The following is a 56,425-nucleotide window of genomic DNA, read 5'->3' as shown; positions in this document are numbered from 1 at the left end:
ATTCAAAACAGACAATTGGTGTCCCAAACGCAGCCGTCGGCGAGACTTTCTCTACTATGCCGCTGCAGCCACCGGAGTAGTAGCAAGGGCCGCTGCGGTCTGACCGCTGATCAATTCCATGAACCCTTCGGTAGATGTCATCAGCCAATCGACCAGTATCCTCGATCTGACGGACGTAGCGGTAGGGTGCAGGATCACGGATGACTGGGCAGGCAAGCCCGCCTTCATATGGCGGCGTTCGCCGGAGGTGATTTCCGGGGCGCGCGCGACAGATCTCGAAGAGCTAGTTGATCCGATTGATGCCATTGAGGATAACTCCAACAAAGATCGGGCGATGCCGGCGCGCGATCAAAAGAGGTCGGCAGGCGAGGGAGGTGGGTGGGTGGTCGTGATAGTTGTGTGCACCCAATTGGGGTGTGTGCCGGTCGGCCAGGATAGCTCTAGCGTTTGAGGGTTCGGCGGATGGTTTGGCCCGTGCCACGGATCGCATTGCGATCAGTCGGACCGAACTCGAAAAGATGCCGCACCGCGAAATCTCGATATTCCGCCCTATAGCCTCGCGCCCGATTTGTTGCTGAAAAGCGGAACAAAGCGACCTGCTGGATCGGTCGCGAAATCCACCGATTTCCCTGTAATGGAATGACGTGGCAGGCGTCTTCAATATGAATTCAGGATTGAAGGAGAAAAAGATGGCTCAAAATACCATCGAAAACGATAAATCTCAAACCCAAACCGCAAAGCCCGGTGGGTGCTGTGGCGGCAGTTCTGTCAGTCTAGCCACCGAAGTCCGGCCCGAGGCCCGATCGACCGCTGCACGCTCCGGGAGATGCTGCTGCAGCAATAATTGAGATCGACCGCGTTACGGTCTCGCGTAGCGAGAAGGTTAGGCCGGTAACTTTTCAACATTCATCCAAAAGAAGGACAACATAGTCATGATTTCGCTAAGCGCCTTTGAAGGACTCTGTGCCCTGTTTCTCGCCCACTCGTCTTACGCATGGGTAAATCGCGATATAGCCATCCGGATTCCCCTCGAACAAGATCACACATCGGGAGCCATCTTCGGCACCCATTGTGACAAAACGATACAGGAAACCTCGTGACACCTCTTTGGCTGTGGGTGCAGTCATCTCCCCAGCGAGACAGCCCCAAAGAGTTTGGAAGAAGAAATTATGTCTGATCGCACACCTGTTCGCATCTATCCCTTAGGCATAGCCCTTGGGACTCTGTTGGCGATCAGCTTCGTGCTTTGCGTTATCTTCGGCCTGCTGTTCCCGACCGCCACCATGTATCAAGCCTGGCTACCACTTCTGCCCGGCGTGACCTGGATCAGCTGGTCGAGCGCCTTTCTGGGGCTGGTCGAGAGCTTTGCCTATGGCTGGTACATCGCCGTGATCTTCGTGCCAACGTTCAACTTCTTTTCGGGAAGGAAAAGGACATGAATTGCCGATGTTGTCCGGCCCGCTCCGGCATGGGTCATAGCCGAAGAATGTGGCAGCGAGGCAGATGGAAGAGCTGAAAAACATGCCTGTCTGAAAACAGGTCAGCGAAGACACCTGATTTCTGCCGGCCACGGGCACATTTTTGACATCTCGGATCGGGGATAGACAGCATCTCGCCGGAACGGGATAGGAAAGGACGCAAAATGAACGACAGCAAAGGCCAGCAAGTAAGGGAGGCTGACGACCTGGAAACTTTCAACACGATTCCGGAAGGCTACACCGGCACAGTCTACACCTGCCCGATGCACCCCGAGATACGTGGCACCGAAGAAGGGAAATGCCCGAAATGTGGCATGTTCCTGGTCCCCGAGGGCGAGGCCGCGGACCACGCCCATCACGGCCATGATCACTCCGGCCACAGTCACGCCCACGGCGCCGCAACAGCGGGGGTCAAGGGGGGTGAATACGACACCGTGCCCGAAGGCTACGCCGGCACGGTGTATACCTGCCCGATGCACGCCGAAGTCAGGCATCCCGGCCCCGGCTCCTGTCCGATCTGCGGTATGGGGCTGGAGCCCGAGACCGTCAGCGCAGAGGACGAAGGCCGTAACCCCGAACTGGTCGATTTCACCCGGCGGTTCTGGGTCGGTGCCGTTCTAACCATCCCGGTCTTGGTCCTCGCGATGGGGCCGTTCGTCGGTTTCACCTATTTCATGGAATTGCTGGGCGAACGGACATCTCTCTGGCTGGAACTTGTCTTGTCGACTCCGGTGATTTTGTGGTCGGGCTGGCCGTTCTTCGTGCGCGGTTACCACTCCTTCCGAACGATGAACCTGAACATGTTCAGTCTGATCGGGATGGGCGTGGGCGCGGCCTACATATTCAGTATCCTTGCGGTCATTGCGCCCCAGATATTCCCAGCGGGTTTCCGCGATGAGAACGGCAACGTCGGTGTCTACTTCGAGGCCGCCGCCGTGATCGTCACGCTGGTTCTTCTTGGGCAGGTCATGGAACTGCGCGCCCGCGAAGGTACCGGAAAGGCGATTCGCGCCCTCTTGGACATGGCTGCGAAGACAGCGGTGGTGATCCGCCCCGATGGAACCGAGGAAGAGATCGAGCTCGAGCAGGTGCAACTGGGCGATCACCTGCGTGTCCGGCCCGGCGATAAGGTGCCGGTCGATGGGGTCGTCGTCGAAGGGCGCTCCTCGGTGGACGAGTCGATGATCAGCGGCGAGCCTGTTCCCGTCGAGAAAGTCGCCGGCGAACCCGTCACCGGCGCCACGATCAACGGCACCGGCAGCCTCGTGATCGAAGCCACGCGCGTCGGCGCTGACACGATGCTCAGCCAGATCGTGCAGATGGTCGCCGATGCGCAGCGCAGCCGCGCGCCGATCCAGAAATATGCCGATCAGGTGGCAGGCATGTTCGTGCCGGCTGTCATAGCGGTCGCCATCGTGTCTTTCGTCGTCTGGTCGATCTGGGGACCGGACCCGGCCATGGCCTATGGCCTTGTTTCGGCGGTGGCGGTGCTCATCATCGCGTGCCCCTGCGCGCTTGGCCTTGCCACGCCGATGTCGATCATGACCGCGACGGGTACGGGGGCGCAGTTGGGTGTGCTGATTAAGAACGCCGAAGCACTGGAACGGTTCGAGAAGATCGACACACTGATCGTGGACAAGACGGGAACCCTGACCGAAGGCAAGCCCAGGCTGGTGGCGGTATTGCCCGAAGACGGCCATGACGAGGCCGAGGTGCTGCGTCTCGCCGCTTCGCTCGAACGTGGGTCGGAACACCCACTGGCCGAGGCTATCGTGCGTGGTGCAGAGGAACGCGGCGTGGATTTCGCAAAGGCCGAGGATTTCGAGGCGGTGACCGGTAAGGGCGTCAAGGGCCGCGTCGATGGCAAGGCCGTTGCCTTGGGTAATGCGGCGCTGATCCGAGACATGGGGCTGGATAGCGGTGCCCTGGTGGGTGCCGCCAATGCGCGGCGCGACGAGGGTGAGACCGTCATGTTCATCGTGTTCGACAGCACGATCGCCGGGCTCGTCTGCGTGGCCGACCCGGTGAAGGAGACCACGCCCACCGCCCTCAAGGCGCTGCACGAACTGGGGTTCCGCATCATCATGGCCACCGGCGATAACGAGCGCACCGCGCTGGCCGTCGCGAACCGCCTTGGCATTGACGAAATCCGCGCCGATGTCCTTCCCGAGGACAAGGCCCGGATCATCAAGGAATTGCAGGAGCAGGGTCGGAAAGTCGCGATGGCGGGCGACGGGGTCAATGATGCCCCGGCGCTGGCACAGGCCGATGTCGGCATTGCCATGGGCACCGGCGCAGACGTCGCTATCGAGAGCGCGGGCTTCACTCTGGTCAAAGGCAACCTGGACGGTATCGTGCGCGCCCGAAAGCTGAGCCAGGCCACGATGCGCAACATCCGCCAGAACTTGTTCTTCGCGCTTATCTACAATGCCTCGGGCGTGCCGATCGCCGCGGGCGTACTCTATCCATTCTTCGGCATCCTGATCGGCCCCATCTTCGCCGCTTTCGCGATGAGTGCGTCATCGCTGTCGGTTGTGCTGAACTCCTTGAGGCTGAGACGACTGAAGTTCTGAGCCAATGACGGCAGACAATTTCTCCCTTCGACAGCAACAGGATCAAAGTAAATGACTGAGCACAATCATAACCACGACAATCAGAAAAAGGGCTTTTGGAATTCTCGCACAGGCGTCTTTCTTCTGATTGCTCTGGGGATTGGAGCGTTCCTCCTCGCATTCGAACATCGTGTCCATATTTTCGGCGGCAATGGGTTTCTCGCGCTGCTTCTTCTTGGATGCGTCGTAATGCATCTCTTCATGCATGGTGGGCACGGGGGTCATGGCGGAGGTGACAAGTCATGATGCATGATTCAGGATATGGGCTGTGGATACTTGCCCTGCTGAATGCGGCCATTTTCATCATGTTTGCATTCAGCTTCTTCAAGCCGCAAACGGCGCGCGACTGGCGCAGCTTTGGAGCTTTCAGCGCGTTTCTCGTTGCGCTGTTTACTGAAATGTATGGCTTTCCTCTCACGATTTATCTGCTGTCCGGTTGGTTGCAGACCTCATATCCGGGCATTGACTGGTTTTCGCACGATGCCGGCCACCTTCCGGAAATGCTCTTCGGCTGGCAAGCGAACCCCCATTTTGGTCCTTTCCACATCCTGAGTTTCGTTCTGATCGGGCTTGGGTTCTGGATGATCTCGGCTGCCTGGCGAGTGCTCTACCAAGCCCAACGGAACGGTACGCTGGCTACCAGTGGTCCCTATTCGCGAGTCCGACATCCGCAATACGTGGGCTTCATCCTCGTTTTGACCGGCTTTCTGGTCCAGTGGCCGACATTGCTGACACTGGCAATGTATCCGGTGTTGATCTGGATGTACGTGCGGCTTGCTCGCGCAGAGGAGCGGGAAACCCGGGCCGCGTTGGGAGACAGGTTCGACGCGTATGCCGCGCGTGTTCCCGCCTTCTTGCCAAACCTCACGCAGACACATGACGCAACTCAATGACAAGACGGGAGCGGACCCATGAGCGACAATCCAACCGATAGGGAATCACACAGTGATGGCGTATCGTCATGGTTTCCGACCGCGTACTCGATCCTTTTTGTCTTAATCATCATTGTCGCAGCCCTGACCTGGATCATCCCCGCAGGACAATATGATCGTGCGATGAACGAAGAGGTCGGGCGTGAAGTCGCCGTGCCGGGAACCTACCAGACCGTCGATCCCAATCCGCAGGGCTTTGTCGAAGTCATGCTAGCTCCCGTGGCAGGACTCTATGACCCGGACAGTTATGCGGCGAACGCAATTGATGTAGCGCTGTTTGTGCTCCTGCTGGGTGGGTTTCTTGGCGTAGTCAACGCCACCAAAGCCATCGATACTGGCATTCAGACGGCGATGGGTCGCATGAAAGGGCGCGAGATCTGGAAGCCAGACTCGCTTACATCAATTTCGTCGTCGAAGGAAGTCGTAAGGATGTTTGGGGTTTTGCAGGTTTGAACGCCGAAGAAAATGCCGAGTCAAGCAGTCGCGACATTTGAGCTTGTTGATTGCTGTGCACTACCTTTCCACGCCCCCCGGAATACCGTTCAGGCCGGTAGTGATACAGTCTGTTACAAGAATCTGCTTGAGCTTCCAGTGCTGAAATCCCCTAAGAGGAACTACGACAAAGCCTATTGACCATGCAGAGCGACGCGATTTCCTATATTATGCAACTGCCGGGGCAGGGGCCGTAGTCACGGGCGCGGCCATCTGGCCGCTTGTTAACCAGATGAACCCTGCCGCTGATGTCAGAGCTTTGCTCAGTATCCGCGTGGATATTTCCAAGCTGACACCCGGCACGCAACTCACTTTGAAGTGGCGGGGAAAACCGGTGTTCATCCGCTATCGAACTGAAGAGGAAATTTCTGCGGCGCGTTCCGAAAGTGTCGCCGACCTACCTGATGCGATCGCAAGAAACCCCAACTTCGACGGGGACGTGCCGGCGACCGATGAGCACCGGGCAGTTCCCGGCCGCGAAGAGTATTTGGTCATGATTGGCGTTTGCACTCACTTGGGATGCGTTCCGCTTGGAAACGGCTCCGGCGATTTTGGAGGTTGGTTTTGCCCTTGCCACGGCTCGCATTATGACACCGCCGGGCGCATCAGAAAAGGACCCGCACCAGAGAACCTTCACATTCCGGACCTTTCGCTGTCGGATGACTTGATTCTCGTTTTGGGATAAACGGCGCGCAGCGTTTCATTGCATAGGTTCGAGCGGATCGAAACTTACACTGTCTCGGTTGTCTTCTGGTCGCGATCTCGCTGTTGCATGCGAAAAGCCCAACAGATCAATGCCAGTCCGGCAAAGATCATTGGCAGCGACAACGCCTGCCCCATCGTTAGTCCCCAGGTTCCGAATTGCAGGGCGTGTCCGATTGGGTTATCCTCACTTACGAATTGCAAATCCGGCTGCCTGAAGAACTCGACGAAGGCCCTGGACATGCCATAGCCCGCAAGAAACACTCCTGTCAGGGCACCGGGCCTTTTCAGCCAGCCCTTTCGCCATGCCAGAACCAGCATAAGGATGCCCAGCACCATTCCTTCGAGCAACGCTTCGTAAAGCTGCGACGGGTGCCTCGCGCAGAGCCCCTCGATGCCGGGGCAGGTCTGCGCGGCTTCGCCCGGAAAGACGACCCCCAGGGCATTGTGGTGGGGCGGCCCCAAAGCTCGTTATTCGTGAAGTTCGCGAGACGCCCGAGAAAGAGCCCCGGCGGCGTCGCCAGCGCCAAGAGATCCGCCGTGCTCAGTAATGGCAAACGCCAGCGCAGACAATAAACGAGAGCCGCAACCGTCACCCCGAGAAACCCGCCGTGGAAGGACATGCCACCCTGCCACACCATCAGGATCTCTGACGGGTTTTGCAGGTAGTATTGCGGCTGGTAGAATAGGACATAGCCGAGGCGCCCCCCGATGATGACGCCGAGGATGATCCATGTCAGAAGGTCGTCGACCTGTGCGGGCTTCATCGGCGCCCCCGCGCTCGGCCAGATTGCGGGCCGCCTGGCGGCCCGAACGCAAATACGCCAGCCAATGAGTATGCCGACGATATACGCGAGCGCATACCAGCGCAGCGCGAGGTGGAATCCGAAGATATCGAACGAAAAGACTTCGTGGCCGATGTCGGGAAAGGGCAATGCGGCGGTCAGCATCGGATTCTCTCCTACATTTTCGAGTGAGATTGGGAGTGTGCCTCCTGCGGCGGGCGTCGGCGGAGAAAGAGCCCCACGAAGGCAAAGACAGCTGCCATCATCCCGACGGACACCAGCACGATCAGCGGATCGCTCTGCCATTTCAGAGCGGCAAACGCCGCTAGCACGACGATGTCGAGCGCGATCGCGCTGAGCAGAATAGCCCCCACGGCACCAATTTCCTGTCGCAGGTGCCGAAACACGCCCCAATGGATGATGATGTCCATCACCAGATAGAAGAACGCACCGAGCGAGGCGATCCGGCTGAGATCGAAGAACACCGCTAGGAAACTGGCGATAACCACGGTGTAGACCAAAGTATGGTCTCGGATCGCACCCGGCATGCCGAAGTGGCTGTGGGGGATCAGTTTCATGTCGGTCAGCATGGCAAGCATTCGAGAGACCGCGAAAATGCTCGCGATCAGTCCTGAGGACGTGGCGACGATGGCCAGTAGGACAGTCAGGTAGAAGCCCGTGCGGCCCAAGGTCGGCCCTGCGGCTTCAGCAAGGGCATAGTCTTTTGCAGCGATGATCTCTTCAAGGTTAAGACTGGAACCGACGGCGAAGGCGACGAGAAGATAAACGATAACGCAGATGCCGATGGACGCAACGATGGCCCGACCGATATTACGGTTCGGATTGGTCACTTCGGCACCGCTATTGGTGATCGTGGTGAACCCTTTGAAAGCGAGGATCGAAAGCGCAACGGAGGCCACGAAGCCGGTGACTTGCGTCGATTGCCCGTCCGTCGCCGCCTCGAACGAAATACCGCCTGCCCAGAGCGCCGCCGCCCCGAAAAGCGTGATACCTCCCACCTTTAGGATAGCCATGACGATCGAGAACAACCCAACCGACCGGTTGCCGGCAGCGTTGATGAGATAGGCAAACACAATCAGACCCACACCGAGGGTAGAAACCAACCAGTTGGTCTGCTCGACGCCTAATCCCTCCAAAGAATATGTGGCGAAAGTCCGCGCAACGAGGCTTTCGTTGATGACCATCGATAGGGCCATGAGCAACGCGGCCCCCGCGGCGACGGTCGTCGGGCCATAGGCCTTCTGCAGAATCATCGCGATGCCTCCGGCCGAAGGGTAGGCGTTGGACATCTTGACGTAGGTATATGCGCTGAACGCAGTGACAAGCGCACCGGCGATGAAGGACAGCGGAAAGAGCGGTCCGGCAAGCTGTGCGATCTGTCCGGTCAGCGCGAATATACCGGCACCGATCATCACGCCCGTCCCCATCGCGATGGCACCCGCGAGGCTTATACTGTTCGCCTTGTATTCAGATTTCATCTAGACATTCCCTTTTTGGATGCGCGTGCCTTCCCGGCCGAGAGCGTCTGCGGTCTGCGGGAATGCCCCCGCTTGCCATCCCCGGCGATGAGATTAGCGCCGGGCCAGTCGTTGAGGCTCCAACTTTCGCGAAAGGCTTCCAGCAGTTCGGGCTCCGCGCGATGCGCTGCGGCCGCCCGGGCAAATGTTTGCGGCGGGCATGTGCGAAATGCGTTTGCAGGTCGTCGCCATCGCGAAAGATGCGCGCAGCAAGGCCCGGGGCGCCGACCGGGTGGAAGGGAAACACCAGCAGCGCCCGGATCGTCCAGCGCAGCCTGCGCCCGGGATCGCGGCTGAAGAGTCGCGCGGACAGCGACGACAGGCGCAGCATCCGGCGGTAGAGTTCCCAACCGACATCGGTGACGACCGCGTGCGCGCACCCCGTCTCGGCCCCGGGGCGCCGCAGAGCGGCATCGGCGGCGACGGTGTAGATGGCAAGCTCCACCATCAGCCGGCTGCCGCCATCGGGCAGGGTCTGCAATCCGGCAATCTCCCGCATCTCTTCCGCTGCACGATCGAGCGTGACGAGAAAACGCTCGATGTCTTCAGGCAGCCAGCGCACCTTTTCGCCATCCGCAAGGTGCAATGCCCGATTGCCCAGTTGCCAGCGGCAAGTCCGCAACAGCTCGCGGCGGATCAGCGCGCGAACGGCTCTCCAGCCCGGGGACGGGCGCGCGTCGGGCCTGGGGGTCGCGGTCATGAGCGAGCCTTCCTTCCGCGCTGCTCGCGGATCGCCCCGACGATAAGGGGGGTCAGCGTCAGTGCCCCCAGCCCGACAGCGGCCCAGGCGGCTCGCCCGGGCTCGCCGCTCACCGCCTCGTTACCGAAATGCGCGAGAACGAAACTGGCTGGGATGATGCCGGCAAGCGTCGCTACAGCGAAACGCCAGAAATGCAGGCAGCTGAGACCGGCAGCGTAGCTGACGATGTCGAACGAGATAAACGGCATCAGCCGGCTGGCGAACACGGTCAGGGCCAGCGCGTTCTGCGATCCGAGCCAGCCCTTGTCCACCGTCTCGCCCAACCTTCTGGCCAGCACATCGCGCCCCAGGAACCGTGCCAGAGCGAAGGCCGCCAAGGCGCCGAGTTCGGCGCCGATGACGATGTAAATGGTACCGATCGTATGTCCGTATGCGGCACCTGCCGCCAAGGCGATAGGTGCGCTTGGGATCGGCGTGGCGACGATGGCGATCGTCATGAGGGCGATGATGACGATCGGCCCCCATGCGCCGGCGGCGCTCACAGAGGCCGATATCCGCTCGCCGCTGAGGTCTTCCACGAAGCCTGATAAGGGCCCAAGGAACAGCGCCGACGCAGCGGCCACGAGCGCGACCGCGAGGACGATTTTTGCGCCTGTTCCAACCGTGATGCCCTGTGCCACCTGACCGCCCTCACGGTAGATAAAGGATGAGGAGAAAACCGGCGGCCAGCAGATCGAAGACCACGCAGTAGGGAATGTACCATTTCGGCACCGGTGCACCGAAGGCGCTAATACGGTGCAGCAGGTCCCAGGCCGCATGCGCCGCCAGTCCCAGCGGCAACGCGAGCGGGGACCAGAGCAGACCAACAAGCGCCACAAACGCGTAGAAGGCAGCGGCCCCGAATTCCAACCAGAACTGCCGGGCCAAGCCAGAGGAGGCGCCGAAACCGATATAGGCGCCCCCGATCACGGCCAGTGTTAGGGCCGCGATTGCGACCGAGACCTGTTCGGGCACCCAAAGGTGAACGGGCGCAAATACGAGGAACAACCCCGAACCGATGGCACTCGGACCCAGCGTATCTGTAGTGATCCAGCCGACTTGGCTTCTATCGTTCGACATGGTGCGGTGCGTCCTCGTATCTGGCGGGATTGCGTCCGGGTCGCTACGACCCTAGGGCTTCCATCTGATGGAAGCTCAAGACGTAATCGTAGAATCTCCATTTCACGCGGCGTCGACGGCCTGGCCCATCATCTCGCGCACATCGACAGCGACCTCGTTAAGCTGAAATTGCCATGCTGCGTCCGCTCTACCGCATGTGACCCGCGTGTCCCCGTCCACTCATCACGGTTTCGTTTCAAGTTTGGCTGTTAATCTCTCACGCTCCCTTTGGGGATTGCATAGTTTGAAAGTCGCCCGGGCTTGCAGCCGGGGCGACAAAATTTTCAGAACATTAGGCGCGTACCGAAGACGATCGAAAATGCATCAGTATCTTCACCATTTGCTTTGACGATGTCCTTCGTGTCGCCATAAGAGGCCTCGTAGTTAACGCCGACATAAGGAGAAAAAGCGCGGTCGATGACGTCATAGCTGAGCCGCGCTCCGATCTCCACTATAGCACCGCCAGCGCCGCGTTCGCGCGCCAGATCATCCTTCAGGGGCATATCAACTTCGATGCTCGGCGTGAAAATCAGGCGGTTGGTCAACAGTGCCTCATACTCTGCCTCGAAACGGAAGAATGGGTGATCAGACACGAAAAGATCGGCATCGATCTCGAACCACTGCGGCGCGAGGCCTTTGAGGCCTACCACACCAGCGTAGCGGTCAGGTGCCCCACCCGGCGTATCCGCATAAGCCCCCACTACGGCATCAAAGAAAGGCGAAACTGGAAACTGAAGTCGCGCCTGGTTTTCCAATTTTTCGAAATCATCCGATGTGAGGCCAAGCTCGGCTTCGCTTCTCCAGACGAATTTCAACTCATCCGATCCCGCCAGAGCATCAAAATCCCATACGAAGGCATCCTCACCATCCATCGCGCGATATTCGAACTGCTCCGCTTGGAAACCCCAGATAAGCGGCTCGGCGTATGTGACCTGAGCCCATGGCAGAAAGAGGCCGGCAAGTCCGGCCAGTTTGAAACGTTTCATCTTGATTTTCCTTTTACTGACTGGTTCAGGCTGGGCGCCCTCTGACTACGACTTTGCGGAACATGCCACCGTCAGCGTGGTAAGAGAGGTGACAATGGAAAGCCCACTGTCCAGGGGCATCGACCTCTACCTCTATGTCGGTTGTCGTGCCGGGTTGGACGCTCACCGTGTGCTTGATGGGGTTACGCGCGCCCTGACCGGTATCGATGATCGACCACATCCCGTGCAGGTGCATTGGATGCGCCATCATTGTCTCATTGATGAAGCGGATGCGCACCCGTTCGCCATAATTCAGCACGATTGGGTCGGCATCCTCGTATTTTACTCCGTTGATCGACCAGATGTAACGCTCCATGTTGCCCGTCAGACGCAGTTCAATGGTGCGCGAGGCAGCGCGGTTCCGGTAAAGCGGCCGCGCAGCGCGCAGATCCGTGTAGGACAGGAACTTGCCGCCGTTATAGGCCTTGGGTGTCAGCCCGCTCCCTGGCGCATAGAATGGGTCGTGATTGCCTGACATATTCATGCCAGAGTTCTCCATGCCGTTCATGCCGGGCTTATTCATACCCTGCATTTTTGAGTGCTCCATTCCACTCATGGTCTGCATGCCACTTGCGTTCTGCATGACGTGGTCACCCATATCCATCCCCATCATGCCGCTCATGTCGGCCACTGTGAGCAATGGCTTGGACCTGAGCCGCGGCACGGCCCCGGCATAACCTTTTTTGGCGATAGAGTCCCACGAACGAGCGCAGTGCGACCCATTGATTCGGCAATGATGCTATAAACTTTGTTTTCCCGCGGCTGGATGATGACGTCATACGTTTCGGCTACGGCGACACGCAACTCGTCAACCGTGACTGGCTTGACGTCATTGCCATCAGCCTGGACCACGGTCATTTTCAGGCCAGGAATACGCATATCGAAATAGGTCATGGCCGAAGAATTGATGATCCGTAGGCGGATCTTCTCACCTGGCCGGAATAGTCCTATCCAGTTTTGCGAGGTGCTTCGTCCGTTGATGAGCGCCGTGTATCCCTGCACATCCTCGATGTCGGTTGGCATCATTCGCATCCGGCCCCACATTCCGCGGTCCTTGAGGGCTGCCTTTAGGCCGTCCTGACGCGAATCCTTGATCAGGGTCTGCAACGTGCGTTGCGAGCGGTTGTAATAATCCGGCATCCTCTTGAGATTCCGCATGATCCGGCTGCCCGGATGCGGGTGTTTGTCGGCCAGTTGCACGACATAATCGCGATTTGCCCCAAGCCGTTCACCATCGCGCGGCTCGATCACAATGGCACCGTAAGCACCATCGGGTTCCTGAAAGCCTGAGTGGCTGTGAAACCAATACGTGCCCGCCTGCTGAATCGGAAAGCGGTAGGTGAAGGTTTCACCCGGGGCGATACCGTTGAAGCTGATGCCAGGGACGCCGTCCTGCCGGAATGGCAGGACAAGCCCGTGCCAATGTATAGAAGTGCTCTCGCGAAGATTATTGGTCACATTAATGGTGACTTCCTCGCCTTCCCTGAAACGCAGGATCGTTGGAATCTGGCTCTTGTTGTAACCGACGCCCATTTTCCGAAAGTTTCCAGTGTTGATCCGAACCCGGTCGACAGTGACATCATAGGTCCCTTTCGATGTGATTTTTGGTGATCCGTGCGCGCGCAATACCGTCGGCATGGCAAGCGCGGCAGCCGCGGTCAAACCGAACTGACGCCGGGACAGACCTTTTGCCAGATGTTCCGAAGAACTGAGTGCTGTTTCGGAAAGCGCACACTGTTTTGCTTTGAAGAGTCGCATACTCTTCTCCTTTGTGATGATTGAGTCGAAGGTTCGCCCGACCAAGGCAGACCTCGAGTAGTTTCCAAGGAGTGACCCCGCGAGTACCCGAGGTGTTTCAGGACCACCCCAACAGGCGAGCCAGTCACATGTTCACGCCGTTTCTTCTTTGGACGAGACCGGAAACCTTAGCCGTATGATGCAGGGATGAGAATCGAAGCCCGTTCACACTCGCGGAGGGGGCGAAGACGCTTCCGGCGTCAAGCTTTCCGCGTAGACCGCGCGCGAGCCATGATAAACGTGAACGATAAGGAGCTTTGGTTCGGCTAGCGCATGATCGCCGTTAGAAAAAGTGACGCAATGCACCATCATACCACGGCAACCGGGGATAGTATCGTCCGACACAAGATGTCCGCCACAGTCACGAACGTCCATTGCGGCGACGTGGCTCCAATCTTGTTGCGGCGAGTCAGCTTCAGATCCGATAAAAGGCATGGCCGCTACCATCAAGGCGATGAGCGACAGAATATGAGCCATTCGTGTCAATTTGAAAAAACGCATACGTCTCGTACCCTTCACAATTAAAAAAGCGCGATTGCCAACAAAGATCAAGGATACATTTCGTTACAAAAATTATACTTCTAAAGCATTGGTTTTTATTGACCTTCCAGCGCGGGAGCATAGCCTGCTCGGCTAGGTACCCACGTTTCAAAAGGCTGAATATGCTATTTTTTGAAAGACACAGGTTTTATTCGACCGCTAAGGCAGTCGCGGCGAGCCGCAAGTTTTTGCAAGCGCAGCCGGTGGAGAACATGCGGCAGGCGAAACCAGTCCGTCGCATAGATTTATCGTTCATACTGATCGACCGGACTGCACACGCGGCGGCTGGGTGTCGCCTGAAGCGCAATGGCCAGAGGTCAGCATCGACATCCCCGTGGGCGCGATGCGCGCCTATGAGTTCGTCGCGGACCATCTGGGTGACTGGGCGATCCACTGTCACAAGTCACACCACACGATGAACGCCATGGGCCATGACGTGCCGACGTTCATCGGGGTCAACAAGAAGCCGCTGACGCAGAAGATCCGTCAGTTCCAGCCGGAATACATGCCTATGGGCACGAACGGGATGGGCGAGATGGCGAAAATGGAAATGCCGCTGCCCGACAATACCATCCCGATGATGACGGGTTGGGGCCCTTACGGCCCCATCGAGATGGGCGGCATGTTTTCGGTCGTAAAGGTGCGGGACGGCATCGACGCGGACGATTACTCCGATCCCGGCTGGTACGAGAACCCCCCGGGCGAGATGGCCTACGAATGGACCGGCGAGTTGCCTGAATTCGCCTCCAACAACAGCCCCAGGACCATTCTCACACAGAAACCAGCCTCGAAGGGCTGAGCAGCCCTTCGTCATCTCTAACCAAACCAACCTACAGGAAAATGAAATGAAAAACCTTCTTCTGACAACAAGCCTCGCGATCGCGCTTTCCACACAGGCCTATGCTACAGGCACGCACGGCGGTGGACATGATGAAAACCAGCCTACCGAACAGACAGAAATGATGGTCGGCATGCCGGGTGACCCCGCCAAGGTGGATCGCACAATCGACGTCACTTTGCTCGAAAACGATGAGGGCCAGATGCTGATCGAGAGCGAAGAGATGACCATCAAGGAGGGTGAAACCATCCGCTTCAACATCACCAACAAGGGTGAGTTGGAGCATGAGTTCGTACTCGACACGGTCGAGCGCAATGCCGAGCACAAGATCGAAATGGCCAAGATGGACATGGAGCACGACGATCCGAACCGTATCCGTCTCGATGCGGGCGCGTCGGGTGAGGTTGTCTGGACTTTCGCGAATTCCGGTACGTTCGAAGCAGCATGCCTGATCCCGGGCCACTACGAAGCCGGCATGCACCGTGAGGTCGCGGTCGGTGACCAGATAGCTCAGGCTGGCGTGGAGTACACGAGCGGGACCATCAAGAAAATCGACGCGGAGGCCGGCAAAGTCACAATCATTCACGGCCCTCTCGTCAACCTTGATATGCCCGCGATGACCATGGTGTTCCGCGCTGACGAAGCAATGATGGCCAAGATGGCGGAGGGTCAGGAAATCGAGTTCGTTGCCGACCGGGTTGAGGGCAAGCTTACTGTCACGCAGATGAAGTGAAGATAGACAATGGGGCCGAGGCGAACACGCCCGGCCCCAACGATTTGAGGCAATAAAATCAAGCGCTACGGAGGTAGCCGAGCAATGTAGATATGCCGTTACTCGCGGGACATTTTCTTTAACCTCCGAGGTTTGGGAAGAAGGAGATGTTCATGACCAAGGACCAACGCAAGTTGAGGATACTTCGACATGCGGAGGAGATCGGTCACGTCGCGGGGACTTGCCGCTATTTCGGGATAGGTCGATCCAGCTTCTACCGTTGGCGTCAAGACGTCTTACGAAGCGCTCAGAGAGAAGCTATAATCAACAAACGGGATGTCCCACGAGTAACCGCACCTTACACCCTCCAACAGGCCGTTCTTCAGAGACAACCCGGATCAGGCCTGGTGCTTCACTCGGATCGCGGATCGCAATATCTGTCCATTCGCTATACCGAGCGACTCGCAGAGGCGGGGGTAGAACCTTCCGTGGGAAGCGTTTGCGACAGTTATGACAATGCCCTGGCCGAGACGGCCAATGGCCTGTTCAATGCTGAGGTCATCCACCGACGCGGGCCATGGCGCAGTTTCGATGCAGTGGAATACGCGACCCTGTATTGGGTGAATTGGTTCAACAACCGCCGTCTTTTCGAACCCATCGTATACATTCCGCCAAGAGAGGTCGAAGCAAACTATTACGCGACTCTGGAAACATCAGACATGGCCGCGTAGCTAAGATCAATCAGCCTCCGGCAAACCCGGCGCGGTTCATATCACGCCTCCAAGAAAGTCGTGTGTTTACTGTTCTGCGGCAGGAGGAAGATCGAGGTTGCCAGGAGCGAGAAGACCAACTCGTAGACCTCCCATTTGCGAGGAACGTCGATGACCGCAATCACCAGGCTTGCTGCAACGGCGAGCATTGCGTGACGTGTGCTGGGCACCGGGGCGGCAATGTGATTGGCGGCACGTTTGATCCAGCTGACGCGCGAGTAGAGCAGTGGCAGCACGGTAATGTAGACCAGCACGACTAACGTTAGGATCGGACCGAAGAGCGTCTTGGCGAGGTGGAAATCGCCCCAAGGCGTGGGCACAATCAGGTTGTGCAGGTTCGTTTCCTGCTGCTTGTTCATCTCCTCGAAGGTCTCGCCGGTTTCCCAGCCGATTATACGTTGGCCCCAGGAAATCTCTTCGCCGGCGGCAAAGAAGAAGACAAGCGCATAGAACAGCGTGCAGGCGAAGGCGAGGCCCGCGCCGCGCGCCTTTAGCGACCGCGCGTTGATCACCAGGACGACGCTGGCCACGCAGAGAAAGAGAGCAGTGCTGTATTCCACCAAGCCGTCTTCACGCGCGTAGGTGAGCGAGAAATAGTCGGTGCTGTAGAAATAAATAACGACCGAAAGTAACAGCACGGCGGCGACAATGCCGAGCAGGATTTTGTCGATACGCAGGATTGTGGACAGAGTCATATAAGGCGTGCCTTTCTCAGCAGATTTGGCGCCGGAATATGCGAGGCGGGACCGCGCATCAAGCGCCAAGCTTTTTACTGAGTCGAACCTACGTTGGGCACAGGTGTGAAACCACATCTTGACGCTGGACTCACGATAGGTTGAAGCAATATCCAACCTTCGAAAAGTCATCGTTCACACGTCGTGGCCTTTCCAGTAGCTCTCGCTCATGATTTGGATGCAAAATCAGGAGCAAGTTGACGAACACGTTTCTATCGAAGTACTTGAGCGTCTCGCCACTATCGCCCGTGACCGAATAGGCAAGATTGTATCACGCTGGAGAGCGGTGTTGAGGATTGCCACGCAGATATCCACTAAGTGCTCGGCATGCTTTGGGCAAATAACCCTTCCGAAAGTTCGGATCGTACCCTCGGAGCAACAGTCAAACAGCTCGCAGTTGTGAACACACGATCGTGAGTTCTACATATCGAGGCGATGTGTTCGCAATTTCATGTAACTCAATTTAGTGGGGTACATCGAAATGAAAAACTTTAGCAGGCGAATGTTCGTATCTACCAGTGCAGCCAGCATGTTGGCTCCTAAGATTGGTGCAGCAAGTCAACCCTCTTTTCCAGAGCGTTTTCTTCCTCAACTGGTAAACGCACGTCGGACGGATTGGCTGCCCGGAGATCTGCATTTAGTACCGGATGATTTTTTTTTGTATTTCATGCTCGAAGAAGGTATGGCGATCCGCTACGGAGTAGGAGTTGGACGCAAGGATTTGTACGAATCAGGCGTGTTCACAGTAGCGCGCAAAGCCAAATGGCCGTGGTGGCGGCCGACCAACGCCATGATCCAAAGAGAGCCGAATAAGTATGCACGATTTAGAAACGGTTTGAAGGGAGGACCGAATAATCCTCTCGGCGCGCGAGCGATCTATTTGTACGATGATGACGGCCGAGACACCTATCTTCGAATCCATGGAACCAATGCACCAGAAACCATCGGGTCGGCCGTTTCAAACGGATGTGCCCGCCTCACCAATAAGCACGTAAAGGACCTGTACGATCGTGTTGCGATCGGTGCACGCGTTTATCTTTACCCCAAATTGAAAGGTATTTGAAAAAGTCGCCTGCAACTTGAGGTTAGCGAAACGAAAATACGCGGCGCATGTCTCACCCCGTGAGGTTTTGATACCCAAATGAATGATGCAAACGTATCCTGTTCGCATGCAGAATTTGGACCAATTTTTCACGTCGAAGCCTACTTTCGCAAGGATCAACCAATCGCTAGCCTGTCTGACCCTGACTGGAGGCTGTGGCTCGGAAATATGTTGAAAAGAGCTTCGTCAGCCCCTTGAGAAGTAATTGGATCAGCTGGTTTTTCACGCGACGAGGCTGGGTTAGTGGGAACCGTGTTCGCAGAACTTTTTTCTTGAACCTTTAGGAGCTTTAGGAGTTACGACGCAAATGTACCGAACTAGACCTTGGGAAGGTTGCTGACGATGCCTTATTCCTTACCTGGGTAAGTAGAGGCACGTTAAGGATATATTTTATCCTTTAGTAAAATCTTGCGAAGGAAACAGAAAAATGCTGACGAGACGCCACTTCATCCAGACAACGACTGCGCTATTCTCGGCCTCAATCGGTCAGCCGCTCTTTGCCGATACGTGGCCAACAGAATCACAAAAGGCGGCTTGGGACAAGCAAGTCACACCGTTCGGCTACGAGCCAGCCACGACTAACCCATGGGGTCTCCATCCAAGGTTTTTGCCGCAGCGCGTCGTTGCGAAGCGCAATCTCGTGCCGGGCGACATCCACGTGGACGCAGTGGCGCGATACCTCTATCACATCGAAAAAGGTGGAACTGCAATGCGCTACGGCGTGGCCATTGCAAAGGGCGACCTTTATGAGCCGGGAACTTATACGATTAAGCGGAAGGTGAAATGGCCTCATTGGACGCCAACCAAAAACATGATTGAACGCAATCCGGAGTACGAGCAATACGCAGATGGTATGGAACCTGGCCCGACCAACGCACTTGGGTCACGTGCGCTTTATCTTTTTGTCGGCAGTAGGGATAGCTATCTACGTATCCATGGCACACCGTATCCAAAAAGCATCGGCGGTCGCGCAAGTTCTGGCTGCGTCCGGATGGTCATGGCTCACATCAACGAACTTTATCCCAACGTCAAGATAGGTTCGACAGCGTTTCTATACTCGGCCGAGGATAGTGTGACAGCGCAAAGTTGAAGGCGTGCACTGAACTCGACGCATCCGCGACCCTCTGGACAAGCAAATCAAGACTGGAGAGACGTGCAGATTGGTCCGCCGCCGGCCGCGCGAAGAGGTACCAAAGTGGTCTCTACTGGTCCACTGTGCTGATACCAGTAGCACCCATCTTCCGGAAGTCGACGAGCCGACGTGAGATCCTGACCGGGTGCAGCAAGGGCCGCTACAGACGCGGGAACATTGCCAACCTTGTTCTGAGCGCCATCATCTGTCGGCGGCACCGCGCAGCCGGCGAGTACCAGAATTGCTGCAATGATAGGCGCTTGTCGTTTTTGCATTTTTAACCCGCTCTTTCTGATTTCATCGCGCCTTAGTGGTGCGGTGAACGTTCGGACGCTGCAATTTTCTGCATGAAACGTCCTATTCTAACTCTTGATGCTCTAGTTGCTTTAGGAGCTATAGCAATGTGGAATCAATGAATCCCGAGGTCAATCCATGTCTTTTGATGGCAACCGCAAAGATCACAGCCACCGGAGTGATCAAAAGCAACCTCACGCAACAGGCAAATCCTGTTGCGATGCGAACAGAGATGTTGCGTCGGCTGGGCTAGCGCCGTCCGGCGGAAGGAGCTTTCAGGTCTCCGGGCTCGATTGCGCCGAAGAGGTGGCGATCCTGAACCGGGTTGTCGGGCCGAAAGTGGGCGGAACCGAACACCTGGCATTCGACGTTATCAACGGGCGAATGACCATCCTCGATAGCGCCAAGAGGATACCAGACGACGAGGTCACGCAGTTGGTCGCAACGACCGGCATGAGCGCGAAGCCTTGGGATGCCGACAACGCAGCAGAGGACCAGGCGGCGCATCTGGCACGTCAGAAGCGCTTTACCTCGTTGAGCGGCGGCTTCTGGGGGGCGGGATTCCTTTTTCACATGGTCGAGACCGGCATGGGTGGCGCGCTCGGGCTCTTTGCGGGCCATGGCGATGTGCCGATGCCCATGGCGGAAGCAGGGATCTTCGCCCTCGCGATTCTTTTCGGCGTTTGGCTTGTCGCGCCCAAGGCCTGGTCTTCGGCGCGGAGGCTTAGCCCCGATATGAACCTGCTCATGGTGGTGGCCGTCGCGGGCGCCATCAGCCTCGGCGAGTTTTTTGAGGCTGCGACGGTCGCCTTCTTCTTCTCGCTCTCTCTCTATCTTGAGAGCTGGAGCGTGGGGCGGGCGCGTAACGCGGTTTCCGCGCTCCTCGATCTGGCGCCGCCAACGGCGCGGGTTCTTTACGAAGACGGATCGGAATCCGACGTTCCGGCCGCGGCCGTGGCAGTCAATGCAAGGTTTATCGTGCGCGGCGGCGACCGGATCCCCCTCGACGGTGAGGTCGTGGACGGGGCAGGGGCCGTCGATCAGGCCCCAATTACTGGAGAAAGCGCGCTAGTACCCAAGGAACCCGGCGACGAGGTCTATGCCGGCACGATCAACGGCGAGGGCACACTGACGGTGCGGGCGACGAAGGCCGCCTCGGACACGGTGCTCGCAAAAATCATTCGCATGGTAGGCGATGCCCATGCCCGCCGCGCGCCGGTCGAACAGTGGGTGGCCAAGTTCGCGCGCATCTACACACCAATCGTGATGGCTCTGGCGATCACCATCGCGCTGGTGCCACCACTCCTGCTCGGCGGTGCCTGGGACTACTGGTTCTACAATGCCCTGGTCCTTCTGGTCATCGCATGTCCTTGCGCGTTGGTCATTTCTACGCCGGTTTCCATCGTTGCGGCGCTGACCGCGTCGGCACGGGCGGGGGTGCTCATCAAGGGCGGCGCCTATGTCGAAGCGCCGGGGCGGACCACGGCACTGGCGATGGACAAGACTGGGACGATCACCATGGGAGAGCCTGAGGTGGCGGCGGTTCACCCACTGGTCGGTGTTTCCGCACGCGATCTCATGGCGCTGGCAGCAAGCCTGGAGGTGCGGTCTTCACACCCGCTGGCACGCGCCATACTCTCGCGCGCCAAAGCCGATGGTGTTTCCGTGTCTGCCGCAGAGGACACCCGCACCGTGCCCGGGCGCGGTCTGGAAGGACGCGCCGACGGGCGCGCTATCTGGCTCGGCTCGGATCGGTTCGCCGAAGAGAAGGGGTTCGGCAATGCCATTCCGGCGGATCTGCGGGATCAGATCGGGGAGACAGGGAGCACCCTCGTTGCCGTGGGTGACAAGGCCGGCGTGACCGGCGTACTGGAGCTTCGCGACCGCATCCGCCCAGATGCAAAGGGTATCGTTGCGCGCCTGCATGCGCAGGGTGTGGAGACCATCGTGATGTTGACGGGCGACAACGAACGCACCGCGCGCGCGGTGGCAGCCGAAGTCGGCATCGACGAGGTGCGCGCCGAACTTTTGCCGGAAGACAAGGTGACGGCCATTGAGGAACTCGTCGAAAGCCACGACATGGTAGCGATGATCGGCGACGGTGTGAATGACGCACCGGCCATGGCGCGGGCGCATTATGCCATCGCAATGGGCGCTGTCGGATCGGATGCCGCGATCGAGACGGCCGACATCGCGCTTATGACCGACGACATCGGCAAGGTACCCTGGCTGATCGGCCATTCGCGCCGGGCCATGACGATCATCCACCAGAATATCGGCATATCGCTGGCGACCAAGGCGCTGTTCGTCGGGCTGACCGCGTTCGGGATGGCCTCAATGTGGGGCGCCATTGCTGCGGATGTAGGCGTGTCTCTGCTTGTCGTGGCCAACGCGCTTCGGCTCCTGAACGGCCACCGGGTCGAAGCGGGGCCCTCGGGCGGTGAACCGATTGGCGAGCGGATGGCGAAGGGAGCACTCGCGCACGGTCATTGATCCGGCGGTTTCGGTAGGGTAACGTCTGACATCATCCAGACCTCGCAAAAGGGGCGTCGAGCAGTGATGAATACCAGAATTTCACGGCGGGTTTTGCTGTTGGGCGGTTTGGCCGCCTTCCTGTCAGGCTGTGCCAGCAAGTTCCGGTCGTACAACGGACCCCAAGTGACCCGGCTACGCATGTACAAGGCGCAGCGGCTGTTAGTTCTTGACGGGGCGGATGACGTCTTGCGGACGTATCCCATCGGATTGGGCTTCGCGCCCGAAGGCCACAAGCAGTTTGAGGGGGACGGCCGCACGCCGGAGGGCTCCTACCTGATTGACCGGCGCAACCCAAACAGCCTCTTCCACCTCTCCATCGGCATTTCATATCCCAATGAAGCCGACATCGCGTTTGCGGAGGCGCAAGGAAAATCGCCGGGTGGCGACATCTTCATCCACGGGGGGCCCCGCAAGGGGATCGACCCGATGAACAAACGCGACTGGACCGCGGGCTGCATCTCCGTCACGGACCGGCAGATCGAGGATATCTACGCCATGGTCAGGGACGGGACACCGATCGACATCTATGCCTGATGGTCAGGCAAAACGACGGCGCAGCGCGACGTTGATAGCTTCGATCGTGATGACCATGACGACGACGGCAATCGTGACGCTGGCCGCCTTGTCATACTGGAAAGAGCGCACGTAGGTCTGGATGTAAAAGCCGATCCCGCCCGCGCCGACAATGCCGAGGATCAGCGACTCGCGTAGGTTCAACTCGAACCGGAAAATCGTGTCGCGGGCGACGACCGGCGCCATCTGCGGCCAGATCGCGTATCTGAGCCGCACGAGCGGCCCGGCGCCCGCGCTTTCCAGCGCGGCGATCGGCGCGCGGGACACGCCGTCGATCGCCTCGGCATAGAACTTGGCGAGCATCCCCGTTGCATGAAAGGCGACCGCGATGATGCCGGGCAGCGGCCCGAGCCCGACAGCGCCCACCATGAGCATGGCCACGAGGATCAGCGGAATCGCCCGTATGAAGGCAAGCAGCGTTCGGATCGACCGGAACACCGCAGACGATACCATCGTCTCGGACGCGAGAATGCCGAAGGGAACGGACAGGACCACAGCACCGAGGGAGCCGAGGATCGCTATTCTCAGCGTTTCCGCGCTGCCCTTCTTGATCTCGGCCATCACCGTCGGGTCAGGTGGAAACATCCGACCGAGGAAATCGGCAATGCGCGGGCCAGCCGACATGAGACGCGACAACTCGACATCGGCCGTCGCGAAGGACCACAGGATCGCCGCGGCGATCAGACCACTCGTCGCAAAGCCGCCAAACCCGCGGAACGCCATCATGATACCGCCCTGAGGCCGATTCCTGGGATTGGCTCAACCTCCCGATAGAGTTCCGCTGTCGCATCCTCGTTCAACTCGGAGGTCGGCACATCAAAGGCGATCCGCCCGCAACGAATGCCAATGATACGCTGCGCAAAACGCCGCGCCAGGTCGGGTTGGTGAGACGCAAACAGCGCCGTCGCGCCGCGCGCTTGCGCCGCCCCGGTCAGCAGCGCCAGGATCTCACCTGCACGCGCAGGGTCGAGGTTGCTCACCGGTTCATCGGCCAGAACAAGCCGTGGTTCCTGCGCCAGACACCGCGCGATGGCGACGCGCTGCCGCTGCCCGCCGCTGAGGCTGTCGACCCTGCGATCGGCAAGATCGGAAATGCCGCAATCGGCAAGTGCCGTGCGCGCAATCTCCAGATCGTGCTTGGTCGGTGATCCCATCAGGGCCCGCAGCGGCGACATGCGCCCCAGGCGGCCATTCAGGACGTTACGCAGAACAGTGGAGCGTTCGACCAATGCGAACTCTTGAAAAACGAAACCGGTATCCGGGCGGCGCGCGCGCATTGGCGGATGATCGGGATCGAGCGGTGCGCCCAAGATCGAAACCTGCCCGCACCAGCCAAACAGCCTGCCATCAAGCAGTGCCAGCAGGGTCGTCTTGCCCGCCCCGGACGGGCCGAGCAGAGCCACGCTTTCGCCCGTCGGAATATTAAGCGAAACCCGCTCCAGCGCCGGGACGTCCGCGCCCGTATGGGCAAAACTCAGGTCGTCGATTTGGATAGCAGTGCTCATTCCAACAGCCCGTATCGCCGCGCCATGTCGCGCACGCCGTCATAGGCGGCGCCGTCGGCCCTGACATAGCCGTCCGGTCCATAAAGATAGCGTAGCTTGTTGCGGTGCTCCGGCTCATTGAGCCGCAGCATTGCGCCGACAAAACGGTCCCGCAGAGCGGCGTCGAGCCCCGGGCGAGCGATCACCAAATGGCTCGGGATCGGTGCGCTTTCCGCGATCCAGGTTACCTCCGCCTGTTGCTGCGGTGTCAGAAGCAGGTCGGCATACTGGCTGGCGCCCGCGGCATCGACCAGGCCTTCGGCCATTGCCTGCATGGCTTGTTGGTAGCCCCCCGCGAAAAAGACGCGGCCGAAAAATTCCTCCGCTGCGCTAGGACCTTTAACCAGCCCGGCCTCTACGAATTCGGCGAGCGGATAGAGATAGCCCGATTCCGAGATCGGATCCGCGAATGCGATGTCGCGTCCGCGCAGGTCTGCGAGCGCGCCGATACCGCTGTCGCGCCGCACGAAAATGCGGCCCGTATAATTCGGCGCGTCGCGGTAGACCTCGGACAGGAGTGGCACGGCACCGATCTCGGCCTCGGCCAGAACGAAGGGCAGGGCGCCCATGAAGGAGACATCCGCGTCGCCGTTTCGCAGCGCCTCGACCGCCGCTGCGTGGTCGATGGTAACGAACCCCTCGACCGGGACGCCGATCTCACTGGCCAGCCAGCCGGTGATGGCCTCGATATCGCCAAGCAGCTTCTCCGGGTTCTCCTGCGGGATGAAAGCCAGCCGCAACGCAGTGTCCTGCGCGGCGAGAGGTGTCGCCAACGACACCGCGCCCGCGCCGACCAAGGTCAGTATCGCTCTACGGGTCAGTTGAACTGGCATCAGAATGCCCTCTCTTCAATTGCGGCGGCTTCGGACTTGAACGCGGTCCAGCTTGCTTCGGCGGCCGCCCAGTCATCGGCACGGACGGCGGCGCCGACCGCGGCCAGCCGCTCAGCCAACGCGTAGATCTCGGGCCGCGCAGCAAGGTTCGACATGGTGCTGGCGTCCGCCGAGAGGTCCGCGGCCAGGGTGTCAGTTAGCAGCAGGATGTGCTCTGCGTCCCGCCGCGGCAGTAACGTGTCGAGTGTCGAGGCGAAGGTCGTCAATTCGGCGAATTCCAGCCGGAAAGCGGTATTCTCGGTGTCGAACGTCTCGTAGGGTTCGTCCGCCGCACCCACGGTCTCGAGATAGGCGGTCAGGGACGCGCGGTCTTCCCCGGTCAACCCGAGCGCTTTCGTTTCGTCGAACCAGTCCACGACAGCGGCCAGCGTCGGCAAAGATCCGTCATGGAAGTAGGGCGCGGTATAGGCCGTGCCGAGCAGCGTGGGCGTGTCCAGCGCACCGGCACGGGCACCTTCATAGGCCGGCGCAACGGAGCCTATGTCGTGGGCCTGCCGGTCGAGGAAGTTCGCGTCTGGCTCGTGGCAACTGGCGCAGGAGCGGTCGCCGAGCCCGGCAAAGGGCGTGTTGAAGATCTCCTCGCCGCGCCGGGCGGCCTCTGGGGCCGCGTCGGTCAGGCGGCCATCACTCGTCAGCATGGAATTCGGCAGGAAGTCGAACTCGAGCATGTAGGCGACGAGAGCGTCCAGCACGAAGGGCGTCGGTTCATCCCCGCCGAACTCGTTGACGATCACGTTGCGGGTGAAATCGCGAAGGGAGGCGAAGCGGCCATCGCGGCCATAGGGTCCGGTGAAGCGCAGCCCGCGCAGGCTGGGAATGTCGAGCGGGTCGTCGCGCCGGTCGTTGAAGATCGGGTTGAAAAAGGCGCCGTCGACATCGATCGCGCCTGGCTGGTGGCTTGCGCCCGGAACGAAAAGCCGCTGGTTTATGTCCGAGCGGTTGTGACACGTCGAGCAGGTGATCCCGAGATCGCGCGCGGGGCTTCCGAAGATCTGCGCGCTGTCGAACAGCATGTCGCCGTAAGCGACGAGCGGCAGGTCGGTCTCGTCGATGCCCTGCTCCTCGAAATTGAGGACGAGCAGTGGCAACGGGTCCTGATCGAAGATGTCGGAGCCCGGTGGCAGGCTTGGTGGCACCTCGATGGCGCGACCGCTGAGCACGGCGGTTTCCGGCAGGGCGCTTAACGCCCTACGCGGAGCGAAGCTGTCCAAAAGATAGTTTTCCGCAAGATAGCTGGAGATCACTGCGCGCGCCGCTTCCATGGTCTCGCGATCCGCAGATGTCGAGCCTGCGCCAAGTACGCCAGAGAACCCGGTGCTGCTATTGAGCTCCAGCCAAGCCAGGCCGATCCGTCTCGCAGCCTCCGAATCGGCGGCCGCAACGCCGTCCTCGAACGCGCGGTAGAGTTCGCGTGCCATTCGTACGGCCTGCTGTGCCGTCGCCGATTCTTCGGCCGCGAGAGCCCGGTCCAGTTCCTCTTCGATCCTGAGCGCGATGAGCCGCGTCGCCTCGGCAAAAACCGCCTGCCGGTCTTCGCGCATCATGGCCTTCAAGAGACCTGCGGGCTCGATTTCGCTTTCGCGGTCCAGCCACGCCAGCGCGCCGACAGAGAATTCTGAACCCCGGTAGGGTTCCGTCCAAGCGGTATCGGTGATGTCCCAGGGCCGAGGCTCGAGATTTAAAAGAAAGAGCGTCAGACGGTAGGCCGCTGCCTCGGGAAGCCAGGGCGCCTCCTTGGCCGGCGTCGCGGCGACAGGTCCGGGCAGGAGGAGCGCACTTGCGAGTGTGGTGAGCAGCACTCTCATAATATTTAGCATCACCACGGTCTCCAGGGCAAAAGTTAGACATGGCTAATTTATCTACCCGAAGCAAACAAGTTGTCAATCCCGCTGTTTCGCTGCAAAGTCCGGACATGACGAAGCTACAATCACAAGGGCGTGAGCCATTCGAAGCGGTCGACCGGGCTCCCGAGGCGCAGGCCGATGGCTTTGCGACCGTGCGTCAGGCGCATGAGAGTGAAATGGCAGAAGATTACGTCGAACTGATCGCGGAACTGATCGAGACGCGCGGGGAGGCCAGACCGGTCGAGATCGCCGAGCGGCTTGGCGTGAAGCCGCCAACCGTGACCAAGAACATCTCGCGGCTCAAGGCTGCTGGCTTGGTGCGGCGGGAACCTTACCGCGCGATTTTCCTCACCGATGCCGGGCGGGAGTTGGCCGAGGCCTGCCGTCGACGCCACAGGATCGTAGTCGCGTTTCTCCTGAGCCTTGGGATCGACGAAGGGACCGCGGAACGCGATGCGGAGGGTATTGAACACCACGTCAGCGAGATAACGCTGAAAGCATTCGAACAAGCGCTCGTGCTTTCCCAGAGTGATACTTAACGCCGCAATAGGTTCTGCGCGAAAATGAAACAACAACCTCAAAAATATTACACCAAAGATCGAGTTACGATCGCTGCAAGCGAAAACTTACGACCAACTCATATTACAGTGATCTGCAACTGGGACGGTACAATAGCGACAGAGCTATGCGGAGGCTTGGCCTGCGGCTGATCATTGGCCGATCATCACCTCAGGCTCTGACAGGGCGGGCACACAAATTGCCACATACTTGTTTCTTGCGTTGCGCCTTCCAATCGATCAAAAGACCATCGCGACCATGACCATTCAGAAACTCGAAGCCAATGCCTTGCCAAGCGACACTTTGGCCTATGGCAGTATCGTGCTGCTTGGCGCGGCTCTCTGGGCGCTAACCACCTACTTTCCGGCGCAGATGCCGGCGATCCTGCCCTATCAATTCTCTTGGCTGATCTATCTCGCGGTGACGCTGTCGGGGCTCTGGTTCGCGCGCGGGCTCCGGCGGACCGCGCCGGGAGACCGCCCGAGCCGATTGCGGCAGGCGGCCTTCTGGACGGGGTTGGTGTTGCTGTGGGGCGCTACGCAGACCGGGTTCGAATATCTCGCACAACGCATGTTCTTCACCAATCGGTTGCAGCACGTCGCCATGCATCATGTAGGCCCGGTCCTGCTGGCGCTCAGCGCGGGTGGCCCGGTGCTGCTGGCGGGGGCGCCGGAATGGTCGCGCGCGCTCTGTGCCAGCCGCTTGGTGATTGTTATCTATCGCACGATCCAGCAGCCCGCCATAGCGGTGATACTATTCGTCGGACTGTTCTGGTTCTGGCTGATCCCGCCGGTGCATTTCGCCGCCATGCTTGACCCGGTTCTGTACCAGGTGATGAACTGGTCGATGGCTGTGGATGGCATCCTGTTCTGGGCGCTGGTGCTGGACACCCGTCCCGCGCCGCCCGCGCGGCTGCGCTTCGGCTGGCGCGCGGCGCTGGCCGTGGGCGTGATGTTCCCGCAGATCATTCTGGGCGCACTGATCTCTTTCGCCACGGTGGACCTGTTTCCCTATTACGCCTTCTGTGGACGGTATTTCCCTTCGATCTCGGCAGTGACCGATCAGCAGATCGGCGGCATCGTCATCTGGATTCCTCCCGCGATGATGAGCGTTCTGGGCCTCTTGGTGGTGGTGCGCAACATGCGCGCCGCCAACGCAGACCTTTAGCCTTCAGGCGCTCATCACGCGGCGGATGTCGCCGGTGGCCCCAGCGATGTCGGCCTGTAGCGTATCGAAACCGGACCATATGACGCGCGCGTCGCCTTGCGCATCGAAAACATAGACAGACTTGCCGTGCGATACATCATAGGTCAAGTCGTCCGGCTGATGTGGTTCGATCTTGTAGGTGACTTTGAGGCGCCGGGCAAGACGGGCCAGTTGGTTGGGCGTGCCGATCAGCCCGTCAACGCACGGCGTGAAGGCGGCGGCGTATTCCGTCACCACCTCGGGCGTATCGCGCTCGGGGTCCACTGTAACGAAGAGTATCGACAGTTTCGCGGCGTCCTCGCCCAGCTGATCGACCACAGCGGACAGGTTGGAGAGTGTCATCGGGCAGATATCGGGGCAGAAGCTAAAGCCAAAGAACAGCGCGACGACCTGTCCTTCGTAATCGGCCTGTGTCACGCGCGTCCCGTCCTGAGCTCGGGTCATGGTGAAAGACAGGTCGGGTAAAAGCCCGCTTACATCCTCGCCATACCATCCAGCCTCGTTACAGGCGGCCAGCGGCACGACCAGTCCTGCGGACCCCATGCGCCGGAGCAGCGCTCGGCGGGTCATCGTCGCGTCAGTACGGGCCATATATTACCAATATCGCCACGCCAAAGGCCGTTGCGAAAAAGAGACCGGCAACGCACAGCAAAATCCAGAGCACCATTCGATTTCTCGATCTGGTCGTTCGCTTGACATCGCTCGCCGTAGGGTCCGACGTCTCGGTTGCTTCGGGCCCCTCATCCATACCGGTTTGCTATATCATTTCGGCGCGTATCACAACGTGCCAAGCCGCAAGCGGGATGCGACAAGGTGCCTCGTGAACAGTTCTCGTCATGCCTGCGCATTGCGTGCTGGCGGGATGGCAACGGTCACAGTGCATACACAATCGTCACCACCGTTATCATGACGATCAAGAACATGACCAACGCGCCCAGGGCGAGCGTCCGGCCCATGTCACGATTTGGCTTTGCAACCTTCAGACGCAACTCTTCGGCCGTTTCCGGAAATTCGAGCGCGGCGGAGTTCGAGGCGCGCGTCAGTTCGTATCGCGCATCCCAGCGACGCACTTCCGCAGCGTTCCAGCCGTTCATGACCAGAATGATCGCGGCGATCATCACCATCGAGGATGGGACCCAGATCACGTAGCCACCAATCGTTTCATCGGATAAAGTTGCAGATAAGCCGGTGCCTGTCGTTTGGTAGGAGGCATAAAGGGCCACCTCCTTAAGTGTCGTGAGGGAACCCAGAAAAATGTTTGAAACAATCACCACAAAACCGGAGATCAGCCTCGCTCCGCGTCGCGCACCGGCAGGGGGATCCCTCCAGTCGAAAAGCATGCCGAAATACCAGATCCCTGCCAGCACCATCGCCAGATGTGCGAGCAGCTCGACCGCCGCGATGCGCTGCGCAAGTCCGTAAAGGACCGGTATCTGCCAGACGAAGAGCGAAGCGATGAGCAAGGCAGTGGCGGTTGCCGGATGCGCCATGAACCGCACGAACCAGGCGTTCGCCAGCGCGCCGAGGTATCGACGCCACCGACTTTCCAAACCGGCTTGCAGGATGCGCCACGGCTGCGAAACAGCGATGAGCAGTGGTCCTGCAAGGCGAAGGAGAAGATGTTCCACCTGGTGCACCGAAAAGAGGCTGTGCCCCAATGAAGCCAGAGACGCATTCGTGGCCACGAAAATGCAGGTCAAGCCAGCGAAGAACATAGCCTGCCGCCAAAGAGAAACCGTCCCGCGAATACGAGCGGATCGCGCGAGGCCGCGCATGTAGTACCATGCGGCCAAGCTGACGGAAACAAGGGACACTGGCGAAATCGCATATCCAAACGGGTCGAAAAGGAGGAAATATGTGATTATCGGCTCCTCCCTTGTTTTACTGCCCGGCTGTAGGCGGATAAGGGTGAAAGTCGCGAAGTTCCTACTGCGCCACCCCGGGCCAAAGATAGATCGGTTGACATCACGAGGTATTTGCTCTGCATCCACCTAGGAAACAGGTTGTCGTAGAAACGTGACAGCGGATGGCCGGACTGACCGGCAGGCGTGATGAAATAGGAGAGGCTTTCATCCGAAAACGACATGACTGCCTGAAAATTAGTGCCGACGCTGGAGGCGACCGGGCGGTCATTGTCAGAAGCGATCAGTGTATAAGGGTCACCCGAGTATGGCGCTTCGAGAGACAACAAATCGCTGATAATCCCGTTCGACTGGATTGGCGACCACTGCATATTCAGTGTGTGTTCCGCGCCCCAGAACCAGACTGAAGGATCGCTTCCGTACCGGTCAACAAGCTTGGCAATGGCATCATCCAGAGCTGCACGAGCCTGATCCTGGCAGGTCTCAATGCGGGCGGACGGGCGGATGTCGCACCAGATTGCGCTCCCTCTTCGATCTGAAAGGACCGCGGATAGGAAATCAGGATTCGGTCTGGTCCAGACCGCAGTTGCAGATGGAAACTCATCTTGAAGTATGCGTCTTTGCAAAGCACGTACCCATGTCCAGAACACGAGCGGTTCCAGTGAGTAGCGACCCATCTCGCCATTCCATCGAGAAAGCTCGTCCAAAACTTCTTCGCGAAGCTTTCCGACTTTGTTCTCCTTGATGTCGCTTGCGGAACTCACGAACCAGAGCTCTTTTGCCATCAGCGGAAGAAGGGTACGCGCGACAGCGCTGACCGTGTCGCGTTGAACCGCAATCGCGCTCTCGACAGTGAATACCGGCCGGCGATCATCGAGAACTGCAAGTCTGGCGTCTTGAAATGATCCAGGACGCTTGACCTCGCTTTCAGGCCAAACCGCCAGAGTTGTCCGGTCGACCGCTAGGACCTCCAATCCGTCTGGCACCTTGTTCATGGTTGCGTCCAGGGCATAGTTCACACCGGCGGACTTGGCCAGACGGTCGAGCATCATCAAGAAATCACTTGTCTGCGCAGCTTTGGAAACTTCTGGTTCTTCTATTTCATTTGGCGAAAAAGATCTGAACGCCCAGGCGACGCGCTCGTTGTGACCAACGACAATGAAAGGCACGCCTGGCATCGTAGCGCCAATCGCGACCCCTTCCGGCGTTTGAAGGTCTGCCAAGTACCATTCGGACGGCAGTGACAAAGGACCACTGATATCCGCCGCAAGCATCGGTGCTCCGGTAGTAGTCCGATCTTCGGGCAACGCCCACGCAGTCAGTTTGACCCTTGGAGAAGCGGCAAACAACTCGGGTGTCGCGGGTCGATCTGACGGAATCTGGTTATCTGGGAATCCAGACAGTTCGTTCTGAAGTTTATCCGGGCGAAGATCGTTCAGAAATGCGTTTGCGACATTGATGCTATCAACGGGCCTCCACGCCGCGATCGTTCTCTCATCCGCGATCAACAGTTCAGGTGCGCCTCTGCCGCGCCCGCCTTCGGACACCAGCCCAAGCCAGGCGTTAACACCTGCGGCATATGCTTCGAGTGCATCCGATGTCGACGGTTCAAGTTCAGCTATCTGCTCAAGTGGCAATAAACCTTGCGCTGTCCGCCTTGCCCTCAATAATTGCCCCAGCCGGTCTTGCGCGTGAACGAAACCGAGCGCGAAATAGCTGTCTGCAGCGGAGCCGGCGGAAATGTGTGGTATAGCTGAAGCATCTCTCAGGACGTTAACCGGGCCTTCTATACCCGCAACGCTAAAGTTCTCTTCATAGTCAGGAACGGAGGCACTGAGCAGAAAGTAGCCAGCACCCCAAACGAATAAGCCTGATGCAAAAATCGACAGGAACAAATATAGTGAAATGAGGATCAGCCGTCTCAATTCGTCGCCCGTACAAAACTAGTTTCAGGATATGATGCGCAAGAAGATCAACGAGGCGAAATAGGCGAGCAAGCCGAAGACAATGCCGGAGCTTGTCGCATATTGAAGCATATCCAGGCGGTCCCCTTTCCGTCGCCGCGCCAGATAGCCACCCCAAATCGTACCTCCGACAAATCCCGCGAGCACCAGCATCACAATTCCTCCGATCTTGTATTTTCGCGATTGAAACGTTGACATGTGAATCCGACGGCAAAGGCTATGCCCCAGGCCGCACAGATGAGCGCTAGCGACGTCCAATCACCGAAACGTGCGTAAGGCGTGGGCGCATGCGCTGCCGGAAGCCTGGCATCTATGACACCAGTTTGCCCGATGTCGAGACGGGCGACGATCTCTCCGCTGGCATCGATAATCGCGGATATCCCAGTGTTGGCCGCGCGGACCACGGGAAGCCCTTCCTCGACCGCGCGCATGCGCGCGGAAGCGAGGTGTTGCTCGGGTCCAATGCTTGTTCCGAACCATGCATCATTTGTACCGTTGAATATCCAGTCAGGACGGAGAAGCTCATCGACCACCTGGCCCGGAAAAATGATCTCGTAACAGATCGCCACCCCGACCAGAGGTGCCCCAGGGATCGCCAGTGTGCGTGGCCCTGGTCCTGGCGTAAAATCGCCTAACCCTTCTGTCAGCCGCTCAAAGGGCAGCAAGCCTTTCAGGGGCACATATTCCCCGAACGGAACGAGATGATGTTTTGCATATCCCGCCAGAATCTCACCGCTGCCATCATAGGCTTGTACAGTGTTGAAATATCTGGTTGCCCCATCTCCCTCTACGCGGTCCGGCGCTCCTGTCAAAAGGACCCTGCCGTCTGGCAAAGCCGCAGATATTTGCGTGCGCGCAATGGCGTCCTCGTCCAGAAAACCGGGGAAGGCCGTTTCCGGCCAAAGCAGCAGATCGAAACGGCCGGGTCGCACGGACAAGCTCAGGTATTTTTCCAAGGTTCGCTTGCGGCTGCCCGGTGCCCACTTCTCGACTTGCGGCACATTGCCTTGAACGATGCGCAATGCAATGTCTGTCGGCGGAACGTCTTGACTTGACCAAAGTGTACCGCCACCCCAGAGACCCGTCACCGCAACGGAAAAGAGCGCGAAAACGGACAGACGTCTCTTTGGCGCTACCGCAATCAAAACACTTGGCAAGGTGCCGATGAAGACCGTGAGAAAACTCATGCCGTAGCTTCCAACCCAGGCCGCTGGCTGTCGCAGCGCGGCGTGATCGACCAGAGCATATGCAGCAAGGTTCCATGGAAATCCTGTCAGAACATGACCCCGCAGCCATTCCGTGGCCATCCAGCAGGTCGCAAGCAAAAGGCCCGCCTTAATACCATGGAGAACTCGATGCTGCATTATGGCGGCAAAAAACATCGCTGCGCTGGCCGGGAAAATCGCTAGTCCGGCGGACAGTCCCACTACTGCTGGGATCGCCAGTGCGCCGAAACGTTCGGCATCGACGTAAAAGCTCTCGGCGATCCAGGAAATTCCAATCCCGAATTGTCCCAGTCCGAAAGCCCAACCGACAAGGAAAGCGCGCGAGGTTGAGATGTTCCGGAGAACGATAAAGAGCACGGAGAAGGAGACAGGGACCGCGATGAGCCAAGAAAACGGCGGAAGGGTCAAAACCGTCAATCCGCCGGCAACAAGGGCAAGACCCATGCGCTGGAAGAGGTTTGGGTCCTCACTAACGAACTGCGGCAAACCCGGCTTCATGAATCGGTCTGAAGTCGAGCGCCAACCCACGGCGCACTGAGGAGCAGCACCACGCCGCCAACCACAAAAACATCGGCCATGTTGAAGGCAGGCCAGTGCGCCGTCCCGATGTAGAAATCGAGGAAATCCGTCACTGCACGATAGCGCAGGCGGTCCAGAATATTGCCGAGAGCACCGCCGATGATCGCACCATACGCAATGGCCTCGACCCGGCTGCTGGAACGGATCAGCATGGCCGCCAACCAGACGCAGATGCCAAGCGCCAATACGACAAGGCTCCACCATGGCGCACCGCCGAGAAGCCCGAAGGTCACCCCGTCATTGCGCAGGTAGATGAGATTGAAGCCGGGAAAGACCGATACACCGGAACCAAGTACAGTCGCATTGGAAACAACGATTGCCTTCGTTGCCTGATCGACAAGAAAGGCGATTAGAGCAGCAAGCAGACCGACGAAGAGGCAAGTTCTCATATGCTTATCCCAGCCAGACGTCGAGGAACAACATGATCACAAGACCAACCGCGAGGCCGAGCGTCGCCCTGTTCTGATGGCCGGACCGGTGGGTTTCCGGAATGATCTCGTGGCTGATGACGTAGAGCATCGCACCTGCTGCGAAGGCGAGACCCCAAGGCAGCAGCGGTTGCGAAAGACTGATAATGCCCGCGCCGAGAAGCCCACCGAAAGGCTCGACGAGACCGGTCAGAGCGGCGATGCCCCAGGCGCGAAACCTGGAATAGCCCTCGCCGAGCAACGAAACCGCCACCGCCAGACCTTCGGGGGCATTCTGTAATCCAATACCGATAGCAAGTGGCAACCCGCCCGACAAACCCTCAGCCCCGAACCCGACGCCGACGGCAAGCCCTTCGGGAAAATTGTGGATCGTGATCGCGATGATGAAAAGCCAGACGCGGCGCAGCGATGCGGCGTCTGGGCCTTCCCGCCCCGACTTGAAATGCTCATGCGGTAGCCGTTCGTTCATCAGAGCAACGGCGCCCATGCCAAGCAGAATCGCAACACAAACGATGGCCGCCGGGAGAGCACCGGTGTCGAACTGTCCTTCGGCTGCGTCGAGAGCCGGAATGATCAGCGAGAAAAACGAAGCAGCGAGCATGACACCCGCTGCGAAGCCAAGCAGCAGATCGCGCGTAGCCCGGGACGGGATGCGCCCAAAAAGAACTGGGACCGCCCCGACCGCAGTCAACGATCCGGCGGCCAGGCTTCCAAGAAAGCCAAGGGCAATTGGAGAGAAGGGTTCCAAGCGCTGAAGTCTCGGCTATACGTCAGTCAGCGGCCGAATAGCTGCTAAAGATCTCGGTCGATCCATCGCCGCGGATCAGGAAGACGTCATAAGCCTCACGATCGTCTTCCGGTCCCATGCCCGGCGAGCCATAGGGCATTCCCGGCAACGCCAGCCCCACTGCATCAGGACGCTCATCCAGAAAACGCTGAATGTCTGATGCCGGTACATGACCTTCGATCACGTAGCCGTCGACCAAAGCCGTATGGCAGGACACCATTCGCTGAGGCACGCCATTGTCGAGTTTGAAGCGCACAAGAGATCCCCCGAACATGTCCTCGCCTGTCGGCGCGAATCCGCTTTCCTCCAGATGCTTCATCCAGGAGTGACAACAGCCGCAGCCGTTTGTCTTTCGGACGTCAATCTGGATCGCAACGGCGACAGCTTGCCCCGCGGGAAACAAGGCCAGCGTGACTGCAAGGGCGGGAGCCAATCGTTTCATGGATCAAAGCCTTTCGGTTGTCGTTTCGGCAAATTCGCTGGCGAGCCTCTCAGCCAGAAGTGAACGCGCCTCACTCAGTCGCTCAAGCGCGGCCGTGTCGTCCGCTTCACGCTCGGCCGCCTCTGCTAGTCGGTCGTCAGAGAGAGGATCGGTCGGGCGACCGTCGACCAGAACCTCATAATGCAGATTTGGGCCGGTTGCGGTGCCAGTTGCACCGACGCGGCCGATCAAATCTCCGGCCATCACTCGCTGCCCTTGTTCGAGTGTGTCCGGCACCTCGCTGAGATGTGCGTATCGTGTCAAGGTGTCGGATCCATGCGCTATCTCCACCACCCGGCCATATCCACCACGACGTCCGATAAAGCTCACGCGTCCGGGCGCCGTTGCTTTTACCGGCGTACCGCTTGCCGCGGCAAAGTCGACGCCGGTGTGCATGCGCACATTCCCATAGACTGGGTGTGTGCGACGGCCAAAGACGGAACTCAGCCGCGCTCCTTCCACCGGTTGCGCAAACACGCGCAGCACTTCTCCGTCGACATAGATCGTCGCTTGACCGCTGCCGTCGTCCGGCCAGACGATCTCGTAGACCGATCCACCAAGATCCAGCTCAGCGAAGGCAAGCTCAGGCTGACCAATCCTCTTGTTCCCGTCTCGGGCCTCGCGCCAAAGGAGGCGCATCGTCTCGCCACCCGCGAGATCACGACGGAAATCCACGGTGCCGCCCAGCATCTGCGCCAGGTCCACCGCAAAACGGGCGGGGATGTCTGCCGTGTCCAGGGCAGCGAAAATCGAGCTCTCGATCACCGCCTTGCCGGCGAAAGTCACCAATTCGGGGTCCGGCTCCAACACGCGAGCGGCAAGCAGTTCGCCGAAGACCGCCTCTATCCGGACACCGTCTTCGACGGCGAGTTCTACACGACGCGGGTTGTCGTCCGTTGTGGAAACCACGGTAACGATGTGACCCGGACGCAGACGGCGCAAATCGTATTCCGCGCCAATCGCCAAGGCGATTTCGGCGCGATCCGAAGCATCCAGCCCCGCATCGGAGAGGACCGCATCAAGCGTCTCGCCCGACGCAATCTCGCGCGACCAGGTGACCAGCGAGGGCTCGATAGATGGCAAGGAGGTATCTGTGGGGGAAACGGTCAGGAGGGGCACGGGTCTGAACTCGAATGCGATATCCGCCTGGGCGAGTGTAGGGCGGACCGAATTGATTTCGGCAATCCGGGGCGGCGTGAGCGGATCGGGAGTCCAGAGGGTCGCTTCAGCAATCGAAGGGGGCACCGGTTCTTTGGACAGAACGCCAGAGATGGCGATGCCGGCAACCGAAATCGCGCCTGCGACCGCCACGGCCGCCAAGACAGTTCCTATCTTCATTTTGCCCCCTCTACGTTTTCTGTCAGTGCGCGCCGGATCTTTGGCACCGCGAATTCTCTTGGTTCGTGATAGTCGATCATCGTGACGAGCTCACCCTCGGCATCGAACAGGAATACGCTTGCCGTATGGTTCATCGTATAGCCGCCGCCCTCAGTCGGGACGCGCTCAAATGAGGCACGAAACCCTTCTGTGGCGCGGGCAATCTGGTCTTCCGGCCCCGTCCAGCCACGAATGACCGGATGAAAATAGCCGACATATTCGGCCATGGCCTCAACCGTGTCCCGCTCCGGATCGACCGTGATGAAGACAACGTTCATCTCTGATGCTTCGTCGCCCAGTTCCTCAAGCCAGCCGGAAATATCCGATAGGGTCGTCGGGCAGATGTCCGGGCAGTAGGTGAACCCGAAGAATACCATTGTCGGACGACCGATCAGGGTGCCAGGCCCTACCTCATTTCCCTCGTGGTCGGTCAGCCGAAACTCCATCGCCGATAGGGGCAGGGGCCGCTGCCCTTTTGGTTCAGGCGCACCAAGCCCGTCCACCCGCCACCAGCCCACGAAGAGCGTCATGCCAAGGACGCCGGCACCGGCTGCGCCGTATAGAAGGAGCTGCCGACGTTGCATCAGCCCTCTGGTCCACGCGCGGCGATCCCGAGGATTGGGACCTCGACCGTCACCTTGCCGCCATCCGAGAAGGTCAGTGTCAGCGGGAAAGTCTCGCCTTCGGCCATCGGCTCTTGCAGCTTCATGAGCATGGCGTGCAGCCCGCCCGGCTCCAATGCCACGCTTTGGCCGGGCTCAATCGTGATCTCGCCTGCAGGCGCCATGGAACTGAGGCCAGCGGAGTCGGTTTTCGTCTCATGGATCTGGGGCATCATTGCCAGCGGTGTCGCAATTTTGGTCAGCGTAACGGCGTCGTAACCCCTGTTGCGCACGGTCATGTAGGCAGCCCCCGGACGGCTCGTGCCGATCGAGGCGCGGGACCACGCGCTCTCGACGACGACATCCTCCGAGCCGGCAAATCCCGGGGCCGACAGGCCCGTGATCAGCAAGAGAAAGGCCAATCCCTTGATGTGTGGAAGTTTTTTCACGACAATTTCTCCTGCATCTGACCGCGTATCAACTTTGGCTGGCCGCAACTTCCGTCGCCACCAGCCGCCGTAGTTCCGCCTCACCGAACGGGTCTAGCGGTTTGGCATTTACGTAAAACGTGGGTGTTTGTCGCACGCCAAACGTTTTGACATCGGCACGGTCTTGGTTCAGCACCGCTACAACATCGGGGGCCAGCATCTGCGTCTGGGCAGCTTCGACATCCAGACCTCCGCTTGCGGCAATCTCAAGGAGCAAACCCGGCTCCGGCGCACCATGGGACGCCCATCGGGGCTGCTCTTGCAAGACCGCTTCGAGCACCGGTTCGAACACGTCCTGCATCCGCGCAGCTTCAAGAACACGGATCGCTTCCACCGAAGCGTCCCCGTGAAAGGCAGTGTATCTAATTACGACACGTACCGCATTACCGTGCCCAGCCATGATATCCTTGACCACGGGATAGAATGCGCGGCACGCCTCGCAAGCTGGATCGAAAAACTCGACAATCGTGACAGGCGCCGTCTCTGGGCCGAGGATCGGGGAATAGGGCCGGATCAGCCCATCGGCCAATTGCGGGTCGACTGGGGCGGCCTCGGCAATCGCCTCGGGGCGGGTTGCGTACCATGCGGCACCGCCGAAACCGGCGGCACCGAGAGCGAGAACGGACAGGATGAGGCCGCGTCGTTTCATTTTTGTGTTTCCTTCAGTGAGACAGCCGACAGCAGACCGATCATCGCGAAGGCGACGAGCGCCATCAGTGGGATAGGAATGCCGAAGAACAATTGATTGTCGTCGGTACAGGATGGGCCGCTCGCAGTGCAGGGCTGGATGCGTTCGGGAATCAGCCCGAAATAGAGGCCGAGGTGCCAAAGTGCTATGGCGGCGCCACCGATAGCCAGGGCGATCGCGTAGCGACCGACGCGCCGGTCCTGCCACCACAGCCCAAGCCCGAGAATTATGGCCAAGGGGAACATGAAAGTGCGTTGAACCCAGCAGAGTAAGCAAGGAGTCTGCCCCAGCACCTCCCCGATGAAGAGTACGGCGAGAGATGCGTTTAGCGCGATGAACCAAGCCAGGCCGAGAGCAGTCTCTCCGGAAAGTCGGGTCATAAAATCAGAGCCTCTCTCTTAGGTCGGCGAGGATATCTTGAGCGGGGTGCCATAGGGCCAAGATTTTGCGAAGCCTGCTTGCGTGTCGAAAAGGAAAAGATGTGATGTATGCCCCATTGTATAGCCGTCTGGTGCTGCAGCTTCCTCGATCCGCTCGTAGAAGATTGGAAAGGTTTCGGATGTCTCATCGATCTGTTCCGGTGTGCCTGTGAGCCCGATGATGCCCGCGTCGAACTTTGGCACATACTGCGCCAGTGCGGTCGGGTTGTCTCGTTGGGGATCTATCGTGATGAAGATTGGTTGGACTTTTGACGCGTCATCTCCCAAACCCTCCATCACCGCTGCGACCTCTGAGAGCGTCGTTGGACAGATGTCAGGACAATTTGTGAAGCCGAAGAAAACCAGCATCCACTGGCCTTCGAAGTCCTCTTCTGTAAAAACCATTCCATTGTGCCCTGTTAGTTCGAACTCCGCAAAAAATGGCGGTTCACTTACATCTCGCCAGCCGGCGGCACGGTAGTCAGCCGATAACAAAAACCCGATAAAGGCGAACGATGCCGCACCCGCCAGCATCCACAATATCTTCTGAAGACCTGAAAGCACCACGCAGCTTTGCACAATTTCTGCTCCGATTTTTTCTTTCTCGTACATCCTGCAGCAGCTGTAGGTTCAAGCTCTTTTATCCTTCTGAGTCGGGACGTCACGCGACTGTGAATGGGAAGTTGCCATCCGTTTTGAATGACTGCCCAGATTGTCATTTGTCGTATTGGTTAGGTTCGCGATCGACGTCACGCTGGTGACGATCTGCAAGCATCCACGATGCCAAGGTCCGTGCAAAGCGTTTTAAATATTAAAAGATAGCAATCAGCGGATCTGAGAGCCAAAGCAAAAATTAAAACGTTTGAACCTACAGCTGCTTCAGGAACTACGATGAAGTCGAATCAACACAGTGGCTCCAATCGCGACTTGGACACAGAAAGTTTCCGGTTGGGTCGATGTCAATAATTCGCGAAACCGTTCTCGACTGGCCGAAGTAGATCGAAATGATAAGAAATCTCGTTGACCAATGCCATAGTGGAGAAGTCGTTCTCCGTGATCCGAGAGCGCTCGTCGGGAACATGCAACATGACGCCTGAGATTGGACAGTTTGCGCTAGTCTTGGCGCTTGCAGTCGCAATTGTTCAAAGTGTCCTGCCAATTGTAGGGGCGAACACGGGGCGCGTGCTTTGGATGGAAAGTGCGAAGACGACAGCCGCGATTCAGGTGACATTGGTTGCAATTGCGTTTGGCGCACTCATGCGCTCATTTGTTGTCAGTGATTTCACTGTTCAAAACGTAGTGGAAAATTCCCACTCGCTAAAGCCGATGATCTTCAAGGTTGCGGGCACTTGGGGCAGCCACGAAGGGTCCCTGCTTCTCTGGACCCTTATTCTCGTACTTTTCGGGGCTGGGGTCGCGCTGCTGGGCAGAAACATTCCGGTTGGTCTCAAAGCGCGAACGTTATCGGTTCAAGCCTGGATTAGTGTCGGTTTCCTGAGCTTCATGCTCTTTACATCCAATCCGTTCGAGCGGGTTTTCCCGCCGCCTCTGGATGGCACGGATCTTAACCCGCTTCTGCAGGACATCGGGTTGGCGATGCACCCCCCGCTCTTGTATTTTGGGTATGTCGGCTTCTCGATCGTCTTCTCCTTCGCGGTCGCGGCTCTGATAGAGGGCCGGGTGGATCCCGCATGGGCGCGTTGGGTGCGGCCATGGACTCTGACGGCCTGGATCAGCCTCACTGCGGGGATCGCACTCGGCTCTTGGTGGGCCTATTACGAACTTGGCTGGGGCGGCTGGTGGTTTTGGGACCCGGTTGAAAACGCATCCTTCATGCCTTGGCTTCTCGGCACGGCACTCCTGCACTCGGCTATTGTCACGGAAAAGCGGGATACGTTCAAAAGCTGGACCATTCTTTTAGCCATCCTGACCTTTTCTCTGTCACTTCTTGGGACATTTATCGTCAGATCCGGCATTTTGACATCCGTTCACGCGTTCGCGGTCGACCCAGCGCGCGGCGTGTACATTCTCGGCCTTCTTGGTGTGACAATTGTCGGCTCACTGACACTTTACGCATGGCGCGCGCCTCAGCTTGGATCGGTTGGCGTCTTTCGGCCAATCAGCCGCGAGGCTGGGCTTTTGCTCAATAATCTTCTGCTCGCGACCGCAACGGCGACCGTCCTTTTTGGAACACTCTATCCATTGTTTGTGGAAGCGGTGACTGAAGAAAAGATCTCTGTAGGACCACCGTATTTCAACGCGACTTTTATCCCTTTCATGCTGCCGCTCGTCATAATAATGGGAGTTGGCCCATTCCTGTCTTGGAAACGGGCCGATCTTCCCGGTATCTGGCAACGGCTGCGTTTGATTTTTGGTATCGCGATTGGTGTCGCGGGGATCGTTTGGTACCTTCAGACAAACGGGCCCCTGCTCGCTGTGGTCTCAATAGGGATTGCAGCCTGGGTTTTTTTTGCGACTTTGCGCGAATGGGCGCTGCGTATCAAGCTCTTTGATCTACCGCTTTCTCAGTCGCTGCGTCGCGCGCGGAACCTGCCGCGCTCCGCGCACGGTATGACGCTCGCGCATCTTGGCGTTGCAATGCTTGTGCTTGGATTCGTAGGTTCAACAGCCTGGAAGGAAGAACGTGTTCTTTTCGCAGAACCGGGGTCGACCGTGGACATCGCAGGTTTTGAGGTAATATTCGACGGCGTCGAACGGTTCCGTGGTCCAAACTACATCGCACAACAAGGCCAGCTTCGCGTCTTGAAAGATGGACGGGAGATTACGCTTCTTCGTCCGGAGCGCAGAAGCTATCCAGTTGCGGGGACGTCCACAACCGAATCTGCAATCCGATCAACGCTAAGCGGTGATCTCTACGTCACCATCAGTGAACCTGCGGCCGAAACGGCGTCGGGCCAGTGGAATTTGCGCATCCTCTACGAACCACTGGTTAATTGGATATGGATCGGAGCGACGATGCTGGTGCTTGGCGGGTCCCTCTCGCTATCGGACCGGAGATTGCGGGTGGGTGCGCCGTCGCCAAAGAGCCGGTCGTCAGCGCTTCAACCGGCGGAATGATACGATGAAGAAAATCATTCTCGCGCTGCCAGCGCTGATCGCAGTAGTCTTGGGTGGATTTTTGTTCTGGGGGCTCAACCCAGACCGTGATCCTAACGCAATCCCTTCCGCTTTGGTCTCCGAACCAGTTCCGGATTTTGAACTCCCACCGGTAGAGGGTACTCAGACACCCGGACTGTCGTCCGCAGCCCTTCGGAGCGTTGGCGAGCCGGTTTTGGTCAATGTATTCGCTTCATGGTGCGTGCCCTGTCGTGCTGAGCATGTGGTGCTCACAAGGCTTGTCGAACAGGACGGTGTTCGGCTGATGGGGATCAACTACATGGACAAATCAGCAGATGCAGCCAATTGGCTGGAGGAGCTTGGCAACCCCTATGAGAGGATCGGATCAGACAGCGAAGGCCGCGTCGGGATTGAATGGGGTATCTCCGGCGTACCGGAGACTTTCGTGATCGATGGAACGGGGATCGTAGTCTATCGCTATGTTGGTCCCATTGTGACGCCAGAGGCACAGGATGAAATTCGTGCTGCGTTGGCCGCAGCAGGTGGTCAATCATGAAGGGTTGGCTCTATTCACTGGTACTGGTGCTTGCCGCGACAACCGCGGCCTGGGCTGTGGAGCCAGATGAGTTACTGGATGATCCGGTGCTTGAGTCGCGCGCCCGGGAGCTTTCAAAGCAGTTACGCTGCGTTGTCTGCCAAAATCAGGATATCGATAGCTCGAATGCTGGTGTTGCCCGAACGATGCGCACCTTGCTGCGCGAACGTCTGATTGCAGGTGAAACAGATGACGAGATCATTGCGTTTTTCGTAGATCGATATGGTGACTTCGTCCTGTTCAGGCCGCGCCTGAAACCCGCCACGTATCTGTTGTGGTTCGGACCAGCGGTTCTTTTTGCCGCTGGGATTGGCGTTGTCTTTGTCACAATCAGGCGCCGAAGCAGGGCCGTTCTTGATGGCACTGCTGATCCACTGAGCCCCGATGAAGAGCGTGAGTTCAAAGCCATTTTTCATGAAAATGAAGGACGGAGAGACCCATGATTTGGTTGGTATTATGCGCTATGGCATCCATCACTGTCCTTCTGTTCTTGTCCGGTCTCTATCGAACGGGTGAAGTCCTGAACAGAAAGGATGGAGCGTTGGTTATCCTCAAGGATCAGCTTTCCGAAATTGATACTGATCAAGAGCGGAATCTGATATCCGTTACCGAGGCCGAAGCGGCCAGGGTTGAAATCAAACGCCGCATTCTGGCTGCCGGTCGGCTTGCGACACGTGAGTCGTCGCGCGCAAGTGGGCGAAGCACCATCTTCGCGTCCGCCATTGCCACGCCCTTGGTAGCCTTCGCTCTGTATTCTCAAATCGGCTCGCCACAGATCGAAAGCCAGCCTCTGGCGTCTCGCGCATCTGAAACCCAGCAAGCCGCAAACCTCTCAGAGTTGACCCAGAGACTAAAAACCCGGCTTGAAGCAGACGAGTCTGGTGGACCAAGTGATGGTTGGGTTCTGCTCGGTCAGACCTATATGCGTATGGCTCGTTACGATGATGCCGCCGATGCATTCGAACGCGTCACTTTCCGCGACAATGCAGATATCTCAACCCTGTTGCTATATGCCGAGGCCTTGATCGCAGCCGAGAACGGGATCGTGACGCCGCAAGCGGAAAGCGTGATCGAACGTGCATCGGAGATGGACCCTGATGATCCAGGCCCAATTTTCTATAGGGCCCGGATCCTCGAACAGGACGGGATTCCAGATGAAGCGAGGGCGCTTTTGATCGAGCGTCTCGAGAGAGCGGATCGCGCCTATCCGTGGATGGAGCTTTTCCTGTCTGTCGCCAACCGATTGGGGGAACAGATCGGAGAGAACCCTGTCGCCCTAGCAGATTTCTTTCCGGACTCTCCGGGACGCGCGTGGCCCCCGTGCGGCCGATGTCGAGGCCGCACAGGATATGTCAGTCGAGGAGCGCAGCGCTTTTGTCCGCTCCATGGTTGACCGCCTGGCGGCGCGATTGGCAGACGACCCAGACGATCTTGAAGGATGGCTACGGCTTGCAGAAGCGTACAGTGTATTGGGTGACTTTGATGCTGCCCAGAACGCCGCCGACAAAGCGCGCAGCTTGGCCGAAAGCCTTCCGGAAACGGACCCTACGCGTGCCGCCGCCACGGCCCGATTGGACCGGATCAAAAAATAGATTGGGGCCACGAGGTCTCAGATACATAACAGCTTTCTTTTCGCCTGAAACTGAACCATTGCAGGTTCCACCTCTCTGGAGCAATGCAGGCGCTTTTTCATCGTTTTCCGACGCCGCTGAGATTGGCAGCCGACAGCGCTTCGAGAACGGCATCCGCGGATAGCAATTCAGATAAAATGATGCCTTCAGGCGCATCTGGACCGTAGACGATGTTGAACGGAATTGCGTATCTGCCGTGCGCCTCGAGATAGGATTGGATTTTCGCGTCCGGTCGCGTCCAATCCGCGCGCATCGCAATCACTCCTTCTTCGCCAAGTGCTCCTAAAACTGGTTCACGATCCAGGACCAGGGTTTTGTTTGCTTTACAAGTGATGCACCAATCCGCAGTAACGTCCACGAATACAGTTTTGCCCTGCGACACTTCACGCGCGATCCGGGACCGGTCGAACTCGACCCAGTAAGAAGTGATCGAGTCTGTTACATCATCGGAGCTTTTTGGCAGCAGTGCAGGGGCCGCCAATGTCATGCCCAAAACCGCAGTCATTCCCCACAGCAAACCGTTACGAGGCTGAACCTGATAGGCTCTCGCCGCCAGTACGATGAGCCCAAGACCCAGCAGTACCAGGCCTGTGAGGGTTGGCGACGTCACACCAATCAAGACCCAGCATAGCCATGCAACGGTTCCGGCAAGCAGCAATCCGAGAACGATCTTCACGCTTATCATCCAGGGTCCCGGTTTGGGCAGTCGGGACAGGAAACCAGGCCAAGCGGCAACCAGAATATATGGCAGTGCAAGCCCAATCCCCATTGCTGTGAAAACCGCAAGTATATCGCCTGTCGTGCCAGAAAGGGCGAAGGCAATGGCTGTCCCCAGCAACGGGGCGGAACACGGCGTTGCAAGTATCGCAGCCAGAGCGCCGGTGGAGAAGTCTTCGGCATACCCCTGCCCAAAGCGGCCAGATAGCCTAACCATCCAGCTGCTGGGCAAAGAAATTTCAAAAACTCCAAACAAATTTGCCGCGAAGAGTCCCACAACGAGTATGAGTGCGATCAGGAAATATGCATTCTGAAACTGCACACCCCACCCAACGGCATATCCGAGCGTCTGCAGCGCTATGACCGCCAAGGCCAGCACCCACATGAAAGCAACGGTTCCCCCAGCCGTAGCGAGAAACCCCGCGCGCAATTGTGAAACCGAGCGATTCTTCATTCGGAGCGCCGATCCGAATTTGATCGATAGAACTGGCAAGACGCATGGCATTACGTTCAGTACCAACCCTCCTAGGAAGGACAGCAAGAGAATCGGGAAAAACTGACCCCTATCTTGGCTGGTCTCGGATGCGTAAGGTGGCGCAGGTACAACGTCGGTAGTGTTCACATCATCGAATGTAACCGCGACATCCTCGTCTACGACCGTAATTCGAAGGGAGGTTTGTTCCTCGCTTAACGCGAGAATCGGGATACTTGCCCAGAGACCGGTGCGATCACTTGTAAGGCGGATGTCGGGTGCGCCGAATGCAGAGCCTGCACCAAACTCTGGAAAAAGATCGGGATTGTTCCAGCCAGAAGGCCGCGTCATTTGAACAACCAATGCCTGATCCTGCTTCAGCGATGCGCCCGAGACCGCTATTGCACTTTCTGGCCCTGCAACAGGTACGCGAGCGGCCCATGTCGCGATATCGGTCGCGGCTTTCGCATCGACGCCCGTTCCCAATGGCACAGGGAGTGTCAATTCAAACCTTTCCGGAATGCACACATTGGAGCAGATCAGCAGATCGACGAGTCCCTTCAGCTCGGCCGCTCGATCAGAGTTCGCAAGCCGCAACTGCAATGGAAATATTACTTGTTTGGCATAGCCGAAATTTTCAATTCCGAAGGCGCGGAAACGCGTGGGTGCGGGCCAAAGCATGTCGACGGATTCAAGGTTTGTGGACCCCTTCCAATCGATCTCCGGCGGCAGGCCAACCTCGCCGGGCGACCGCCAGTACGCTTTCCATCCTTCCTCCAGTTCAATCTTTAAACCCGCCGAAAGGAACTGCGATCCCGGGGCGATTCCTGCTTCCGCGACGATCAAGCGCGCCGTCAGTACTTCGGAACGATACGCATTGGATTCCAAGGCGCGAACAGGGCTTGCCACTAAAACAAGAAAGAGTGCGAGACTGACAAGCAATCCCTGATACCCTGCCAAGGTTATACGCATATTCTGACCTCTTTTTTCTTCGCGCTCAGTCTCGGGAAGTTGCTGCAACGTGCTGTTCTCGAACGCGTTGCGATGCCGTCACCCCTCAAACAGTAGGCCCAGACAAGACTCCGAATAGCTAGGCGACAGCGATGCTCGTTTGGGCTTCCTGCAAAACAGTCTTTTTTCTGCGTCGAACACAAATTTGACCCGCTCTCCATGGTGTCGCGCTTATAGGCTAACGCTGTTTAAAGGTAAGTCCTCAACTAACTTTTCACGGTACCTCCGATAGTTCACCCGTCGAGTCTCGACGCCGGGCGGCAAAATAGTTAGATCACTGGAACAGCCAGATGAAAACGAACGCCGCCGCGCCCGCCAACATCCACAATACCTTCTGAAGACCTGAAAGCCTCACGCCGCTCCGCCCGAACTTGATTCTATATTTTGTGTGCGTTTACATCCTCTAGCTACTGTAGGTTCAAGCGTGATTGTCATCGGTCGGCCAACAATCACCGATCTGTGAAACTCAGGTGAAGCTTGTGATTCGCACCGCATAAAGCTACACCCACTGTAGGTAATGTGGGGAGCGGAAATGCTGACGATTGGGACGCTGGCGAAGAAGACCGGAACAAAGGTGCAGACCATCCGGTATTACGAGCAGATCGGACTTATGCCTGAGCCCGGCAGGACCGGGGGGGCCAACGACGCTATGGCGACGCCGAACTCGACCGCTTGTCATTCGTCCGGCACGCACGGCAACTGGGATTCTCGTTGGACGCGATCCGTGAGCTCCTCGATCTCAGCGATCATCCGGGAAAGTCCTGCGCGGAGGCGGATGCAATAGCCCGTCGGCAACTCAAACAGGTCGAGCAACGATTGGCGCGGCTCGAGGCGCTGCGGACGGAATTGAAGCGGATGGTGCATGAGTGCAGCGGCGGGCAGACTTCAGACTGCCGTGTGCTCGAGGTGCTGCGTGACCATTCCGAATGCCTGACCGAGCATGAACAAATCGGTGCCTGAGCTATTTTGAGGACCTTTGATCGGAACGCAGAAAGCCCGGTGTTAGTTACTTATTGGCAATTTAATAATTTGGATACCCGGCATGGCGGAGCAGAGAAACGCAACGGAAAGACGCACACTCTGGATCGTGCTGGGTCTCAACATCGGGCTGGCAATCGCTTTCTTCGCCTCGGGCGCATTCGGCGATTCAAGCGCGCTTATCGCCAATGGCCTCGACAATCTGTCGGACAGTTTCGTCTACGCGATCAGCCTCTTCGCGCTGTCCCGCTCGGCCAAGTGGAAGCGCGGAGCGGCGAACGTTTCGGGCGGCCTGCTGATCCTCTTCGCCCTTGGCATCCTGTATGACGCCTGGCGCCGCTACGTCGGCGGATCGGATCCTCTTGGCACGATCATGATTGTCATGGCGCTGGTAGCGGCGGCCATCAACGCACTTTGCGTCTGGCTGCTGGCACGGCTTCGCGATCCAGACGTGAACATCCGAGCGGCGAATACCTTCAGCTGGAACGACTTCGCGGCCAATCTCGGAATCGTCGTCGCAGGCGGGCTCGTGGCTTGGCTCGGAACGAACTGGCCGGACCTTGTCGTGGGCGTGATTGTCGCCGGCATCGCGGCCTGGGGTGGCGTCGGTATCCTGAAAGACGCGCATGGTGAACACCACAAGGCGGTGCACGATGACAATCAGGCAAGTGAGGACATCGCCTGAAATCGGGGCTTGAAGCTATAGTGACTGTAGCAACTACATATTCTCGTGAACGATTCGAGGAGCTATCCCGTGAACCCCGCCGACCCTCATTCGGCCAAAACCCGGCTGCTGGAGTTTGACGCGACCTCAATTGCAAAACTGATCGAGGAGCGCGGCTGGGCAGACCTTCCCAGCGAGGACCGAACTGGGGCCATCTATGATTTCGTCAGGAACGAGATTACCTTCGGCTACAACCGCGCCGACGACATTCCGGCGTCCGAGGTCCTCGCAGATGGCCACGGGCAGTGCAACACCAAGGGCACGCTCCTCATGGCCCTGCTGCGTGGCGTGGGAGTTCGCTGCCGACTGCACGGATTCACAATCCACAAGGCGCTTCAGAGAGGCGTCGTTCCGGAACTCGTCTATCCCCTCGCGCCGTCCGAAATCCTCCACTCCTGGGTAGAGGTGGACTTGGGGGACGGATGGGTCAATCTCGAAGGCTTCATCCTGGACGCGTCCTTCTTGCAAGCGTTGCAGCACGAATTCCGCGACACGGATAGTCTGTGCGGCTACGGGGTTGGAACGGAAAGTCTGAGCGCCCCGCCTGTCGCCTGGACCGGGAATGACACGTACATCCAGAAAACCGGTATTGCTCGCGATTTCGGAACCTTTGACGCGCCCGACGATTTCTACTCAAAGCACCGCCAGAACTTCGGATTTGTGCGCGACTTGCTCTATCGCCACGTCATCCGTCACTGGATGAATGCCAGGGTTCGCCGCATCCGCCGCCGAATCTTGCCGCCGGTCCCCGGATTCAATCGGCCGAACCACCGCCATGAGGAGACGAACCGTGCCGCATGATCACGGCCACGCCCACATCGATCCTCAATCCGGTGATCGTCGCGTCTCCATCGCCATCTGGGCCAACGGCCTCCTGACGGTCGCGCAGATCGTCGGCGGGATCCTTTCCGGCAGCCTCGCGCTGATCGCGGATGCCCTGCACAATTTCTCGGACATGGCGTCGCTGGTGATCGCCTTCTTCGCGCGTAAGATCGCTCGCCGCCCGGCGGACAAGCGCATGACCTTCGGCTATGGGCGGGTAGAAATCGTCGCAGCGCTCATCAACTACACGACACTGATCCTGATCGGCTTCTACCTGATCTACGAGGGTGGCATGCGCATGATCGACCCACCAGATGTACAGGGCTGGACGGTGGTGATCCTGGGCGGTGTGGCACTGGTCGTGGACACGTTGACGGCGCTGCTCACCTATTCGATGCAGAAAGGCAGCGTGAACATCCGTGCGCTCTTCCTGCACAACCTATCGGACGCTTTGGCCTCGGTCGCGGTCATCATCGGGGGCTCCCTCATCCTCCTCTACGACATGCGGTGGGTCGACCCGGCGATCACCATCGGCATCGCTCTCTACATCCTCTACCTCGCATTTACCGAGATCGGCGGTCCGATTCGGACGCTGATGCTCGGCAGTCCACCGGACATCGATAATGAAGCCGTCGTTGAGGCGATGCGGGGTGTGGATGGTGTCGCGGACGTTCATCACGTGCATCTGTGGCAGATGCAGGAGCACGAGGCGGCTCTGGACTGCCACGTCGTGCTGACAGCGGACGGCTGGGGTCAAATCGAAAAGGTCAAGGCCACGATCAAGGACCGGCTGAAGGACGATTTCAGCATCGGCCATTCGAGTCTGGAATTTGAGCACGAAGACCGCGCGCACCAAAACGCCAACCTTTACGGTCACGGCAAGCCGGAAGAAGAGGAGAAAAACCATGTTCACCGAGACACTGACAGATCATGACGAGATGATTGGCCTTGCCTGCGAGGGCAAGCTCAGCGAAAGTGACCTGAAGCGGATGCACGCCCTGCTTCATCAGCGCCTGCAAGAGACAAGCAAGCCCGGCCTGGTTCTCGATCTTACGAGGTTTGAAGGCTACGAGGGGCCGTCCGCTCTGCTCGAAGATCTGAAGATCGACACAGCCCATAGGAACGACTTCCGCCGCGTTGCTGTGGTGGGCGAAGGGGCTTTGATGGAGTGGGGCACCAAGTTCGCCGATGTGCTGACCAAGGCCGAACTTCGCCAGTTCGACCCCTCGGGAACGGATGCGGCAATCGCTTGGGCAAGTGAAAGGTAGGGGAGCTTTCAATCAGATGCCTTCGCAGAAGGCAGCATCTGTTCGAAACTAAAACATACGAACTACAGCAGTTGCGAGGCCCAAGAGCAATCCGAATTTTCTGAACATGGTCGCTCCTTTCGCAAAGGAGTAACTTCAGTACGGTGGCACTGCCCTTGCCGGAGCACTACCAAATCGTAATGTTGTTTGATTGAACTCAGAGCGCATCCGGTTGACATAATTACAATTATGCGCCTTTGTATTTCGAGTTGCAATAGTATATTATCGTATGTATGCTCAACTCCTGTCACGGAGGTTCCTCAGCATGCGCCAGTTACTTAAGAAGCTCCTCCCCTCGGTCGCATTCGCTTTGATCGTGACAGGTTCTTCGCTAACGATACCCGCCCGCGCGCAGACATACCCGATCGATTGCGCGATCCTCCTGTGCCTGTCTGGCGGCTGGCCTGCTTCGGTCCCTTGCGCCCGAGCCCGCGCCGAATTCATCCGGCGGATTACACCTTGGCCGGTGGAACCGCCGCTGCAAATCTGGCGCTGTCCCATGGGCGCGTCCTTTGAGGCCGCTCCATCATCAAACAATGCAAACCGCATCTTTGATGCGTTCTTCCAAAACAACAGCGCTGGACCGCGACAGTCCTTTCCAGGGCGCGACGCCGCTGACCCAATTGAAGTTTCTTGGCGCGCTCCAGATGCCCGTGACCTTGTTCCCACCGACCGGACCCTCGGGCTCGTTCAAGATCGCGCAGACATCGATATCAGCGGGCCGGAATTCAATTTCGTCCGGTCCATTCGCGTATTTGATGTACGGTATGCACGACAGCACGAGTCCGGGCGCGATGGGGACTGTAACCGAAGCGCGACCGTGGTTCTCGGCACTTACGGGACCCAAGGTGACTTCGCCTGGCAAAGGTCTTCCGTCACTGCTCTTCCTTCGGCTCACGTAGGCCTTGAACGCTGGGGCGAGCATTGCCCTGGCATTTATCACCGATCCGTCTTCGTCGATTGGCGTGACTATGAGGGCAACTACGGGTTCGAGCAGGTGAACTACTGACCTGCCGCCGCCTAGATTTGTCTATGAAGACGGCTTCTTTGGCGTGTACGACCGCACCGTATACACGTCGCGGTCCACATGCTGTTTGGCGTTTCGGCAACACCGCGGCTTCGCTCTGTTCACCTGTCGTCGCTTCTTCCGATCCTCGTCAGCGCATCGAAGTCGATTTCTTGCTTCTGTTCGTCACTTATATCGGGCCGGGTTTCCGATACCTGCTGGGGCCCTTGGACGTCCCACATCACCGCATGTGAGCCTGTACTCCAGCGATAAACCCAACCAACAACACTGCACCCATCGGTCCCGATCAGATTGGCGATCGCGACGCCCTCACCCTTATCTTCGTTCACTGTTTACTGACTTCCTGCACTGTGGCGCTGCGAATTGCGGCGTGGGTTTGCAGAGCGTTCACTACGACCGCGCGCCGGGCCTCTTTGATGTTGGCTAACTGGTCCTCGAGGAGGGAATGATCATCAGACCGGGGAAATGGGTTCCGGGTTTCTCAACAATTCATTGACTTCAAATCCTGTTGTCGCGTAGCCCTTAATTGTGAGATGGGAAATCCAACGAAATCAACGGCTGAGCTTTGCCCTTAAATATGAGATTTTGCCTTTAATTCTGATATTTTTACCCTTAAACCTGAGACAGGGTTCACAGACATTTGCGGCAAATATCGATGAATGATGATGGCGAAGACTCCGTTGCCGTTGGTGCTGAAGAGGCGCGCAGGGCCGCGGTGCTGCGCCCTCTTGTTCAGGCATATCTCAATGGGACTGGCAGCCTGGAACGTGGCATCAATGACGCCGTTTGGGAGCTTGGTGTCAGCAGGGCGACGGTCTGGCGTTGGATAAAACGGTTGGCGGAAGAGGGTGGGCGCACCAGCGCTCTGGCTCCGCGGAAACGGGGCCGCCCGACCGGGACGATGTTAATATCCAGCAAAGTCGAAGCGGTAATCGAGGAGCACCTTCGCCGCTATTTCTTGCGCCGGGAGCGTTCGAGCTTGTCGCGCGTCGTGACAGAAATCCGCAGCGCTTGCTGGCAGGAGGGCTTGCAACCGCCGACACGGCGAACGGTTCAGCGTCGTCTGGATGCGATGGATGCCCGCGAAGTTGCGAAGGCACGAGAGGGCGCAAAGGCGGCCCGCCAGAAATTTGCGCCGGTCACAGGTGAGAACAAGGCCAGTATGCCACTGGAGATCGTCCAAATTGATCATACACCGGCGGACATCATTCTTGTCGACGGCTTTGAACGCAAACCAATTGGGCGGCCTTGGGTCACGCTGGCGATCGACGTCGCAACGCGGATGGTGACCGGATATTACACCTCTCTCGAGGCACCTTCGCGTCTGTCAGTGGCGCTTTGCCTGACACAGGCGGTGGCCCTCAAGGAGGAACTTCTTGCGGAATTGGCGTGCGATGTTCCTTGGCCGGCACAGGGCAAACCGCACAGCATCCACGTCGATAACGGTCGCGATTTCCGGTCGCGCGCCTTTCGGTCGGCCTGTGCGGATTGGGGGATCGATCTGGTCTATCGACCGCCAGCAAGTCCTCACTTCGGTGGTCACATCGAACGGTTGATCGGCACCATGATGGGGGCCGTTCACCTGTTGCCGGGAACAACGCAATCCTCGATCGCGGCAAAGGGCGACTATGACGCCGAAAGCAAGGCCACGATGACGTTGAGCGAATTCGATCGCTGGTTTGCTCTGGAAATCTGCCGTTACAACAACAGCATTCATTCAAGTCTTGGCTGCACGCCCGTTGCCAAATGGGAGGCGCTCTCAGAGCAAATGACAGGCGACATCCCCTTCGAGATGGAAGCCTTTCAGGTGAGCTTCCTGCCGAGTGAACTGCGCAAGATCAGGCGTGACGGCATCCATCTGTTCCAGATAAGGTACTGGTCCGATGCCCTTGCAGGCCACATTGGGCGCGGGGATGGAAAGGTGGTCGTTCGCTACGATCCTCGCGATATCTCAATGATCTGGGTCGAACTGGACGATGGCCGGTATGTTGAGGCGCGGTACAGAAACCTGGAAATTCCGCCCGTCTCGCTCTGGGAATATCGCGAAGCGATGAGGAAGGCCCGTGCCCTTGGCAAGTCCGGGTCTAATGAGCTGGTGCTGGCTGAGCTGATCCGACAGCAACGCCAGATCGAAGCTGAAAGCCGGGGCCTGACGAAGGCCGAACGCAGAACCCGTGAAAGAAAAGGGACATTGAAGGGCACGAACTCGGCCGTCTCGACAACCGAAGGGCTGCGCCCGATCGATACGGGTGATACATCGCGCCCATTGTTCAAGGTGGAGAGATGGTGAATTGAGGGCAGGGACAACTGAAGAAGACGGCCGGATCGCCCTCATTCAATCGGATATCTGGATCGGCTTTCCTCGGGCGGAACAGGTGTTGGACCGCTTGCAGGGCATGATCGAAGCGCCACGACAAACCCGTATGCCTGGGCTTCTTGTGCATGGCGCCTCCGGGATCGGAAAGACGATGATTGCCCGAAACCTGTCGCGCAAGTACGCACCAGAATACGATCCGGCGTCGGGCATCACCCGCACACCGCTTCTGCTGTTGCAAGCGCCGCCCGCACCTGATGAACGGCGGTTTTACCTGCACATCCTGGCCGCCGTCGGCGCCCCGGCGACGGCTCTTAGCGCCCGCGCTCAAAATGTGGCTTCCCTCGAAGTCCGTGTCATCGCGCTCTTACGCGACCTTGGCCTGCGGATGATCATGATCGACGAGGTCCACAATCTCTTGGCCGGGACCCACCGCGAACAGCGCCGATTTCTCAATGTCCTGCGGTATCTCAGCAATGAACTCGAGGTGTCACTGGTCTGCCTTGGGGTCAGCGAGGCCGTCGATGCTATTCGCGGTGATATCCAGCTTGCCCGACGGCTGGACGAACATCATCTGCCAAACTGGCGCGACGATGCCGAGTTCTCGGACATGATCCAGACCCTTATTGCTGCCATGCCACTGGAAAAGAAGTCCAACCTGAAGGTCAAATCTCTCAAGCAGGTCTTGGCACTGACCGGTGGGGTGACCTCGCGCATCTTCGCTCTGGTCAAGGATCTTTCCATCGACGCCATTATCACAGGCGAGGAATGCATCACCGATGACGCAATCGCAAAATGGACGCCGGTTTGGTCGCGCCATGCGAACCCCCATCGGCGGCTCCAGAAGTCCCGGGTGTGAAGCCGCACCCGCTGCCCAAGACTGTCGCGCCGCTGCCAGACGAGTTGTTGTCAGGTTGGTTGTCTCGGCTGGCGGCGGCCAACTACTGTGATGATGCGGAACTACTGGCTCATCTCAGAATCGATACCGCGCATGGCACCGCCTTGGACTTCAACGTCGACGCGGCTGCGGCGGCGAAGATTGCCAACGCCGCACGGGTTAACCCAGATGTTGTTCGATCTTTGACCTTTCCGGCAATGACGCCACGAGAAGCCTCGCTGACGGCTCAGATGCCATTCCAGCATTGCATGCAATGCGCCAGAGAGGGTCTTTCGCTCAGGCATTGGAGGCGGGCCTGGGCATTTGACTGCCAAGTTTGCGGGACGAGACTTGTGCAGACCCTTGGCAAACTCCGTGAGGAACAAATATCTGGAAAACTGATATACCGAGCGCGCCGCGGGGCAGAGATGCTTGAGTGCGCCGCGCGCTCGCGCGGCCCCAAGCAACTTCGGCGCGCAATGCGCGCAGTCACCTTTGCCATGTCACTCAAAACCTTCCGCGGGGATCCGTCGTTCGCTGTCCAGAACCCCAGATCGGAAGTTAGGCTGTTCTGCCTCGCCGCAATCGCCGCCGCTCGATCTCATCCCTTGGCTAAGGCAGCCATCGTCAGCAAAAGCATCGACGACTATGCAAGGGTTGCTCTCTTGCGCGCCTTCGAGAAGGAGCCTCGATTGCTTGCCGCGGTTGATCACATCGCGCAAAGGTGCGCGAGAAACAGGGGCCCCATGACAGCCGTATCTCACAATTAAGGGCAAAAATTGTCGCCAAACGCGTCGCGTCTCAGATTAAAGGGCAACGCGACAATAGCAAAAGCAGGCCATAAGGTCGGATCGCCTTAGATCGGCGCTGTCCGGTGTGATCGGAACGGATGGATCGTTCACGCTTTCCAGAAGACGGGAGGTGAAAACGCCGACGAGCGACGCGACCTGCATAGTATCGCGAAACCGGTCAATCTCGGTGCCATAGGTCTTGGGGATCGGAGACAGTAGCTTGTGGAAGCTGTATGCGACCGAGTTCAGCGCATAGATCTCACGAGGCTCGAGGTCCGGGCGCAACAGCACGCAGGTCCATCCTCCGGTGCGCTGCGTGTCACGCAGAGAGCCGACAATCGTACCCAGGGTAAAGCCATCGGCGGCGTGGAACGGAATGTTCGGTGCATAGAGGCTGAGATGTTTGTCCGGACCCTTGGTGCGCCTGGCAACGGCGTCGATCTTGAGAAGTTCGCGCCGATCCGCAACACTTGGTCGATTGGTGATCTCATAGACCTCCTCATCGAAGGCCGAGAAGTAGTACCCATGGACCCCTCTGTCGGCGTCTTCGGTGCTAGAAAACCCTGGCAGAAGCCACACAAAGTCCCGGACGATCAGATCAATATCGTGGATCCGGTTGGTGATTGACGAACGCGCGCGGCGATACACAAAGAAGCCGCCGGTCGTGTGATCGTCCTTGAGCTGTT

The 56,425-nt window shown here is 58.4% G+C and carries 55 protein-coding genes and 5 pseudogenes (1 of these 60 cut by a window edge); 29 read left to right on the top strand and 31 right to left on the bottom strand.

From position 1 onward, the window contains the following. Positions 1–37: 37 nt before the first annotated feature. From ACSQ76_RS22410 to petA, 7 genes and pseudogenes are all read left to right on the top strand, one after another. Positions 38–103: pseudogene (locus ACSQ76_RS22410) on the top strand (ubiquinol-cytochrome c reductase iron-sulfur subunit N-terminal domain-containing protein); the annotation flags it as partial. A 1,066-nt stretch (positions 104–1,169) separates the two neighbouring features. Then, positions 1,170–1,439, top strand: a complete 270-nt coding sequence (locus tag ACSQ76_RS22405; RefSeq protein ID WP_437158389.1) for a DUF5676 family membrane protein — start codon at positions 1,170–1,172, stop codon at positions 1,437–1,439. 203 nt (positions 1,440–1,642) lie between these two features. Continuing rightward, positions 1,643–4,051 carry a copper-transporting P-type ATPase gene (locus ACSQ76_RS22400; protein WP_437158388.1) on the top strand — a complete coding sequence of 803 codons (2,409 nt, stop codon included), beginning with the start codon at positions 1,643–1,645 and terminating at the stop codon, positions 4,049–4,051. Positions 4,052–4,102: 51 nt separating this feature from the next. After that, positions 4,103–4,336 (top strand): DUF2933 domain-containing protein, encoded by a 234-nt coding sequence (locus tag ACSQ76_RS22395; RefSeq protein ID WP_437158387.1) that lies wholly within the window; start codon positions 4,103–4,105, stop codon positions 4,334–4,336. Next, a complete protein-coding gene (locus tag ACSQ76_RS22390) occupies positions 4,333–4,983 on the top strand; it encodes a methyltransferase family protein (protein ID WP_437158386.1) in 651 nt (216 codons plus the stop codon). Before ACSQ76_RS22395 ends, ACSQ76_RS22390 begins: the two co-directional genes overlap by 4 nt. Before the next feature lie 18 nt (positions 4,984–5,001). After that, positions 5,002–5,475, top strand: coding sequence for a hypothetical protein (locus ACSQ76_RS22385; protein WP_437158385.1), 474 nt, complete (start codon positions 5,002–5,004; stop codon positions 5,473–5,475). A 175-nt stretch (positions 5,476–5,650) separates the two neighbouring features. After that, the gene (gene petA / locus ACSQ76_RS22380; protein WP_103764601.1) at positions 5,651–6,199 is read left to right on the top strand and encodes a ubiquinol-cytochrome c reductase iron-sulfur subunit; all 549 of its coding nucleotides are present in this window, start codon (positions 5,651–5,653) and stop codon (positions 6,197–6,199) included. A 44-nt stretch (positions 6,200–6,243) separates the two neighbouring features. On the opposite strand, the pseudogene lgt reads toward petA, so the two are convergent. The 9 genes and pseudogenes from lgt to ACSQ76_RS22335 all read right to left on the bottom strand — a co-directional run bounded on the left by lgt (position 6,244) and on the right by ACSQ76_RS22335 (position 13,771). After that, positions 6,244–7,049, bottom strand: a pseudogene (lgt, locus tag ACSQ76_RS22375) (prolipoprotein diacylglyceryl transferase). 128 nt (positions 7,050–7,177) lie between these two features. Beyond that, on the bottom strand, positions 7,178–8,500 hold the full coding sequence (locus ACSQ76_RS22370) for an APC family permease (RefSeq protein ID WP_437158384.1): 1,323 nt from the start codon (positions 8,498–8,500) through the stop codon (positions 7,178–7,180). Beyond that, complete coding sequence (locus ACSQ76_RS22365) at positions 8,490–9,239, bottom strand: hypothetical protein (RefSeq protein WP_437158383.1); 750 nt, start codon at positions 9,237–9,239, stop codon at positions 8,490–8,492. Before ACSQ76_RS22365 ends, ACSQ76_RS22370 begins: the two co-directional genes overlap by 11 nt. Then, positions 9,236–9,919: a TVP38/TMEM64 family protein gene (locus ACSQ76_RS22360; protein WP_437158382.1), complete on the bottom strand. Its 684-nt coding sequence runs from the start codon at positions 9,917–9,919 to the stop codon at positions 9,236–9,238. Before ACSQ76_RS22360 ends, ACSQ76_RS22365 begins: the two co-directional genes overlap by 4 nt. 10 nt (positions 9,920–9,929) lie before the next feature. Then, complete coding sequence (locus tag ACSQ76_RS22355) at positions 9,930–10,358, bottom strand: DUF6010 family protein (protein ID WP_437158381.1); 429 nt, start codon at positions 10,356–10,358, stop codon at positions 9,930–9,932. A 323-nt stretch (positions 10,359–10,681) separates the two neighbouring features. Further along, entirely contained in the window at positions 10,682–11,383 is a 702-nt protein-coding gene (locus ACSQ76_RS22350; protein WP_103764596.1) for a copper resistance protein B, read from the bottom strand. Positions 11,384–11,408: 25 nt separating this feature from the next. Continuing rightward, the gene (locus ACSQ76_RS22345) at positions 11,409–12,044 is read right to left on the bottom strand and encodes a multicopper oxidase domain-containing protein (RefSeq protein ID WP_437158380.1); all 636 of its coding nucleotides are present in this window, start codon (positions 12,042–12,044) and stop codon (positions 11,409–11,411) included. Next, the gene (locus ACSQ76_RS22340; RefSeq protein WP_437158379.1) at positions 12,041–13,180 is read right to left on the bottom strand and encodes a multicopper oxidase domain-containing protein; all 1,140 of its coding nucleotides are present in this window, start codon (positions 13,178–13,180) and stop codon (positions 12,041–12,043) included. The genes ACSQ76_RS22345 and ACSQ76_RS22340 overlap by 4 nt, the downstream gene beginning before the upstream one ends. 204 nt (positions 13,181–13,384) lie before the next feature. Beyond that, positions 13,385–13,771, bottom strand: coding sequence for a hypothetical protein (locus tag ACSQ76_RS22335; protein WP_146050083.1), 387 nt, complete (start codon positions 13,769–13,771; stop codon positions 13,385–13,387). A 277-nt stretch (positions 13,772–14,048) separates the two neighbouring features. On the opposite strand from ACSQ76_RS22335, the gene ACSQ76_RS22330 reads away from it, so the two are divergent. The 3 genes and pseudogenes from ACSQ76_RS22330 to ACSQ76_RS22320 form a co-directional block, all read left to right on the top strand. Then, positions 14,049–14,558, top strand: a complete 510-nt coding sequence (locus ACSQ76_RS22330; RefSeq protein ID WP_437158378.1) for a multicopper oxidase domain-containing protein — start codon at positions 14,049–14,051, stop codon at positions 14,556–14,558. A gap of 46 nt (positions 14,559–14,604) precedes the next feature. Next, positions 14,605–15,330 (top strand): copper-binding protein, encoded by a 726-nt coding sequence (locus ACSQ76_RS22325; protein WP_437158377.1) that lies wholly within the window; start codon positions 14,605–14,607, stop codon positions 15,328–15,330. Between the two features lie 344 nt (positions 15,331–15,674). After that, positions 15,675–16,040: pseudogene (locus tag ACSQ76_RS22320) on the top strand (integrase core domain-containing protein); the annotation flags it as partial. Positions 16,041–16,081: 41 nt separating this feature from the next. Here the strand turns inward: ACSQ76_RS22320 and ACSQ76_RS22315 are convergent. Then, a complete protein-coding gene (locus ACSQ76_RS22315) occupies positions 16,082–16,843 on the bottom strand; it encodes a hypothetical protein (protein ID WP_437158376.1) in 762 nt (253 codons plus the stop codon). A 451-nt stretch (positions 16,844–17,294) separates the two neighbouring features. Between ACSQ76_RS22315 and ACSQ76_RS22310 the strand changes: the two genes are divergently transcribed. The 4 genes from ACSQ76_RS22310 to ACSQ76_RS22295 all read left to right on the top strand — a co-directional run bounded on the left by ACSQ76_RS22310 (position 17,295) and on the right by ACSQ76_RS22295 (position 22,410). Then, positions 17,295–17,876: a L,D-transpeptidase gene (locus tag ACSQ76_RS22310; RefSeq protein ID WP_437158375.1), complete on the top strand. Its 582-nt coding sequence runs from the start codon at positions 17,295–17,297 to the stop codon at positions 17,874–17,876. A 466-nt stretch (positions 17,877–18,342) separates the two neighbouring features. Continuing rightward, positions 18,343–19,005: a L,D-transpeptidase gene (locus tag ACSQ76_RS22305; protein WP_057796563.1), complete on the top strand. Its 663-nt coding sequence runs from the start codon at positions 18,343–18,345 to the stop codon at positions 19,003–19,005. 474 nt (positions 19,006–19,479) lie between these two features. After that, positions 19,480–21,834, top strand: a complete 2,355-nt coding sequence (locus ACSQ76_RS22300; protein ID WP_437158374.1) for a heavy metal translocating P-type ATPase — start codon at positions 19,480–19,482, stop codon at positions 21,832–21,834. Positions 21,835–21,900: 66 nt separating this feature from the next. After that, positions 21,901–22,410: a L,D-transpeptidase family protein gene (locus ACSQ76_RS22295; protein WP_057796567.1), complete on the top strand. Its 510-nt coding sequence runs from the start codon at positions 21,901–21,903 to the stop codon at positions 22,408–22,410. A gap of 3 nt (positions 22,411–22,413) precedes the next feature. Here ACSQ76_RS22295 and phnE read toward each other — a convergent pair whose 3' ends face one another. Genes phnE through ACSQ76_RS22275 form a run of 4 tightly spaced genes read right to left on the bottom strand, consistent with a single transcriptional unit; the run spans position 22,414 to position 26,703 of the window. Continuing rightward, positions 22,414–23,175 carry a phosphonate ABC transporter, permease protein PhnE gene (gene phnE / locus ACSQ76_RS22290; protein ID WP_437158373.1) on the bottom strand — a complete coding sequence of 254 codons (762 nt, stop codon included), beginning with the start codon at positions 23,173–23,175 and terminating at the stop codon, positions 22,414–22,416. After that, on the bottom strand, positions 23,172–23,954 hold the full coding sequence (locus ACSQ76_RS22285) for a phosphonate ABC transporter ATP-binding protein (RefSeq protein ID WP_437158372.1): 783 nt from the start codon (positions 23,952–23,954) through the stop codon (positions 23,172–23,174). Before ACSQ76_RS22285 ends, phnE begins: the two co-directional genes overlap by 4 nt. Further along, entirely contained in the window at positions 23,951–24,826 is an 876-nt protein-coding gene (locus tag ACSQ76_RS22280) for a phosphate/phosphite/phosphonate ABC transporter substrate-binding protein (protein ID WP_437158371.1), read from the bottom strand. Before ACSQ76_RS22280 ends, ACSQ76_RS22285 begins: the two co-directional genes overlap by 4 nt. Continuing rightward, positions 24,826–26,703: a cytochrome c peroxidase gene (locus ACSQ76_RS22275; RefSeq protein ID WP_437158370.1), complete on the bottom strand. Its 1,878-nt coding sequence runs from the start codon at positions 26,701–26,703 to the stop codon at positions 24,826–24,828. The genes ACSQ76_RS22280 and ACSQ76_RS22275 overlap by 1 nt, the downstream gene beginning before the upstream one ends. Before the next feature lie 95 nt (positions 26,704–26,798). Here ACSQ76_RS22275 and mntR point away from each other — a divergent pair, with 95 nt between their 5' ends. Together mntR and ACSQ76_RS22265 are read left to right on the top strand one after the other, a co-directional pair. Beyond that, complete coding sequence (mntR, locus tag ACSQ76_RS22270) at positions 26,799–27,269, top strand: manganese-binding transcriptional regulator MntR (RefSeq protein ID WP_103764586.1); 471 nt, start codon at positions 26,799–26,801, stop codon at positions 27,267–27,269. Between the two features lie 277 nt (positions 27,270–27,546). Continuing rightward, entirely contained in the window at positions 27,547–28,455 is a 909-nt protein-coding gene (locus ACSQ76_RS22265) for a cytochrome c oxidase assembly protein (protein ID WP_437158369.1), read from the top strand. Positions 28,456–28,458: 3 nt separating this feature from the next. Here the strand turns inward: ACSQ76_RS22265 and ACSQ76_RS22260 are convergent, their stop codons facing one another. The 14 genes and pseudogenes from ACSQ76_RS22260 to ACSQ76_RS22195 form a co-directional block, all read right to left on the bottom strand. Continuing rightward, positions 28,459–29,064, bottom strand: a complete 606-nt coding sequence (locus tag ACSQ76_RS22260; RefSeq protein WP_437158368.1) for an SCO family protein — start codon at positions 29,062–29,064, stop codon at positions 28,459–28,461. A gap of 302 nt (positions 29,065–29,366) precedes the next feature. Next, entirely contained in the window at positions 29,367–30,308 is a 942-nt protein-coding gene (locus tag ACSQ76_RS22255) for a cytochrome c oxidase assembly protein (RefSeq protein ID WP_236544575.1), read from the bottom strand. A gap of 47 nt (positions 30,309–30,355) precedes the next feature. After that, positions 30,356–32,281: a penicillin acylase family protein gene (locus ACSQ76_RS22250; protein WP_437158367.1), complete on the bottom strand. Its 1,926-nt coding sequence runs from the start codon at positions 32,279–32,281 to the stop codon at positions 30,356–30,358. 24 nt (positions 32,282–32,305) lie between these two features. Continuing rightward, positions 32,306–32,473 carry a hypothetical protein gene (locus ACSQ76_RS22245; protein ID WP_057796579.1) on the bottom strand — a complete coding sequence of 56 codons (168 nt, stop codon included), beginning with the start codon at positions 32,471–32,473 and terminating at the stop codon, positions 32,306–32,308. Next, complete coding sequence (gene lnt, locus ACSQ76_RS22240) at positions 32,473–34,044, bottom strand: apolipoprotein N-acyltransferase (protein ID WP_437158366.1); 1,572 nt, start codon at positions 34,042–34,044, stop codon at positions 32,473–32,475. The genes ACSQ76_RS22245 and lnt overlap by 1 nt, the downstream gene beginning before the upstream one ends. Next, entirely contained in the window at positions 34,041–34,514 is a 474-nt protein-coding gene (gene lspA / locus ACSQ76_RS22235) for a signal peptidase II (protein ID WP_437158365.1), read from the bottom strand. Before lspA ends, lnt begins: the two co-directional genes overlap by 4 nt. A 4-nt stretch (positions 34,515–34,518) precedes the next feature. Continuing rightward, on the bottom strand, positions 34,519–35,301 hold the full coding sequence (locus tag ACSQ76_RS22230) for a ZIP family metal transporter (protein ID WP_437158364.1): 783 nt from the start codon (positions 35,299–35,301) through the stop codon (positions 34,519–34,521). Positions 35,302–35,323: 22 nt separating this feature from the next. Further along, entirely contained in the window at positions 35,324–35,782 is a 459-nt protein-coding gene (locus ACSQ76_RS22225) for a DUF411 domain-containing protein (RefSeq protein ID WP_437158363.1), read from the bottom strand. 3 nt (positions 35,783–35,785) lie between these two features. After that, a complete protein-coding gene (locus ACSQ76_RS22220) occupies positions 35,786–37,159 on the bottom strand; it encodes a M23 family metallopeptidase (RefSeq protein WP_057796584.1) in 1,374 nt (457 codons plus the stop codon). Continuing rightward, entirely contained in the window at positions 37,156–37,782 is a 627-nt protein-coding gene (locus ACSQ76_RS22215; RefSeq protein WP_057796585.1) for an SCO family protein, read from the bottom strand. Before ACSQ76_RS22215 ends, ACSQ76_RS22220 begins: the two co-directional genes overlap by 4 nt. Continuing rightward, positions 37,782–38,249 (bottom strand): copper chaperone PCu(A)C, encoded by a 468-nt coding sequence (locus tag ACSQ76_RS22210; RefSeq protein ID WP_437158362.1) that lies wholly within the window; start codon positions 38,247–38,249, stop codon positions 37,782–37,784. Before ACSQ76_RS22210 ends, ACSQ76_RS22215 begins: the two co-directional genes overlap by 1 nt. Positions 38,250–38,277: 28 nt before the next feature. After that, positions 38,278–38,937: a DsbA family protein gene (locus ACSQ76_RS22205; protein ID WP_057796586.1), complete on the bottom strand. Its 660-nt coding sequence runs from the start codon at positions 38,935–38,937 to the stop codon at positions 38,278–38,280. Then, positions 38,934–39,356, bottom strand: coding sequence for a disulfide bond formation protein B (locus ACSQ76_RS22200; protein WP_057796587.1), 423 nt, complete (start codon positions 39,354–39,356; stop codon positions 38,934–38,936). The genes ACSQ76_RS22205 and ACSQ76_RS22200 overlap by 4 nt, the downstream gene beginning before the upstream one ends. Before the next feature lie 4 nt (positions 39,357–39,360). Then, positions 39,361–39,929 (bottom strand): annotated as a pseudogene (locus ACSQ76_RS22195) (SCO family protein). A gap of 552 nt (positions 39,930–40,481) precedes the next feature. Between ACSQ76_RS22195 and ACSQ76_RS22190 the strand changes: the two are divergent. From ACSQ76_RS22190 to ccmI, 4 genes are read left to right on the top strand one after another with little or no spacing between them, the layout of a single operon-like run. After that, entirely contained in the window at positions 40,482–42,473 is a 1,992-nt protein-coding gene (locus ACSQ76_RS22190; RefSeq protein WP_057796639.1) for a heme lyase CcmF/NrfE family subunit, read from the top strand. 4 nt (positions 42,474–42,477) lie between these two features. After that, positions 42,478–43,029, top strand: a complete 552-nt coding sequence (locus tag ACSQ76_RS22185) for a DsbE family thiol:disulfide interchange protein (protein ID WP_057796588.1) — start codon at positions 42,478–42,480, stop codon at positions 43,027–43,029. Continuing rightward, positions 43,026–43,511 carry a cytochrome c-type biogenesis protein gene (locus ACSQ76_RS22180; protein WP_437158361.1) on the top strand — a complete coding sequence of 162 codons (486 nt, stop codon included), beginning with the start codon at positions 43,026–43,028 and terminating at the stop codon, positions 43,509–43,511. The genes ACSQ76_RS22185 and ACSQ76_RS22180 overlap by 4 nt, the downstream gene beginning before the upstream one ends. Beyond that, entirely contained in the window at positions 43,508–44,461 is a 954-nt protein-coding gene (gene ccmI / locus ACSQ76_RS22175) for a c-type cytochrome biogenesis protein CcmI (RefSeq protein WP_437158360.1), read from the top strand. Before ACSQ76_RS22180 ends, ccmI begins: the two co-directional genes overlap by 4 nt. Before the next feature lie 296 nt (positions 44,462–44,757). On the opposite strand, the gene ACSQ76_RS22170 is transcribed toward ccmI, so the two are convergent. Beyond that, entirely contained in the window at positions 44,758–46,908 is a 2,151-nt protein-coding gene (locus ACSQ76_RS22170) for a protein-disulfide reductase DsbD family protein (RefSeq protein WP_245897680.1), read from the bottom strand. A gap of 523 nt (positions 46,909–47,431) precedes the next feature. Here ACSQ76_RS22170 and ACSQ76_RS22165 point away from each other — a divergent pair. The 6 genes and pseudogenes from ACSQ76_RS22165 to ACSQ76_RS22140 all read left to right on the top strand — a co-directional run bounded on the left by ACSQ76_RS22165 (position 47,432) and on the right by ACSQ76_RS22140 (position 51,739). Beyond that, a pseudogene (locus tag ACSQ76_RS22165) lies at positions 47,432–47,859 on the top strand (MerR family transcriptional regulator). Positions 47,860–47,941: 82 nt separating this feature from the next. Then, positions 47,942–48,562 carry a cation transporter gene (locus tag ACSQ76_RS22160; RefSeq protein ID WP_074837395.1) on the top strand — a complete coding sequence of 207 codons (621 nt, stop codon included), beginning with the start codon at positions 47,942–47,944 and terminating at the stop codon, positions 48,560–48,562. Between the two features lie 69 nt (positions 48,563–48,631). Then, positions 48,632–49,402, top strand: coding sequence for a transglutaminase-like domain-containing protein (locus ACSQ76_RS22155; protein WP_437158359.1), 771 nt, complete (start codon positions 48,632–48,634; stop codon positions 49,400–49,402). Beyond that, complete coding sequence (locus tag ACSQ76_RS22150) at positions 49,392–50,357, top strand: cation diffusion facilitator family transporter (RefSeq protein ID WP_108895406.1); 966 nt, start codon at positions 49,392–49,394, stop codon at positions 50,355–50,357. Before ACSQ76_RS22155 ends, ACSQ76_RS22150 begins: the two co-directional genes overlap by 11 nt. After that, positions 50,329–50,691 (top strand): STAS/SEC14 domain-containing protein, encoded by a 363-nt coding sequence (locus ACSQ76_RS22145; protein ID WP_108895407.1) that lies wholly within the window; start codon positions 50,329–50,331, stop codon positions 50,689–50,691. Before ACSQ76_RS22150 ends, ACSQ76_RS22145 begins: the two co-directional genes overlap by 29 nt. A gap of 304 nt (positions 50,692–50,995) precedes the next feature. Beyond that, a complete protein-coding gene (locus ACSQ76_RS22140) occupies positions 50,996–51,739 on the top strand; it encodes a hypothetical protein (protein ID WP_108895408.1) in 744 nt (247 codons plus the stop codon). Between the two features lie 119 nt (positions 51,740–51,858). On the opposite strand, the gene ACSQ76_RS22135 is transcribed toward ACSQ76_RS22140, so the two are convergent. After that, on the bottom strand, positions 51,859–52,086 hold the full coding sequence (locus ACSQ76_RS22135) for a hypothetical protein (protein ID WP_108895409.1): 228 nt from the start codon (positions 52,084–52,086) through the stop codon (positions 51,859–51,861). A gap of 326 nt (positions 52,087–52,412) precedes the next feature. Here ACSQ76_RS22135 and ACSQ76_RS22130 point away from each other — a divergent pair, with 326 nt between their 5' ends. Genes ACSQ76_RS22130 through ACSQ76_RS22120 form a run of 3 tightly spaced genes read left to right on the top strand, consistent with a single transcriptional unit; the run spans position 52,413 to position 55,718 of the window. After that, on the top strand, positions 52,413–54,047 hold the full coding sequence (locus tag ACSQ76_RS22130) for a Mu transposase C-terminal domain-containing protein (RefSeq protein WP_140849483.1): 1,635 nt from the start codon (positions 52,413–52,415) through the stop codon (positions 54,045–54,047). A 1-nt stretch (position 54,048) separates the two neighbouring features. After that, complete coding sequence (locus ACSQ76_RS22125) at positions 54,049–54,930, top strand: TniB family NTP-binding protein (RefSeq protein WP_038147410.1); 882 nt, start codon at positions 54,049–54,051, stop codon at positions 54,928–54,930. Next, entirely contained in the window at positions 54,927–55,718 is a 792-nt protein-coding gene (locus tag ACSQ76_RS22120) for a TniQ family protein (RefSeq protein ID WP_038147409.1), read from the top strand. The genes ACSQ76_RS22125 and ACSQ76_RS22120 overlap by 4 nt, the downstream gene beginning before the upstream one ends. A gap of 36 nt (positions 55,719–55,754) precedes the next feature. Here the strand turns inward: ACSQ76_RS22120 and ACSQ76_RS22115 are convergent, their stop codons facing one another. Continuing rightward, a protein-coding gene (locus tag ACSQ76_RS22115) for a hypothetical protein (RefSeq protein WP_437158358.1) crosses the window boundary here: on the bottom strand, positions 55,755–56,425 show its final stretch. It continues 694 nt past the right edge of the window; 671 of the gene's 1,365 nt are visible here — the last part of the coding sequence; the start codon falls outside the window, past its right edge; it ends in the stop codon at positions 55,755–55,757.

The organism is Roseovarius sp. B08 (assembly GCF_051417955.1).
Classification (GTDB): domain Bacteria; phylum Pseudomonadota; class Alphaproteobacteria; order Rhodobacterales; family Rhodobacteraceae; genus Roseovarius.
Note: the sequence above shows the minus strand (reverse complement) of the source record. Positions and strands in the feature narration are given on the sequence as shown.

Excerpts from the sequence above, each read along its gene's own strand:
- ACSQ76_RS22395 (WP_437158387.1), top strand. The coding sequence starts at position 4,103 with ATGACTGAGCACAATCATAACCACGACAATCAGAAAAAGGGCTTTTGG.
- lspA (WP_437158365.1), bottom strand. The coding sequence starts at position 34,514 with ATGAGAACTTGCCTCTTCGTCGGTCTGCTTGCTGCTCTAATCGCCTTT.
- ACSQ76_RS22245 (WP_057796579.1), bottom strand. The coding sequence starts at position 32,473 with ATGCTGGTGCTCGCGGGATTTGTCGGAGGTACGATTTGGGGTGGCTAT.
- ACSQ76_RS22295 (WP_057796567.1), top strand. The coding sequence starts at position 21,901 with ATGAATACCAGAATTTCACGGCGGGTTTTGCTGTTGGGCGGTTTGGCC.
- ACSQ76_RS22225 (WP_437158363.1), bottom strand. The coding sequence starts at position 35,782 with ATGAAACGATTGGCTCCCGCCCTTGCAGTCACGCTGGCCTTGTTTCCC.
- ACSQ76_RS22305 (WP_057796563.1), top strand. The coding sequence starts at position 18,343 with ATGCTGACGAGACGCCACTTCATCCAGACAACGACTGCGCTATTCTCG.
- ACSQ76_RS22300 (WP_437158374.1), top strand. The coding sequence starts at position 19,480 with ATGTCTTTTGATGGCAACCGCAAAGATCACAGCCACCGGAGTGATCAA.
- ACSQ76_RS22260 (WP_437158368.1), bottom strand. The coding sequence starts at position 29,064 with ATGACCCGCCGAGCGCTGCTCCGGCGCATGGGGTCCGCAGGACTGGTC.
- ACSQ76_RS22280 (WP_437158371.1), bottom strand. The coding sequence starts at position 24,826 with ATGCCAGTTCAACTGACCCGTAGAGCGATACTGACCTTGGTCGGCGCG.
- ACSQ76_RS22215 (WP_057796585.1), bottom strand. The coding sequence starts at position 37,782 with ATGCAACGTCGGCAGCTCCTTCTATACGGCGCAGCCGGTGCCGGCGTC.
- ACSQ76_RS22160 (WP_074837395.1), top strand. The coding sequence starts at position 47,942 with ATGGCGGAGCAGAGAAACGCAACGGAAAGACGCACACTCTGGATCGTG.
- lnt (WP_437158366.1), bottom strand. The coding sequence starts at position 34,044 with ATGAAGCCGGGTTTGCCGCAGTTCGTTAGTGAGGACCCAAACCTCTTC.
- ACSQ76_RS22275 (WP_437158370.1), bottom strand. The coding sequence starts at position 26,703 with ATGCTAAATATTATGAGAGTGCTGCTCACCACACTCGCAAGTGCGCTC.
- ACSQ76_RS22140 (WP_108895408.1), top strand. The coding sequence starts at position 50,996 with ATGCGCCAGTTACTTAAGAAGCTCCTCCCCTCGGTCGCATTCGCTTTG.
- ACSQ76_RS22190 (WP_057796639.1), top strand. The coding sequence starts at position 40,482 with ATGACGCCTGAGATTGGACAGTTTGCGCTAGTCTTGGCGCTTGCAGTC.
- ACSQ76_RS22200 (WP_057796587.1), bottom strand. The coding sequence starts at position 39,356 with ATGACCCGACTTTCCGGAGAGACTGCTCTCGGCCTGGCTTGGTTCATC.
- ACSQ76_RS22220 (WP_057796584.1), bottom strand. The coding sequence starts at position 37,159 with ATGAAGATAGGAACTGTCTTGGCGGCCGTGGCGGTCGCAGGCGCGATT.
- mntR (WP_103764586.1), top strand. The coding sequence starts at position 26,799 with ATGACGAAGCTACAATCACAAGGGCGTGAGCCATTCGAAGCGGTCGAC.
- ACSQ76_RS22185 (WP_057796588.1), top strand. The coding sequence starts at position 42,478 with ATGAAGAAAATCATTCTCGCGCTGCCAGCGCTGATCGCAGTAGTCTTG.
- ACSQ76_RS22370 (WP_437158384.1), bottom strand. The coding sequence starts at position 8,500 with ATGAAATCTGAATACAAGGCGAACAGTATAAGCCTCGCGGGTGCCATC.
- ACSQ76_RS22405 (WP_437158389.1), top strand. The coding sequence starts at position 1,170 with ATGTCTGATCGCACACCTGTTCGCATCTATCCCTTAGGCATAGCCCTT.
- ccmI (WP_437158360.1), top strand. The coding sequence starts at position 43,508 with ATGATTTGGTTGGTATTATGCGCTATGGCATCCATCACTGTCCTTCTG.
- ACSQ76_RS22285 (WP_437158372.1), bottom strand. The coding sequence starts at position 23,954 with ATGAGCACTGCTATCCAAATCGACGACCTGAGTTTTGCCCATACGGGC.
- ACSQ76_RS22130 (WP_140849483.1), top strand. The coding sequence starts at position 52,413 with ATGAATGATGATGGCGAAGACTCCGTTGCCGTTGGTGCTGAAGAGGCG.
- ACSQ76_RS22205 (WP_057796586.1), bottom strand. The coding sequence starts at position 38,937 with ATGAAACGACGCGGCCTCATCCTGTCCGTTCTCGCTCTCGGTGCCGCC.
- ACSQ76_RS22310 (WP_437158375.1), top strand. The coding sequence starts at position 17,295 with ATGAAAAACTTTAGCAGGCGAATGTTCGTATCTACCAGTGCAGCCAGC.
- ACSQ76_RS22385 (WP_437158385.1), top strand. The coding sequence starts at position 5,002 with ATGAGCGACAATCCAACCGATAGGGAATCACACAGTGATGGCGTATCG.
- phnE (WP_437158373.1), bottom strand. The coding sequence starts at position 23,175 with ATGATGGCGTTCCGCGGGTTTGGCGGCTTTGCGACGAGTGGTCTGATC.
- ACSQ76_RS22350 (WP_103764596.1), bottom strand. The coding sequence starts at position 11,383 with ATGAAACGTTTCAAACTGGCCGGACTTGCCGGCCTCTTTCTGCCATGG.
- ACSQ76_RS22340 (WP_437158379.1), bottom strand. The coding sequence starts at position 13,180 with ATGCGACTCTTCAAAGCAAAACAGTGTGCGCTTTCCGAAACAGCACTC.
- ACSQ76_RS22325 (WP_437158377.1), top strand. The coding sequence starts at position 14,605 with ATGAAAAACCTTCTTCTGACAACAAGCCTCGCGATCGCGCTTTCCACA.
- ACSQ76_RS22390 (WP_437158386.1), top strand. The coding sequence starts at position 4,333 with ATGATGCATGATTCAGGATATGGGCTGTGGATACTTGCCCTGCTGAAT.
- ACSQ76_RS22400 (WP_437158388.1), top strand. The coding sequence starts at position 1,643 with ATGAACGACAGCAAAGGCCAGCAAGTAAGGGAGGCTGACGACCTGGAA.
- ACSQ76_RS22355 (WP_437158381.1), bottom strand. The coding sequence starts at position 10,358 with ATGTCGAACGATAGAAGCCAAGTCGGCTGGATCACTACAGATACGCTG.
- ACSQ76_RS22365 (WP_437158383.1), bottom strand. The coding sequence starts at position 9,239 with ATGACCGCGACCCCCAGGCCCGACGCGCGCCCGTCCCCGGGCTGGAGA.
- ACSQ76_RS22145 (WP_108895407.1), top strand. The coding sequence starts at position 50,329 with ATGTTCACCGAGACACTGACAGATCATGACGAGATGATTGGCCTTGCC.
- ACSQ76_RS22265 (WP_437158369.1), top strand. The coding sequence starts at position 27,547 with ATGACCATTCAGAAACTCGAAGCCAATGCCTTGCCAAGCGACACTTTG.
- ACSQ76_RS22180 (WP_437158361.1), top strand. The coding sequence starts at position 43,026 with ATGAAGGGTTGGCTCTATTCACTGGTACTGGTGCTTGCCGCGACAACC.
- ACSQ76_RS22345 (WP_437158380.1), bottom strand. The coding sequence starts at position 12,044 with ATGAGCGGCATGATGGGGATGGATATGGGTGACCACGTCATGCAGAAC.